The organism is Paracoccus versutus (genome assembly GCF_000763885.1).
GTDB lineage: Bacteria > Pseudomonadota > Alphaproteobacteria > Rhodobacterales > Rhodobacteraceae > Paracoccus > Paracoccus versutus.
Genome location: NZ_JRKO01000003.1, coordinates 57,672 through 110,730, shown reverse-complemented (window position 1 = coordinate 110,730; position 53,059 = coordinate 57,672). Strand labels below are relative to the sequence as shown.

Sequence of the window (53,059 nt, the reverse complement as noted above, 5' to 3'; positions counted from 1 at the left end):
CGGCATCTGCGGCATCTTGGCGCCGGTGGCGATGATGTCCTCGGGGCGTTCCAGGACCTGGTTGCCCGGCGCGACGAACTCGGTATAGCCCGAATGCGGATCGGCCAGCGCCCGGCGGGCGAAAAGCTCGAACTCGTCCACGTAGAACTGGTAGTTCGTGAACATCACGAAATTCTGGAAATGCTCGGGCAGGGTCGCGGTGTAATGCGCCAGCCGCGCCAGCGAGTAGTCGACGCGCTGCGCGGTAAAGGGCGACAGCGGATGGCTGCCGTCCGGGTTCGGCCCGGCGGTGCCGTTGACGATGTCGTCGTTCATCGTGTTCAGGTCCGGCACGTCGAAGACGTCGCGCAGCGAATAGTCCAGCACGCCTTCCTGCGGCACGTTCAGGTCGCTTTGCGTGGCCACGGCGAAATGCACCGGCATCGGCGTGCCGCTTTCGCCGATCGCCACCGGCACGCCGTGGTTGCGCATCAAAAGCCCGATCTGCTCGGTCAGGTAGCCGCGGAACAGGTCCGGCCGGGTGATCGAGGTCGAATAGGTGCCGGGCAGCGCGACATGGCCGAAGGACAGCCGCGAATCCGTCTTGGAATGGATCGGCACCGTCATGCGCAGTTCCGGGTAGAAGGCGCGATAGCGCGCCGCCGGCCGGCCGCCCTTCAGCGTGGCAAGGAAATGGTCCAGCAGGAAATGCGAGGCGCGCTCGTAAAGCTCGACCAGCCGGGCGACGGCAGCGGCCGGGTCGTCGAAATAGACGCGCTCGGCGGGCTCGGGCGTCTCGATGGGAAGTCTCCGGCTGTCGGTCAACATGCGCGCTCTCCAGTTTCGGCGGAGAGTGCCAGCGCGGCGGCGGGCTGGCAAGCCGGCACCGGACGCCTTATCTGGGGAAGGCAAAGGAGTGATGCGCATGGAATTTTCCATTCTCGATCTGGCGGTGGTGGCCGAGGGCTCGGACGCGCGCCAGGCCATCGCCAATTCCGTGGCATTGGCGCAAGCCGCCGAGGGCTGGGGCTACAGCCGCTTCTGGCTGGCGGAACATCACAACATGCCGGGCATCGCCAGTGCCGCCACCTCGGTGCTGATCGGCCATGTGGCGGACCATACCCGGACGATCCGCGTCGGCGCCGGCGGCGTCATGCTGCCCAACCACGCGCCCCTGGCCATCGCCGAACAGTTCGGCACGCTGGCGACGATCCACGGGCCGCGCATCGACCTGGGCCTGGGCCGCGCGCCGGGCGGCGACGGGGCGGTGATGCATGCGCTGCGCCGGTCCCTGCAGGGCAACCAGGATTTCCCGAACGACGTGGTCGAGCTCATGCACTATCTCGGCCCGCCCCGCCCCGGCGTCCCGGTCGCCGCCCATCCGGGCCAGGGCACGAATGTCCCGGTCTGGATCCTCGGCTCGTCGCTTTACGGCGCGAGCCTCGCCTCGGCGCTTGGCCTGCCCTATGCCTTCGCCAGCCATTTCGCCCCCGGCGACCTCGAGGACGCGCTGCGGCTTTACCGCGAGCGGTTCCAGCCCACCGAGTTCGGCCAGGCGCCGCGCTTCATGCTGGCGGTGAACGTCATCGTCGCCGACAGCGACGCCGAGGCGCAGCGGCTGCGCAGCAGCCAGCAGATCAGCTTCGCCCGGCTGCGGCTGGGCATGCCGGGCCTGCTGCCGCCCCCGGTCGACGACGTGCTCGAGGCGATCCCGGTGCGCATCCTGCCCACGGTCAACGCCGCGCTGGCGGTCAGCGCCGTCGGCAGTCCCGACACCGTCGCCGCCGAACTGGACCGGCTGATCGCCCGCCACCAGCCCGACGAGCTGATCCTGGTCGGCAATATCTACGACCAGGCCGCGCGGCACCGCTCCTTCGCCATGGCGGCCGAGATCCTGCGGGCGCGCGCATGACGAGGATGCTGGTTTTCGGCCACGGCTATTCCGCCGGCTTCCTGACGCCCCTGCTGCTGGCCGAGGGCTGGCATGTCACCGGCACCACCCGCGCCGCCACCGATCGCGTGGCGCAGGCTGGCGCCCAGCCGCTGCGCTGGCCGGGGCAAGAGGATGACGTGCGCCGCGCCATCGCCCAGGCCGACGCGATCCTGGTCTCGGTCGGGCCGGAACGGGGCGCGGACCCGGTCCTGGCCGCCTTCGGGGCCGAGATCGCGGCGGCGCGGCCGCGCTGGCTGGGCTATCTTTCCACCACCGGCGTCTATGGCGACCGGGAGGGCGGCTGGGTGGACGAGGACACGCCCTGCACCCCCTCGACCCGGCGCGGGCGCGAGCGGGTCGCGGCCGAGCAGGGCTGGCAGCGGCTCGCCGCCGAACACGGCCTGCCGCTGCACATCTTTCGCCTGGCCGGGATCTATGGGCCGGGGCGCGGCCCCTTTGCCAAGGTCAGGGCGGGCACGGCGCGGCGCATCGTCAAGCCCGGCCAGGTCTTCTCGCGTATCCATGCCGAGGACATCGCCCAGGTGCTGCTGGCCTCGATCCACGCGCCGCGGCCGGGCGCGATCTACAATGTCTGCGACGACGACCCGGCCCCGCCCGAGGCGGTGATCGGCCATGCCGCGGAGCTGCTGGGCCTGCCCCTGCCCCCCGCCGAGGATTACGCGAGCGCCGAGATGACCCCCATGGCGCGCAGCTTCTATGCCGAGAACAAGCGCGTCGCCAACGACCGCATCAAGCGCGAGCTGGGCGTGACCCTGCGCTATCCCGACTATCGCGCCGGGCTGGCCGCGCTGGCCCGCGCCGAGGGGATCGAGGCCTAGCAGGCTGCTGAAAAAGGATTTTGAGAGGGCGACGCAGCGGAAATCGTTCTGGATCCAGCTAATATCGGCCTGGAAATGAGGTGTTTTCGGCAAATTTGAGGCGGATTTCCCGGTTCCCCGCCCGCGCTGTCCTGTCGCAAGGACTTTTTCAGCAGCCTGCTAGGGCGCGATCGAGCAGCAGCCCGTCAGCATGCGTGAGGGCTGCTCCTGCCCGTCCAGGATCACCGCGACGGCCAGGGCATAGCTGCGGTCCGACATGCCGTCCGAACATTGCTCGGGCCGCAGGAAGGCGGTCAGACGCCCCTTGTCGTCGCCGGCGATGATGCCGCGCGTGGGCTCGCCCTCGATGCCGCGATCCATGACCTTGCGCAGCGAAAGCTGGCGCTCGGGCTGGTCGGGCTCGCTGAAGACCAGCCCCTTCTGCACGGTCTTGACCGACCAGAAGGGCTCGGTCCCGCTGCAATGCAGCGCCAGCGGCAGCTCGGCCGGTTTCCACACCGTCGCCTGCGGCTTGAGAAAGCGCAGCGCGACCCAGCCCGTGGTCTCGCCCACGTTCACCCGGCCCCATTTGCCGCTGGCGTCGCGGGAAAGCAGTTCCACGCCCTTGGCGGTCGAGGCGAGCCGGCCGATGACCTTGGCCTTGCCGTCCGGCGCCTCGCGCACGTTCAGCGTGTCCCAGGTCTCGACCACGGTGACGTCGAACAGGTTGGGCAGATGATCCTGCGCCTGCACCGCCAGGGGCGCGGCAAGGGCAAGGCCGGTCAGAAGGATACGCAGCATTTTCACCTCTCAGGCCCGTTTCGCCAGCGCCACGCCCAGGACTTCCAGCACCTTGGCCTCGATGTCGGGGGCGGACATGCGGGCGTCGCGATACATGGCCTCGGGGCTGGCGTGGTCGATGAACGTGTCGGGCAGCACCATCTGGCGGAAGCGCAGCCCGCCGTCGAAGACGCCCTCGTCCGCAAGCAACTGCGCGACCAGGCTGCCGAAGCCGCCGACCGCGCCCTCCTCGATGGTGATCAGCGCCTCATGCGTGCGGGCAAGGCGCAGGATCAACGCGCGGTCCAGCGGCTTGGCGAAGCGGGCATCGACCACCGTGGGCGAGATCCCGCGCGCAGAAAGCGCCTCGCGCGCGCGCATGACCTCGGCAAGCCGGGTGCCAAAGGACAGGATGGCGACGCGCTTGCCCTCGGCGACGACCCGGCCCTTGCCGATCTCCAGCACCTCTCCGCGCTCGGGCATCTCGACGCCGGTGCCCTCGCCGCGCGGATAGCGGAAGGCGATGGGGCCTTCGTCATGGGCGGCGGCGGTGGCGACCATATGCACCAGCTCCGCCTCGTCCGCGGCGGCCATCACCACCATGCCGGGCAGGTTCGCCAGGAAGGCGATGTCATAGGCGCCGGCATGGGTGGCGCCATCGGCCCCGACCAGACCGGCGCGGTCGATGGCAAAGCGCACCGGCAGGCGCTGGATCGCCACGTCATGCACCACCTGGTCGTAGCCGCGCTGCAGGAAGGTCGAATAAAGCGCGCAGAAGGGCTTCATCCCCCCCGCCGCCAGCCCGGCCGAGAAGGTCACGGCATGCTGTTCGGCAATGCCCACGTCGAAGCAGCGGCGCGGGAAACGCTCGGCCATCAGGTTCAGCCCAGTGCCGTCCGGCATGGCGGCGGTGACGGCGACGATGCGGGCGTCGCGGCTGGCCTGATCGACCAGCGCGCGGGCGAAGACCGAGGTATAGCTGGGCGCGTTCGACTTGGCCTTGGCCTGCGTCCCGGTCTCGACATCGAATTTCGCCGTGGCATGGCCCTTGTCGGCGGCGCGCTCGGCCGGGGCATAGCCCTTGCCCTTGCGGGTCACGACATGCAGCAGCACCGGCCCCGTCGCCCGCGCCTTGACCGTGCGCAGAAGCGGCAGAAGCTGGTCGAGGTCGTGGCCGTCGACCGGGCCGATATAGGAAAAGCCCAGTTCCTCGAACAGCGTGCCGCCGACGGCCATGCCCTTGAGCATCTCCTTGGCGCGGCGCGCGCCCTCTTGCAGGCTGGGCGGCAGGAAGCCGACGGCGCCCTTGGCCACGGCCTTCAAGTCCTGGAACGGCCCCTCGGCGTAAAGCCGGGTCAGATAGCGCGACAGCGCTCCGGTCGGGGGCGCGATGGACATCTCGTTGTCGTTCAGCACCACGAACAGCCGCTTGCCCAGGTCGCCGGCGTTGTTCAGCGCCTCGAAGGCCATGCCCGCGCTCATCGCGCCGTCGCCGATCACCGCGATGGCATCGCCCGGATCGCCACCCAGCTCGCGCGCCATGGCAAAGCCCAGCGCCGCGCTGATCGAGGTCGAGCTGTGCCCGGCCCCGAAAGGATCATAGGCGCTTTCCGACCGCTTGGTGAAACCGGAAAGCCCGCCCTCCATCCGCAGGGTGCGGATGCGGTCGCGCCGCCCGGTCAGGATCTTGTGCGGATAGCATTGATGCCCCACGTCCCAGATGATCTTGTCGCGCGGCGCGTCGAAGACCGCGTGCAGCGCCACGGTCAGTTCGACCACGCCCAGGCCCGCGCCCAGATGGCCGCCGGTCACGGAAACGGCGCTGACCGTCTCGGCCCGCAGCTCGTCGGCAAGCTGGCGCAGCTCGCGATCGGTCAGATCCTTGAGGTCGGACGGCAGATGCACCCGGTCCAGGATCGGCGTCGCGGGGCGGTCGGAAGTCTCATGGGTCATGGCTTGCCCCTCTCCGGGCGGGCTGTCAGGCGTCGCGTTCGATAACGAAACGCGCGAGCTGCCGCAAGTTTCCTGCGCCCTCGCCATAGGCATCCAGGGCGGTTTCGGCGTCGCGGACCAGCGCGCGCGCCTTGTCCCGCGCGCCCTCCAGCCCCAAGAGCGAGACGAAGGTCGCCTTGTTCGCGGCCCCGTCCTTGCCGGTGCGCTTGCCGGTCTCGGCCTCGCTGCCGGTCACGTCGAGGATGTCGTCCTGGATCTGGAAGGCCAGGCCCAGGTTGCGGGCATAGTCCGCCAGCGGGCCGGGATCCTTGCCGGCCATGACCGCGCCGGCGGTGGCGGCGAACTGGATCAGCGCCCCGGTCTTCGCCTGCTGCAGCCGCGTGATGGCGGCAAGGTCCAGCGGGGCGGCGGCGGTCTCGGCGGCGATGTCCAGCGCCTGGCCCCAGACCATGCCGCGCCCACCCGCGGCCTCCGAAAGGCCCCGCACCAGCGCCAGCCGCGCCTCGGGCGGGCCGATCTGCGGCTCGGTCAGCAGGCCGAAGGCCAGGCTTTGCAGCGCATCGCCGGCCAGGATCGCGGTCGCCTCGGACCATTGCACATGCACGGTCGGCAGGCCGCGGCGCAGGTCGTCGTCGTCCATCGAGGGCAGGTCGTCATGGACCAGGCTATAGGCATGCAGCGCCTCGACCGCCGCCGCGACCGGCAGCGCAGCCGCGTCGCCCAGGCCGAACAGCCGCGCCGATTCCATGGCCAGGAAGGCGCGGATGCGCTTGCCGCCGGTGCAGGCATAGCGCATGGCATCGGCCAGCTCGCCCGCGGGCAGGCCGGCCATGGCCCCGTCCAGCGCGGCCTGGACCTGCGCCTTCACCTCGCCCAGGCGCTCCTGCATCACAGCCCCTCGGCCGGCGCGGTGCCCTGGGGCTGGCCGTTCGCGGCCAGCGTGATCCTTTCCACCCGCTCCTCGGCCTCGCGCAGGCGCTGGTCGCAATGCGCCCGCAGCAAGGCGCCGCGCTCGTAAAGCTTGATCGATTCCTCCAGCGTGGCCTCGCCATGCTCCAGCCGGCCGACGGTCGCCTCCAGCTCTTTCATCGCATCCTCGAAGGACATGTTCTCGATCTCGGTCACGCCGCAGTCTCCCTCAGCACATCGACATGGGCGCGCGCCGAGCGGCCCAGAGCGGCAAGATCATATCCGCCTTCCAGCGCCGATACCACCGGGGCCGAACAGGCGGCCGCCGTATCGCAGATCATCCGGGTGATGGCGGTGAAATCGGCCTCGTCCCAGATCAGCGAGGCCAGCGGGTCCGCGGCATGGGCGTCGAACCCGGCCGAGACCAGCACCAGCTGCGGCCGCCATGCCGCGACCCGGTCGCAGATCGCCGCCCAGGCGGCACGCGCCTCGTCCCCGCCGCTGCCCGGCGCCAGCGCGACATTGACGACCTGGCCATGCGCGCCCCGCTCGGCCGGCGCGCCGGTGCCGGGATAAAGCGGCACCTGGTGGGTCGAGGCGAACAACGCCCGCTTCTCGTCCCACAGCACGTCCTGGGTGCCGTTGCCGTGATGCACGTCGAAATCCAGCACCGCCACCCGGTCCAGCCCATGATGCTCCAGCGCCCGCTTGGCCCCGATCGCGACCGAGGACAGGATGCAGAATCCCATCGCCTTCATGCGCTCGGCATGGTGGCCGGGCGGGCGCATGGCGACGAAGGCATTGGGCGCCTCGCCCGCCAGCACCGCATCCACGGCGGCGCAAACCCCGCCCGCGGCATGGCGCGCGGCCTCCAGGCTGCCCGGCGCCAGGTAGGTGTCCGAATCGAGCATGCTCCAGCCCTCGGCCGGCACCTTCCGCCGCAGCAGCGCCAGGTATTCGGCCGGATGGGCGCGCAGGATGTCCCGATCCGCCGCCTCGGGCGCCTCGCGCCGCCGCAGGTCGGCCCCCTCCAGCGCCGCCAGCACGGCATCCAGCCGGGCCACCTGCTCGGGATGGCTGGGCGGCGTCACATGCAAAAGCCCCGAGGGATGCGTATAAAGCAAGGTCATCGGCCCAAGGATTATGGACAGCCGCCCCGCCCGGCAAGGAAATGTTCCCGACCTGGCCGAAAATCCCGCCCCCCGGCAGGGCAAATGCCCATCAGGACCGCAATGGCGGCACCCCTCCCCCGGCTTCTTCCGTGGACAAATATCCTCGGGGGGAGGCCATCGGCCCCTGGCCGATGGACGGGGGGCAGACAGCCCCCCGGCGACCGCGACGATGGACCGCCCTCAGGCCCTCAGCCGCTGCCCGTCATGGCCGGCGATGCGCAGCTCCATCAGCGTGCCCTCGGGCATGTCGCGGTCAAAGGCGACCTCGGTGAAATGCTCCGTCCGGCCCAGGCGCGGCCCCTCGGTCAGCACCATGCGCGCCGCGCCGACCTCGGCCTCAAGATGCCGGGCCAGCGCCGCATCGCCCGCCGCCCGCAGCCGCGCCGCCCGCTCCCTGATCGCCGGGCCCGGCACGCGCGGCATCCGCGCCGCGGGCGTGCCCTTGCGCGCCGAATAGGGGAACACATGCAGGAAGGTCAGCCCGCAATCCTCGACCAGCTTCAGGCTGTTGTCGAACATCGCCTCGGTCTCGGTCGGGAAGCCGGCGATGATGTCGGCGCCAAAGACGATGCCGGGCCGCAGCCGCCGCGCCTCCTCGCAAAAGCGGATGGCGTCGTCGCGCAGGTGGCGGCGCTTCATCCGCTTCAGGATCATGTCGTCGCCCGCCTGCAAGGACAGGTGCAGATGCGGCATCAGCCGCGGCTCGGTGGCGATGGCCAGCATCAGGTTCTCGTCCGCCTCGATCGAATCGATCGAGCTGATCCGCAGCCGCGGCAGGTCCGGCACCAGCCGCAGGATGCGCATGACCAGGTCGCCCAGCCGCGGCTGCCCCGGCAGGTCCGCCCCCCAGGAGGTCAGGTCGACCCCGGTCAGCACCACCTCCTTGAAGCCGCGGTCGCGCAGCCGCCGGATCTGGTCCACCACCACCCCGGCCGGCACGGAACGCGAATTGCCGCGGCCATAGGGGATGATGCAGAAGGTGCAGCGATGGTCGCAGCCGTTCTGCACCTGCACATAGGCGCGGTGCCGGCCGAAGCCGTCGATCAGGTGGCCCGCCGTCTCGCGCACGGACATGATGTCGTCGACCTGCACCTTCTCGGTCTCGCCGATCAGGTCGGGGGCCTGCATCGCGGCCCAGGTCGCGGGCTGCATCTTTTCATGGTTGCCGATGACGCGGCTGACCTCGGCCATGGCGGCAAAGGTCTCGGGCTCGGTCTGCGCCGCGCAGCCGGTGACGATGACCGGGGCGCCGGGATTTTCCCGCGCCAGCCGGCGGATCTCCTGCCGGGCCTTGCGCACCGCCTCGGCCGTCACCGCGCAGGTGTTCACGATCACCGCGCCCTGCAGCCCGGCGGCCTCGGCCATCTCGCGCATGGCCTCGGTCTCATAGGCGTTCAGCCGGCAGCCGAGGGTCGCGAAAACCGGGGGCTTCATGTCCTTCATCCGCGCCAGACCCCGTCGAAGACATGCGCGGTCGGGCCGGTCATCCAGACCCCGTCCTCGCGCCAGTCGATCTCCAGCACGCCGCCCGGCACGTTGACCCTGACCCGCCGCCCGGTCAACCCGCGCCTTGCGGCGGCGACGACGGCCGCGCAGGAACACGACCCCGAGGCCAGCGTGATGCCGGTGCCGCGCTCCCAGATGCGCAGGATGATCTCGCTGTCCGAGACGACCTGAACGATCTCGACATTCGTCCGCTGCGGATAAAGCGGATGATGCTCATGCGCCGGGCCGAAGCGGTCCAGGTCCACCGCCGCCGCATCGGGCACGAAGAAGGTCATGTGCGGGTTGCCCATGCCGGTCGCCACCGGATCGCCCTCGACGGGCAGGTGCAGCGTATCGACATCCCCGGCCAGCGGGATCCCGGCCCAGTCCAGCACCGGCGCACCCATGTTGACGCGGGTCAGGCGGTTCCCGGCATCCTCGGCCGCAAGCACGGCGTGGTCGGTGGCCAGCCGCAGCGCGGGGGCGCCGGTCTCGTCCATCAGGAAGCGCGCGACGCAGCGCGTGGCATTGCCGCAGGCCGCCGAGACCGAGCCGTCGGCGTTGAAGAACACCAGCCGCGCATCGGCATTCTCGCCGGGCAGGATGACGGCAAGCTGGTCGAATCCGACGCCGCGATGGCGATCGGCGATGGCGGCCACGGTCGCGGCATCGGGCAGCGCGCCCGAGCGGCGGCTGTCGACAACGACGAAGTCGTTGCCGAGCCCGTGCATCTTCATGAAGGGCAGAGGGGTACCCTGACCGAGGTTTTGCTGGTGTTCCATGGCGCTGACATACTCCTGCCGAAAAGATTCTGCCAGAGGCGCGATTTTTCCGCTTGACCCTGTCAGCCGCCGACCGTAGTTAGCCCCCCGTGCGATGGGCCCGTAGCTCAGTTGGTAGAGCAACTGACTTTTAATCAGTGGGTCACAGGTTCGAATCCTGTCGGGCTCACCACTGAACTTCCTTACATGACAAGCGGTTACGAGAAACTGCCTACGAGGCGGTTTGGGCGCTAACACCTCCTTGGGGGACACATGGGGGACAATTCGAAGCCGCTCAGGATGCTCCGAATCTAGCGCCAGCGCGCCGCGCGCCAACCGGCGGCGATAGCCTCGGCCTCGTCGCAAAACCAGCGCTCGCCCCTGCTCTCATCGATCCGGGTCTTGGCATGGGCTGGCGACCAGGGCGTGTGATAGATCCGCTCGCCCTTGTTCGAGATGTTGCCCTTGATCGGACAGTCTGCTGGCGCCTCTGCGACAGCCCGCGCCCGGAGGTCGGCGCGATAGTCCCAGGCAGGCTGAGATTCGCTCTGTCAGACACCCCGGCCAGCGGAACGGGCCTGCCGGCGCTGTGCGAGCATTGTCGCACCCGAGCATTTCCATCTTTCTCGACCTGCGATTGTCGCTATTCCGCGATTCTGGGCAATCGGGTCGTCAGAAGGGTTGCCGTGGCTGGCTTTCGCGACGATCAGGAATCGCAACCTGCGGCTATTCGGTTGCTACTCTGCCGGGTGGGGGCAACCCTGAAGCCTTGCGTCCCAGCCGGAATACATGGATCAGTCAGAGCATGACGGACCCACAGGCCCCTGAAACGGCGAATCCATCGCATGTGGCAAGGCTGTGGCTGGCCCTGCTGCTGGCCCTGCTGGTCGTCATGTTGCCCGGACCACAGGTCACCGCGGCGGCAGGCCAGTCCCAGAAACTGACCGCGCCGGCCCTGACCCTGGCGGCGATCCACGGGCGCGACCTGATCGCCCGAAAGGATGCGGTGCAGATCCGCCCGCTGGCCGCGACGGCGCTGCCGCCACCGGAGCCCCCGTCTCTTCCGCCGCGCATCGCGGCATCTCTCGCCTATGCCTATCAGCCGCAAACCGGTGTCTGTGCCGGCAGGCTCGCCCCCTGCGCCCGTGCACCCCCGTCCCTTCCCATGACCGCCTGACAGCATTCTGCCCCCGGTTCCGGGCTGGCAGATCATGACCCTTGCGTTCACGAAGGACGACAGATGACTTCCCATGAAGATGAACCGGCCACGCGCCGGACACCTTTTGCCGAAAAACCAAAGACCCGCGATGCGCCTGAACCTGCCGAAACACCGCCCACACCCGAACAGCTCCAGTCCGGCAAGGCCGTGCTGCTGAACTGGTGCATCATGCTTGCCGGCTTTGGCGCGATTGCCCTGGCCGCCTATTGGCTGCTCGGCTGACCGGCGGCCGCCCCTGCGGAAACGGGTTCGCAGGGGCTGGCCTTGGCCGGCGCAGGGTCAGGCGCCCCTGTCCTGTTCATGCTTGGCCCACAGGTATCCCACGAACGCGCCCTTCACGAGACGGAGGATGACCAGGGTCAGCACGGTTGTCGCCAGCCCTACCGAGACCAGCAGCGTGACCGGATCCGGCCGATAAAGCCCCCAGGCAAAGCCGATCATCGGGATCAACAGCAGGAGCATGATGGTCATGGTGAAGAAGGCCGGGCCATCGGCCGCCCGATAGAGCCCCAGCGGCTCGCCGCAGGATTCGCACTCCTGCACGATGGTCAGGTATCCCCTGAACAGCCGACCCTTGCCGCAATGCGGGCACCTGCCCATCAGCCCTCTCACCGCCGCTGCCCGCTCGTTCCGTTCCTCTGCCATGGCTGTGCGCGCTCCGATTGCTCCTGTCGAAGGATAACACCATGGGGCGAGGATTGGATGTCGCGACATTCGCGACAAAGGGCGTGTGTGTCGCAGGCGTCGGGAGAGGCATGGCCCTTTGGAATCGCAAGCCGCTCCCTCCGCTGCATCCCTTGTGTAGCGGAAGGAGCGGCAAACACGAAGCAGGAGCCCCTATGCGCCAGGAAGCCGCTCAAGCTCGGGGAAGGGCTGCCACTGAATGTCCGAGCGGTCACAGAGGGGGTGATCCAGGCTGCCGCCGGCAATCTTGCCGTCCCGGATCGGGATGCCGATGCTGTGCACCCCCAGATAGCGGCCCGAGACATCCTTGCTGTCGGCACGGACGCAGACGCCTTGCAACCCATCCGGCAAGGTCGCCACGTTGGAAATCTCGGCATCGCGGATCGAGGCGGGGTCATAGATGAGTTCCTTGGCACCAGCCACAATCTCGGACTTCAAGGCGGCGCTGGGCGGCGTGGAGCGCGCGATGATTTCGCTGTAATTGTCCGATGCGGTGCAGGCGGCGAGCAGCAACGGCCCGACGATCAGAATGACTTTCTTCTGCATGATCCACTTTCCCTTCAAGGCTTGGGCCTAGGCTAGGAAGTCCTGAGGTCCCGGACAAGCGATAACACCGGCCGTTGTGCTTTGTGCTTGCCAGAATGGGAGGGTCGACCAGCCTATGGAACAGGGATCGGCCGAGGCATGGCAGATCCGCAGCCCCTGACACGGCAAAACCCCGCAACATGCGGAGGCTGCCAATGCACTCTTGTTCACCCACTTTCGGGTTGGGCCGAGAAAGTGGCAGTCAGGCCCGCCAGGGCGACGGCCCCGAGGTCGCCAGCACCAGCGGCGGCTCCTTGGGGAAGGAGCGGATATCGAACCACTTGAAGCAGGTGCCGTCCGTGTTCACCCGGTCGCCCGAGGCGATGCGGTAGCCGTTCGAGGCGTGACGGATCAGCCCGGCCCGGAACGCCCGCAGGTCCAGGAGCCCCCAGAGGTCAAAGCCCGTCTCGCCCGCATTGGCATGACCGTAGAACAGCCAATCGCCTTCGCCGTTCACAATCTTGGCCAGTTCGGTCGGGTTGCCCGAAGGCAGGCGCGAGCGAATGGTGAAGTCATAGGGATAGCGGCCGGCATAGCCATGGCGCCGCACGCGGGCAGCAATGCGCATGTCGCGGCCGTCCAGCATCAGCAGATCGGTGGCATGGCGCGTATCGAGGTATTCCGGCGCGACCTGCAACAGATGCGCGCCGACGATCCGGCGGATCTCGGGGATAAAACGATCCGACCAGTGCCGGTTGATCGAATAGGCCGTGTCCATGCTGATGCCCCCTCGCGCCGGTTGAAGATGGGATGAAAGAATGGAGGCGCTCGACTGGAGCCGGGCACTTCTGTTTCAACCGATCATTCTGCGGGCCCCGGCCCAGAACTGCGCTTTCTGGTCCCGACACTAGCCCCAAGAGCATCTGCCACGAGACCATTGAGCCTCTGCCGCTCATCCTCACTCTCCTGCGTGAGGGAAATCCCATCTCGCTCATTGGCGACGAAGCCGGATTCGCGCATCTTATCGATGATGGTTCGAGCCATCTTCCGGTCTCGATTGATCCGCCTTGCTATCTCGCTCAGGCTCAGCGGCAGGGACGACTGGCTGAGAACGAGGTAGACGCGGATCTCCGTCATGCTGATCTGCGTCTCGTCCAGCGCGGTCAGCAGGTCGAGGATGAAGCGGTCGATCCTGTCGTCCGGTATCGTGATGTCTTTCACTATCATGCTGCACCTCCGACGAGCGCGCGGGCTGCGGCCAAGATTTCTTCAAGCTTGGCTTCTGCGCGCAGGTCGTCAACGCCGATGCTGGCATATACCACCACCTTCGCTAGGGCATCTTGCGCGTTGGCTGACGGCAGGTCGATTAGGGCCACTTCCATGGCATGGCGACGTGCGCACAGAGCGCTGAACTCAGCGTCGGTTGCTCATTGACTGGAAGGCTTCCGACCTTGCGGATGCTGCTGCCGTATCACATGACACGCTGCGCTCCTTCGAGAGTGGCCGCACAAAAGCCCTGGACCTGGAGAACGAGGAAGCTATCCGCAAGGCCCTTGAGGCCCGAGGCGTTCAGTTCCTCGAAGGCGGGCAGGTCGCGGTGGGGCCTGGGGTGGCGATGAGAGCTGATGGGTCCGATACGGCTTGAAACCGTGCGGCTCTGCATCGCGGCATTCTCTCGAAGATCAATGCGATTGCTTTGCGCTCCGCCTTTCATCCCGCTTGCATTCTGACGAACGCGACCATCCACTGTCCGCAGCATCAACCCAAAGATGAGGGACGGCAATGACTGGCAAGCTTTCGGCGCTACAGCCCTATGCAATCGGAGCCCTGCGCATCGTCGCCGGGCTGCTCTATTTCGAGCATGGAACCCAGAAGCTGTTCGGCATCCCCATCCCCGGCCCCGAAACCCTCGGCACGCTGCCGCTCGTCTCCGGGCTGCTGGAAGTCATCGGCGGCGCCCTGATCATCCTCGGTCTGTTCACTCGGCCGGTGGCGTTCGTCCTCTCCGGGCACATGGCCTTTGCCTATTGGATGGCGCATGCCCCCAAGAGCGTTTTCCCCGTGGCCAACGGCGGCGATGCAGCCATCCTGTTCTGCTTCGTCTTCCTGTTGCTCGTGACCACCGGCGCCGGGGCGCTGTCCATCGACCGGCTCAAGGGTCGCTGAGAGGCTCTGCTGGAACATCCCGCCTCCGGCACGATTAGACGCGCCGGAGGACGCAACACCATGACCCAAGGCGGACACAGCCAGACCGCAGCAACCCCTGTCCGCGGGCGGCTTAGACTACGCCCGCGGTGATGACCGCCAGCGCGACGGGCGTCAGCGGCGGGAAGGCGAACACGGCGAGCAGGGTCAGCACAAGCACGCTCACGCCGCTGCCAGCGGCTGGATATCGGCCACGTCTGGATCTGGCGTGTTCGTAATCAGGTCGTAGTTCAGCTGAAGGTTCATCCAGAACTCCACCGAGGTTCCCAGAGCCTTGGCGAGCCGCTGCGCCGTGTCCACGGTCATGGCGGTTTCTTCCTTCACCAGGCGCTCGATGCGGGTGCGGGGCACATGGACATGCCGGGCCAGCTTGCCGGCGCTGATCCCCAACTCGTCCAGGAATTCTTCCTTCAGGATTTCGCCGGGATGGACCGGCACTTGCAGCATGGTCATGGCGGTTCCTTTCAGTGGTAGTCCACGATTTCGACATCGGCAGGGCCGTTCTGGGTCCAGGTGAAACAGATGCGCCACGGGTCGTTGACCCGGATCGAATGCTGGCCCGCCCTATCGCCCTTGAGGGCTTCCAGCCGGTTCGCCGGGGGCGCCCGCAGGTCGTCCAGGACGTGAGCCGCTTGCAGCATCGCCACCTTGCGGACGGCGATCTTGGACAGGTTGGCGGGAAAGCCCTTGCCCGGCTTGCCAGCCAGGACCTGCGCGGTCAACTCGCCTCTGATGCTCTGTATCATGCAACGATACGTCTCGTGTGATGATACAGGCATCAAGATATTCCCTGACACCGAAGCTTCGAAATTCCCCCGGATCCTTTGAAAATGTCTCGCCCTTCCGCTGCCTGCACATCACGCCAACCGTGGGGCAGGATCGGGCAGAGTTCGGAGAGGGATGAAACGATGGAAAGCAACGACAAACGTGGTGAGGCGCTCGAGGCATTCGTGATGGACTTGCTGCTGAGTTCGCCCTTGCTGCGGCCCGGGCGCGAGCATGAGACCGCCCGATCCTACCAGGACAAGGCCGCCGTCTCTCATCCCGAGGTGGCGCGCGTTCTTCGCGAGGCTGCTGACCGCCTGCTGCATGGGTGACCCCGCCGTGATCCATCCCCGCTGCATGCATTGGCGCTGGCCACCTCAGAGCGGCAACCAAGGAACCATCCTGCTGCCTTTGATTTCATGTAGCCTGCAAGCTACATCTCATGATCGAGATCCGCCAGACAGATACCTTCCGGGAATGGCTGCTGTCCCTTCGCGATGCACGGGCCAACCGAAAGATTGCCAGCCGCATCCAGCGGCTGCGGTTCGGAAACCCCGGAGACGTGAAGCCGGTCGGTTCTGGCGCGAGCGAGAGGCGCATCAACGAGGGGCCCGGCTATCGGGTCCAGTTCGTTCAGCGCGGATCGGTGCTGGTCGTGCTTTTGTGCGGCGGCACCAAGAGCCGCCAGCAGGCGGACATTGAGCAGGCGAAGCGGCTTGCCGCAGAGATGGAGGGTTGAGCATGGCACTGGAAACCACGGCCTTTGACCCGGCCGAATACCTCGACAACGACGAGGCGATTGCGGGCTACCTGTCCGATGCCCTGGCAACCGGGGATGGGGCGTTCATCGCGGATGCGCTGGGCGTGGTCGCGCGCGCCAAGGGCATGAAGCAGATCGCCGAGGATGCCGGGCTGTCGCGCGAAAGCCTCTACCGCGCCTTGAGCGAGAAGGGCAATCCCGAGTTCAGCACCGTCCTGAAGGTGGTGGCAGCGCTTGTCCGCCTTCGGCGAGCTGATCGAGACCTGGGGCATCCCGAAGCATTGCCTTTTCGACAACGGGCACGAATTCGCCAACAAATGGCTGATGGGCGGCACCCCGACCTGGTTCCGCTTCAAGGTGCGCGACGACGACCCGCTGGGCGTGCTGCCCACGCTGGGCATCAAGGTCCACTGGGCTACGCCGGCCCACGGCCAGGCCAAGCCGATCGAACGGGGCTTCCGCGACTTCGCCAGCCGCATCGCCAAGGATCCGCGCTTCGCCGGTTGCCTGATGGATCGCGGCCATCTGCGCCAGCAGCAGCGCCTCGGTCGCGTCTTGCGGCTCCATGCTGTCCACGAACCCCAAGGCGAAATTCGAAGCTGCCGGGGCCACCGCTCTGCGATATGATCCGATATTGGCCATCTGCTCCAGCAGCCCGCCCGCGACATGGCTTGTTGCCCGCTGCGGCATCGAGGCGTCCGAAATCACTGGAGGTTTGAATGTGAAGAAGCTTGCCGTCCCCACCTCCAGTTCCATCATCGGCGCAACGCGGCCGCTCGCAACTGGCGACTGTTCCGCTGCGCCACGGCAAACGCGCACCAGAAGTGGCCAGTTTTCTTAATGAAAACAATGGGGCATGGCGGAGACGAAGGGATTCGAACCCTCGAGGCGGTTTCCCGCCTGCACCCTTAGCAGGGGTGTGCCTTCGACCACTCGGCCACGTCTCCGCCGCGCGGTCTAGCAGGGCAGAGGCGGGAAAAACAAGGGCAAATCGCATGGAAGGGGCGTTTCACGCAAAATTCGCCGCAGCGGGCCGCGAACGGCGCCGGGTGCCCTGCCGCACGGGCCGCGGAGGCGATGCGTCCGTCGCTCCGGTCGACCAAATCCGCCCCGCCCGGACGGTCGGGGCCAGGCGCCGGGCCGCGAGCAAAACCCGGTGCAGGCCGGCGAGGGCGATCGGCGCCGCCAGCAGGCCGGCGCGGTCCGGGAAAAGGTGCGAGACAGGGCGGGGCGTCAGCCTGCAGACCGGCGCGGCCCCGGCAGCCCGCGCCAAGGCCCTGCATCCTCCGCCTCGGGAGCAGAAGGACGATGCGCCCGGCCATACCCGCGGCCAGGATGCGACGCGGAAGGTGAGGACAAGGCTGCCGGTCAGGCGTTGAACAGGAAATGCAGCACGTCGCCGTCCTGCACCACATAGGACTTGCCCTCGACGCGGAACTTGCCGGCCTCGCGCGCGCCGGCCTCGCCCTTGCAGGTGACATAGTCGTCATAGGCGATGGTCTCGGCGCGGATGAAGCCGCGCTCGAAATCGCCGTGGATCACGCCCGCCGCCTGCGGGGCCAGCGTGCCCTTGTGGATGGTCCAGGCGCGCGCCTCCTTGGGGCCGACGGTGAAATAGGTATCGAGGCCCAGCAGCTTGTAGCCCTCGCGGATCAGGCGATCCAGGCCAGCCTCGTGCAGGCCCATCTCCTCGAGGAACATGCCGGCCTCCTCGGGCGGAAGCTGGCTGATCTCCTCCTCGATCTTGGCGGAAATCACCACATGGCCGGCGCCCTGTTCGGCCGCCATCCGGGCCACGCGCTCGGACTGGCTGTTGCCGCTGGCGGCCTTGTCCTCTTCGACGTTGCAGACGAACAGCACCGGCTTGGCGGTCAGCAGTTGCAGCATGTCCCAGGCCTTGCGATCCTCGTCCGCGACCTCGACGGTGCGGGCGGGGCGGCCGGATTCCAGCGCCGCCTGCGCGGCTTTCAGCAGCTTTTCCTGCGCCACCGCCTCCTTGTCGCCGCCCTTCAGCTTGCGCTGGATATTGGCCAGCCGGCGCTCGACGGATTCCAGGTCGGCGATCATCAGCTCGGTCTCGATGGTCTCGGCGTCGGCGATGGGGTCGACGCGGCCCTCGACATGGGTGACGTCGCCATCCTCGAAGCAGCGCAGCACATGGGCGATGGCATCGACCTCGCGGATATTGGCCAGGAACTGGTTGCCCAGCCCCTCGCCCTTGCTGGCGCCCTTCACCAGGCCGGCGATGTCGACGAAGGTGATGCGGGTCGGGATGATCTGCTTGGACCCCGCGATCTCGGCAAGCCTGTCCAGCCGCGGATCGGGCACGGCGACCTCGCCCACGTTCGGCTCGATGGTGCAGAAGGGAAAGTTCGCGGCCTGCGCGGCGGCGGTTTTCGTCAGCGCGTTGAACAGCGTCGATTTGCCCACGTTCGGCAGGCCGACGATCCCCATGCGAAAGCCCATGATGCACCCCTTTTCCCGGATTTCCGCGCTTATTATGGGGCGATGACGCGCAAGTCCAGTGGCGGGCCGTTGATCTTGCCCCTCAAGCCGGGCTAGGGCTGGGCGGACCATGAGGGAACGGGGCGCATGAGCAGAATCGACGACACTTTCGCGCGGCTGGCCGAAACGGACGGCAAGGCCTTCGTCGCCTATATGATGGGCTGCGACCCGGATTTCGACACCTCGCTGCAGATCATGCGCGGCCTGCCCGGCGCGGGCGTGGACATCATCGAGCTGGGCATGCCCTTCACCGACCCGATGGCGGACGGCGCCACTATCCAGGCGGCGGGCCAGCGCGCGCTGGCGGCGGGCGGCAGCGTGACCCGCGTGCTGGACATGGTGCGCGCCTTTCGCGCCCAGGACGACGCCACGCCCATCGTGCTGATGGGCTATTACAACCCGATCTATGCCCGCAAGGGCGGCGTGGACCGCTTTATCGCCGATGCGGTCGAGGCCGGGGTGGACGGGCTGATCGTGGTGGACCTGCCGCCCGAGGAAGATGCCGAGCTGTGCCTGCCGGCGCGCGAGGCCGGGCTGAACTTCATCCGCCTGGCGACGCCGACCACCGACGACCGGCGCCTGCCCGCCGTGGTGCAGAACACCAGCGGCTTCGTCTATTACGTCTCGGTCACAGGCATCACCGGCGGCCCCGCGGCGAACGCGGCCGAGGTCGCGCCCGAGGTCGCCCGCATCCGCGCCAGCGCCAGGCTGCCGGTCGTGGTCGGCTTCGGCATCTCGACGCCCGAGGCGGCGCAGGCGGTGGCGGGCGTGGCCGACGGCTGCGTCGTGGGCTCGGCCATCGTCAAGCTGATCGGCGAGGGCCGCCCGGTGCCCGAGATCCTGTCCTTCGTCGCGGACCTGGCCAAGGGCGCGCATAGCGCCTGAACCGATCCCCGCCCCGGCGCGTTCGATGGTGCAGAACGCCGCGTTCCAGCCTTTGCCGGTTGGGGAAACGCGGCGCGACGCTATCTTGGACGCATCGCAAGACGGAGGATCCCATGCCCACCCTGTTCTACCATGCCGGCGCCTGCTCGCTCGCGCCCCATATCGTGCTGGAATGGACCCAAGCGCCCTATGAGGCGGTGGCGGTCGAATTCGGCTCGGCGGAACTGATGGCGGTGAACCCGGCCGGCGCCGTGCCGGTGCTGCGCGAGGATGACGGCTGGACCCTGACCCAGGCGGGCGCGATCCTGCACCACCTGGCCCGCAAGCATCCCGAGGCCGACCTGACCGGCGGCGACGAGTTGCGGGCGCAGGCGGAACTCGACCGCTGGTCGAGCTTCTTCACCGGCGACCTGCATCCGGCCTTCTTCCCGCTGTTCACGCCGCAGCGCTATACCACCCGCCGCGATGAGGCCGACCGCGAAGCGGTGCAGGAGGCCGCGCGCAAGCTGGTCCGCAAGCGGCTGGCGCTGCTGGACGCGCATCTGGACGGCCGCGACTGGATCCTGGGCCGCCGCTCGGTGATCGACGCCTATGCCTTTCCGATGCTGCGTTGGGCCGGGAAGCTGCTGCCCGAGGGCACCCAGGGCTGGGCCAATGTGCAGGCCCTGCATGACCGCATCGCGGCCGATCCGGCCGTGCAGACCGTCCTTGCCCGCGAAGAGGGCGCATAAAGGGGGAAAGCCATGCCCAGCGGCATCCATCACGTCACCGGCATCACCCGCCGGGTCCAGGCCAATGTCGATTTCTACGCCGGCTTCCTGGGCCTGCGCCTGGTCAAGCGCACCGGCGGCTTCGAGGATGCCGAGCAATTGCACCTATTCTATGGCGACGCGCTCGGCTCGCCCGGCTCGCTCGTCACCTTCCTGGTGTGGGAGGACGGGGCAAGGGGCCGGGTCGGCCATGGCCAGGTCGCCGAGATCGCGCTGGCCGTGCCGCCCGACAGCATCGGCGACTGGCTGACCCGCGCCATGACCGCCCGCGTGCCGGTCGAGAGGCCGCTGCGCGAGCGGGGCGAAACCGTGCTGCGGCTGAAAGACCCCGACGGCGTGATCGTCAAGCTGGTGGGGGCGGACCTGCCCGCCGCGGCCCCCCTGCCCGACCCGATCGCGCCGACGCGGCTGCGCGGCGTCACCATCCTGACCGAGCAGCCTGCGGCGACGCGCAATTTTCTGACCCGCTTCGGCTATCGCCCCGGCACGGCCGAGGGCGCGGTGCAGCGCATGGCCTCGGACACGGATGTCGTCGACATCCGCGACGCCACCGGCTTCTTTCCGGGCATTCCCGGCACCGGCATCCTCGATCACGTCGCCTTTCGCGCGCCGGATGCCGATGCGCTGCGCCGGATGCGGCTGGCGTTGCAGGATACCGATGCAACCAGCGTGCATGACCGGAAATACTTCCTGTCGCTTTATGTGCGCGAGCCGGCGGGGACGCTGCTGGAATATGCCACCGACGCCCCCGGCTTCACCCTGGACGAGACGCCCGAGGATCTGGGCCGAACGCTGTTCGTCCCGCCCGATGACGCGGCCCGCGCCGACGACCTGCGCGTGATCCTGCCGCAATTCGCCCTGCCGGGCGAGGAAAGGAGCCCGATGCGCGATCTGCATTTCATCCACCGCTTCCACCGGCCGGAAGACCCGGACGGCAGCACCATCGTGCTGCTGCACGGCACCGGCGGCAACGAAACCGACCTGATGCCGCTGGCCCATCGCATCGCCCCCCGCGCCACGCTGCTGGGCGTCCGCGGCCGCTCGACCGAGGAAGGCATCAACCGCTGGTTCCGCCGCTATGACGCGGTGACCTACGATCAGGCGGATGTCCGGGCCGAGGCCGAGGCCTTTGCCGGCTTCACCGACGAAGCCGCGCGGGCCTATGGCCTGGACCCCGAGGCGCTGGTCTACCTGGGTTATTCCAACGGCGCGAACCTGCTGGGCGCGGTGCTGCAACTCCATCCCGGCCTGATCGGGCGCGCGGTGCTGATCCGCGCCGTGCAGGTGCTGGAGGCGCCGCCGGCGCTGGACGCGCAGGCCCTGGCCGGCAGCCGGGTGCTGATGCTGACCGGCGCCCGCGATCCCTTTGCCCGCATGGCCCCGGCGCTGGAGCGCGCCTTGCAGGGCGGCGGCGCGGCGCTGGAGGCGCGGACCGTCGATGCGGGGCACGAGTTGCGGCCCGAGGACGTGTCGCTGGCCGGCGAATGGCTGGGCCGCGACTGACGCCCAGGCCGGCAGCGCGGCGCCTGTCCGCGCTGCCGCATGGGTATTTGTGGAACAGAGAAGATGGACAGGCGGGTCGCGAAGCCCGCCTGCTTCCTTCCGGCGCGGCCTGTTTCCGATTTCCGAACGCCGCTTCCGATTTCGGTTGGCTTGTCCGAAAGCCTCGTAGGGCCCAGTTTGAGGCCACGACATTCAACCAGAAGGGCCGCGTCCGGCCCGCCAAACCATGACGAAGGACCAGACCATGACCCGGAAACCGCATATCGCCATCATCATCGGCTCGACCCGCGCCGCGCGCTTTGCCGACAAGCCCGCCGCCTGGCTACTGGAAAACGCCCGGAAGCGCGAGGACATGAGCTTCGAGCTGGTGGACCTGCGCGACTACGACCTGCCGCTGTTCGACGAGGTCGCCTCGAACCTCTGGGTGCCGTCGCAGGATCCGCGTGCGGTGAAATGGCAGCAGAAGCTGGCCGAGTTCGACGGCTATGTCTTTCTGACCTCCGAATACAACCACTCGGTCAGCGGCTCGCTGAAGAATGCGCTGGACCAGGCCTACAAGGAATGGAACCGCAAGCCGGCGGCGGCCATGGGCTATGGCGGCGTCGGCGCCGCCCGCGCCATCGAGCATCTGCGCGGCATCGCCATCGAATTGCAGATGGTGCCGCTGCGCAATGCCGTGCACCTGGGCGGCGGCGATTTCTTCAAGGTCTCGCCCCTGGGCGCCAATGGCGAGATGGCCGAGGTCGAGGCGAACCTACTGCCCGCGCTGGAGGCCATGCTGGACGAGCTGCATTGGTGGGCCGAGGCGACCATGGCGCAGCGCGCCAAGACCGCCTGATATTATCTTTGTTAATCAGTTCACGGGGCGGTCACTTCGACCGCCCCTTTTTCTTGCTGGTCGTGTTCAGCGCCACGGCAGCGCGGATCAGCGCCTTCAGCGCCTCGGCGTCGATCCGCTCGCCCTCGCGCAGGTCGATGGCGCGGCGGGTGTTGCCTTCCAGGCTGGCGTTGAACAGGCCCGCCGGATCCTCGAGCGCCGCGCCCTTGGCGAAGGTCATCTTGACCACCTGCTTGTAGGTCTCGCCGGTGCAGAGGATGCCGTCATGCGACCAGACCGGCACGCCGCGCCATTTCCATTCCTCGACCACCTCGGGATCGGCCTCGTGGATCAGGGCGCGCAGCTGCGCCAATGTCTCGCCGCGCCAGTCGCCCAGCTCATTGATCCGTGCGTCGATCAGTTCCGAGGCGGGCTTGTCCGTTTCCGGCTGGCTCATGGGGTAAGGCTCCCTTTCGTCCTGTCGCGCAGCAGAGCATGGGGCGAAACCCCCGATGCGGCAACAGGGCTGCCGGCCGCGGGCGAATTCTTGCGCGCAGGAAAAAGGCCGCCGAAGCGATCCGGCGGCCTTTCGTTCGGTTCGGCAGGGTTCAGTCCAGCGGCTTCAGCCGCGCCTCGATCTGCGCGCGCTGCCCTTCCAGGAAGGGCGGCAGGGACAGCGTCTCGCCCAGGCTCTCCAGCGGCTCGTCCACGGCGAAGCCGGGATCGTCGCTGGCGATCTCGAACAGGTTGCCCCCCGGCTCGCGGAAATAGAGCGAGCGGAAATAATAGCGCTCGACCTCGCCCGAATTGGGCACCCGCATCTCGGAAAGCCGCGCGGCCCAGGCGTGGATCGCCGGCTTGTCGGGCACGCGGAAGGCGACGTGATGCACCCCGCCGGCACCCTGGCGCGCCGTGGGCAGGTCGGGCTGGACCGCCACATGCAGCTCGGCCGCAGGGCCGCCCTGTCCCATTTCGTAGACATAGACGGTGCCGTGCCCGTCGGGGCTGGCATAGTCGCGGACCTTGCGCATGGCCATGACATGGGTCAGCACCGCCTCGGTCGGGGCCAGTTCCGGCACCGAGATGGTGATCGGCCCCAGCCCGTGGATCTGGTGCTGCGCCGGCACCGGGCTTTTTTCCCAGGGCGCGGCCACGGCATCGGCGGCGTCCTCGGTCAGGCGGAAACGCTGGCCCTCGGGGTCTTCGAAATCGAGGCTGGCGCGGGTGTCGATCGGGGCGATCTGCCCCACGGTCAGGCCGCGGTCCTGAAGCCGCCCGGCCCAATAGTCCAGGCTGTCGCCCGCGACCCGCAGCCCGGTGCGGCTGATCGAATGCGTCCCCCGCCGTTCCCGCGCCGCCGGCCAGTCGAAAAAGGTCAGGTCGGTGCCGGGCCGTGCCAGCCCGTCGGCATAGAACAGGTGATAGGCGCTGGTGTCGTCCTGGTTGACGGTCTTCTTGACCAGCCGCAGCCCCAGCGTGTCGGTATAGAACCGCTTGTTGCCGGGCGCATCGGCGGTGATCGCCGTCAGGTGGTGAATTCCGGTCAGCTCCATGATGGGCCTCCTTTCTGTCGGCACCAATATCGGCCATGGGCGGCTTTTGCGCCACGGCGCCGGCTGCGAACCTTGCGTTCGGCGCTGGCGAACGGGTAAGCTCGGGCCATGCGCTATGACCTGAACGACCTGGAAACCTTCCTGACGGTGATGGAGCTGGGCACCGTCACCGCCGCCGCCGCGCGACTGAACCTGTCGAAATCGGTGGTCAGCAAGCGGATCACCGACCTGGAGGCGACGTTGGGCGCCGCCCTGTTCCGCCGCAATGCCGGGCGCATCACCCCGACCGAGGCGGCGCTGCGCCTGGCCGAGCGGCTGCGTCCCGCGCTGGCCGAACTGGTCGCGGCGGCCGAAAGCACCGCCTGGGACATGGACGGGCTTGCGCCCCTGCGCGGCAGCCTGTCCGTCGCCGCGCCGATGAGCTTTGGCGTGCTGCACCTGGGGCCGATCATCGCCCGCTTCGCCGCCCAGAACCCCGAGCTGGAGATCAGCGTCGACTACGACGACCGCAGCCGCGACCTGGCGCGCGAGGGCTTCGACATCGGCATCCGCATCGGCAAGATGCGCGACAAGGCGCTGATGCAGCGCAAGCTGTGCGAGGACGCCAGCGTCGCCTGCGCCAGCCCCGCCTATCTGGACCGCAAGGGCCGGCCGCAAACCCTGGCCGACCTGCGCGAGCATGAGGTGATCGGCTACAGCCACCTGCCCAACAGCCAGCTGTGGCAGTTCCAGGACCGCGACCGCTTCGTCTCGCCGCTGGTGCAGGGGCGGCTGTCGATGAACAATGGCGAGGCGATCCGCGACATGGCCGTCGAGGGGCTGGGGCTGGCCATCCTGCCCGGCTTCATCGTCGCGCCGGCGCTGGCCGACGGGCGGCTGGAACGGGTGCTGCCCGGCTTTGGCACCAGGCCGCTGCCCATCGTCGCGGTCTGGCCGCCGGTCCTGCCCATGCCCGCCAAGCTGCGCCGCTTCATCGACCATGTGGCGGCGGAATTGCGCCAGCCCTCGTGGCAGGCGGGCTGGGGTGGGGGCCGCAGCGATCCCATATCCCAGGAACCCGCAATCCCAAAGGTGGTCCCGTGAAGAAGATCGGTTTCCTGTCCTTCGGCCATTGGTCGGACGAGCCCGCCTCGCACACCCGCAGCGCCCAGGACACGCTGCTGCAATCCATCGAGCTGGCCGTCGCCGCCGAGCAGCTGGGCGCGGACGGCGCCTATTTCCGCGTCCATCACTACGCCCGCCAGCTGGCTTCGCCCTTTCCGCTGCTGGCGGCGGTGGGCGCGCGCACCAGCCGTATCGAGATCGGCACCGCCGTCATCGACATGCGCTATGAAAACCCGCTGTATATGGCCGAGGATGCCGGCGCCGCCGACCTGATTTCGCAAGGGCGGCTGCAGCTGGGCATCTCGCGCGGCTCGCCCGAGCAGGTGATCGAGGGCTGGCGCTATTTCGGCTACTCCCCGGCCGAGGGCGAAAGCGACGCCGACATGGCGCGGCGCCATGCCGAGGTGTTCCTGAACGTGATCGAGGGGCATGGCTTCGCGCGGCCGAACCCGCGGCCGATGTTCCCCAACCCGCCCGGCCTGCTGCGGATCGAGCCGCATTCGCCCGGCCTGCGCCAGCGGATCTGGTGGGGCGCGGCCTCGAACGACACCGCCCGCTGGGCGGCGCAGCTGGGCATGCACCTGCAAAGCTCGACGCTCAAGACCGACGAGAACGGCAAGCCCTTCCACGTCCAGCAGGCCGAGCAGATCCGCGCCTATCGCGAGGCATGGGCGGCGGCGGGGCATGAGCGCGAACCGCGCGTCTCGGTCAGCCGCTCGATCTTTCCGCTGATGGACGACCGCGACCGGATGTATTTCGGCCATGGCGGCAAGGAGGCCGACCAGATCGGCTTCATCGAGGAGACCCGCTCGATCTTCGGCCGCGGCTATACCGGCGAGCCCGACCGGCTGGTCGAGGATCTGCGCGAGGACGAGGCCATCGCCGAGGCCGACACGCTGCTGCTGACCGTGCCGAACCAGCTGGGCGTCGATTACAACCTGCATGTGATCGAGGCAGTTCTGGCCCATGTCGCCCCGGCGCTTGGCTGGCGCTGAGCGCGGCGCTTTGTGATCGGGGGCGCCGGGTATAGGCTTACCCCCGGAAACCAGCGCGAACGGGGACCGGATGGCGACAGAGATGACGGCCGCCGCCGAGGCGGCGGGGCATGGTGGCGGCGGGATGCCGCTTGTGGGGGTGGTTGTGCTGCTGGCGGCCGCGGTGCTGGCGGTGCCGCTGTTTCGCAAGCTGGGGCTGGGCTCGGTGCTGGGCTATCTGGCGGCGGGGCTGGCGATCGGGCCCTTCGGCCTGGGCTTCTTCGACGACCCGCAGGCGATCATCCATGTGGCCGAGCTGGGCGTGGTGCTGTTCCTGTTCGTGATCGGGCTGGAGATGCAGCCCTCGCGGCTTTGGGCGATGCGGGGCGAGATCTTCGTGCTGGGCTTTGCCCAGGTGCTGCTGGCCATCGCGGCGCTGACCTGCGTCGGGCTGGCGCTGGGTTTTCCGGTCGCCGCCAGCTTCGTGTCGGGGACCGGCTTCGTGCTGACCTCAACCGCCATCGTCATGCAGATGCTGGCCGAGCGGGGCGAAATCGCCCTGCCCAAGGGCCGGCGCATCATCGCCATCCTGCTGTTCGAGGATCTGGCCATCGTGCCGCTGCTGGCGCTGGTCGCCTTCCTGGCGCCGGGCGGCGAGGACGTGACCCTGTCCCAGCGCCTGGCCGGCATCGCCATCGGCCTGGGCTGCATCGCCGCGCTGGTCGCGGCCGGGCGCTATCTGCTGAACCCGATGTTCGGCCTGCTGGCGCGCTTCGGCGGGCGCGAGGTGATGACCGCCGCCGCGCTGCTGGTGGTGCTGGGCGCGGGGCTGCTGATGCAATGGGGCGGGCTGTCCATGGCGATGGGCGCCTTCCTGGCCGGGGTGCTCTTGTCCGAATCCAGCTTCCGCCACCAGCTCGAGGCCGATGTCGAGCCGTTCCGCGGCCTGCTGCTGGGCCTGTTCTTCCTGGGCGTCGGCATGGCGCTGGACCTGACCGTCATCGCCGCCAACTGGGCGCTGATCGCGATCTGCGTGCCGGCCTACATGCTCTTGAAGATGCTGGTGATCTATGCCGTCGGCCGGGTGCTGCGCGCCAGCCGGGCCGAGGCGCTGGAGCGCGCGGTGCTGATGGCGCAAGGCGGCGAGTTCGCCTTTGTGCTTTATTCCAGCGCCATGCAGTTCGGCATCATCAGCGGCCAGGACAATGCCATCCTGACCGCCATCGTCATCGTCTCGATGGTGCTGACGCCGCTGCTGATCATCCTGCACGACCGGCTGGCGCCCAAGCCCGCCCCCTCGCTCGACGGGGTCGAGGCGGCGCAGGGGCTGCAAGCGCGGGTGCTGATGATCGGTTTCGGCCGCATGGGCCAGATCGTCAGCCAGCCGCTGATCGCGCGCGGCCATTCCATCTCGATCGTCGAAAGCGATCCGCAGACCATCCGCGATGCCGACGAGTTCGGCTTCAAGGTCTGGTATGGCGACGGGGCGCGGCTGGACATCCTGCACGCCGCCGGCGCCGGCAACGCCAGCCTGATCGTCGCCGTGCCCGGCGACAGGCAGGCCACCACCCGCATCGTCGAGCTGGCCAAGCACGAATTCCCGCTGGTCCCGGTCATCGCCCGCGCCTTCGACCGCGAACATGCGCGCGAACTGGTCGAGGCCGGCGCCGACTACCAGCTGCGCGAGACGCTGGAAAGCGCCTTCGCCCTGGGCCGCGAGGCGCTGCTGCAGCTGGGCGACGACCCCGACGAGATCGACGAGGTCATGGCCGAGATCCGCGGCCGCGACATGGAACGCTTCGAGATGGAATGCGTCGGCGGCATCTTCGCCGGCCGCGACCTGCTGCTCGGCAATCGTCGGGACTAGGCGCGGGCGATCTCGATCAGCCAGACATCCGGCGCGGGACCGACCGGCAGCGCGGCCTCCGGCCCTTCGCAGAACAGCGCATCAAGCTGGTCCAGCGCCACGGTCCCGCCGGCGAAATCCAGCACCACCGGCGCGGTCGCCAGCAACAGCCGCCAGCCCGGCGCGCCCTCGGCCGCCTGGGTCAGCCGCGCCAGCCGGTGGGTGAAGGCCCCGCGCCGGGTCATCACGTTCAGGTCGGTGATCGGCCCCGCCAGCAGCCGCGCCGAGGTCGGCACATCCGCCGGGAATGCCAGCGGCGCGCTCTCCGGCGTCAGCCGCTGGGCGGGCTGCCCCTGCACCTGCAACGCGATCCCCGCGCCGGTCAGCACCGCCAGCGTGCGGTCGATCTGCGGGAAGATCGAGAAATCGCCGTCCTCGGTCACGCCGGCCATGCTGACGCGCCAGCCGAAATCGGCAAGGCCCGCGCCCGCGGGGTGGACGGCGATCTCGACCGTCTCGCCGCGGCCGTTCTTCCACGGCATGCGGCGATGGTCGGCGGCTTTCAGGATGCGATGGCTCATGCGGTTCCTCCCCTTGGTTCCGGCCCCTCGGGGCCGCGGTTGCCTCAGCCCCGGCGGCGGCCCAGCACCTTGCCCACCACCGGCCCCAGCACGATCACGATGACCATGCGCAGCAAGTGGTGGCTGACGACATAGGCCATGTCCGCCCCGGCGATCAGCGCGATCACCACCATCTCGGCCTGCCCGCCCGGCAGGAAGGCCAGGAAGGCGTCGAGCCCCGGCGCCAGCCCCAGATGCACGATCCCCTCGATGAAGACCAGGCTGATCCCCGCCAAGAGCAGCGCATAGACCAGCCCGGCCGTGACATGCAGGCGCAGCTCGCGCAGGGTGATGCCGGCATATTTCACCCCGACGGCGATGCCGATGAAGAATTGCGCGGCCTGGATCATCTCGGCCGGCGGGCGCTGGGTGATCAGGCCCGACAGCGACAGCGCCGCCGTCAGCACCATCGGCCCCAGGATCGAGGCGCCGAAGATGCCCAGCCGCTCGGCCCCCTTCCAGCCGACCAGCCCGGCGGCGGCCATCAGCGCGATCTCGGCCGCGCCGGTCGTGCGCATCGGCGCGCCGGGCGGCTGCGACAGGTCCACGCCCCACCAGCCGGTCAGGATCAGCGGCGCGACGGTGACGATCACCAGCACCCGCGTCGCATGGATCAGCGACAGCGCGCGGACATCGCCGCCCGCCTCTTCGCCAAAGACCAGCATGTCCTGCAAGCCGCCGGGCATGGCGCCATACCAGGCCGTGGCGTGGTCGAAGCCGAAGGCGCGGCGGAACAAGGGATAGCCGACCAGCGCGATCACCCCGATGAAGCCCGGCACGAACAGCAGCGAGGCCGCCACGTCCGGCAGTTCCGCCAGCACGCCGGGCGTGATCGAGGCGCCGACCGCCACCCCCAGGATGGTGCGCATGAAGATGCCGAACTGCCCGGCCCCGGCCAAAGGCGCGCCGGCCAGCGCCGCGACCAGGCAGGCCAGCATCGGCCCCAGCAGCATGGGCAGCGGCAGGTGCAACAGCAGGAAGGCCGCGCCGCCCAGGGCGGCCAGCGCAAAGGTCAGGATGCGGCGGTTCAGCAGGCTCATCGTCTTTCCCGGCAGGTATCCGGCGGCCAGGGGCCGGCGGGCCGAATTGGCACGGCCCGCCGGGAAATGTCAAAGCGCCTCAGCCGATCCGCGCCAGGGCCGCGCCAAAGCCCAGCACCTCGCCCTGCGCGGCGATGCGGGTCAGCCGGCCCGCCCGGTGCGCCTCGATCCGGGTCTCCATCTTCATCGCCTCGATGACGGCGACAACCTGGCCCTGTTCGACCTCGGCCCCGTCCTCGGCCTGCCACAGCGTCAGCGTGCCGGGGACCGGGGCGGCCAGCACCGCCTCGTCCGTCTCGGGCGCAGCCTCCGCGGGGGCGCCGCCCGAGGGCAAGGCCGCAAGCATGCTCGCGGGCAGGCCCAGCTCGTGTCGCTTGCCGTCGATCTCAATGGCCAGGCGCAGCAGCGGCGCCTGCGCGGCGGGCGCGACGCGGGCATGGGGGGCGACCGCCTCGGCCAGCGGTTCGGCGAAATCGGTCTCGATCCAGCGGGTATGGACGCGGAAATCCCCGTCCTCGGCGCGGAAATCCGACTGGGCCAGCACGGCACGGGCAAAGGGCAGCACCGAGGCCACGCCCCCGATGCGAAACTCGCGCAGCGCCCGGTCGGCGCGCTGCAAGGCTTCCTCGCGGGTGGCGCCGGTCACGATCAGCTTGGCCATCAGCGAATCGAAACTGCCCGGCACCACCGAGCCTTGGGCGACGCCGCTATCCATGCGGATGCCCGGCCCCGAGGGCGCATCGAAGACCTCGACCGGGCCGGGCGTGGGCAGGAAGCCGCGCGCGGGGTCTTCGGCATTGATGCGAAACTCGATGGCATGGCCGCGGGGCTCGGGCACGGTCTCGTCGGCCAGCTTGGCGCCTTGCGCCACGCGGATCATGCCGCGCACCAGGTCGATGCCGGTGGTTTCCTCGGTCACAGGATGCTCGACCTGAAGCCGGGTGTTCACCTCGAGAAAGGAAATCGTGCCATTGGCCGAGAGCAGGTATTCCACCGTCCCCGCGCCCGAATAGCCGGCATGGGCGCAGATGGCGCGGGCGGAATCATGGATGCGGGCGCGCTGCTCGTCGGTCAGGAACGGCGCCGGCGCCTCTTCGACCAGCTTCTGGTTGCGACGCTGCAGGGAACAGTCGCGGGTGCCGATCACCTTGACGGTGCCGTGCCTGTCGGCCAGCACCTGCGCCTCGACATGGCGCGGGCGATCCAGGAACTGCTCGATGAAGCATTCGCCGCGGCCGAAGGCGGTCAGCGCCTCGCGGGTGGCGGATTCGAACAGCTCCTCGACCTCTTCCAGCCGCCAGGCGACCTTCATGCCGCGGCCGCCGCCGCCGAAAGCGGCCTTGATGGCGATGGGCAGGCCGTGTTCCTTTGCGAAGGCCAGCGCCTCGGCGGCGCTTTCGACCGGGCCGGGGGTGCCGGCGACCAGCGGCGCGCCCACCGCCTCGGCGATGCGGCGGGCCTCGATCTTGTCGCCAAGCGCCTCGATCACCTTGGGATCGGGGCCGATCCAGATCAGCCCGGCATCCTGCACCGCCTGGGCGAAATCGGCGCGTTCGGACAGGAAACCATAGCCCGGATGGATGGCATCGGCCCCGGCGGCCTGGGCGATGGCGATGATCTTGCCGGCATCCAGATAGGTGTCCGAGGGCTTGTCGCCCCCCAGCGCATGGGCCTGGTCGGCCATGCGCACGAAGATCGCGTCGCGATCGGCATCGGCATAGACGGCGACGCTTTCGATGGCCTCGTCGCGGCAGGCGCGGATCACGCGGACGGCGATCTCGCCCCGGTTGGCGATCAGCAGGCGGCGGATCGGGCGGCTGGGGCCGGTGGCGAAAATGGTCATGCGGGCCTCTCTGGCGTGATGGGGGCGAAATCGGCGCTGGCGGTAAAGCGGATGCGGGCGCCGGGCGGGATCTGCCCGGCCAGATCCAGCGCCTCGGGGCGCAGGGTGGCGATGACCGGATAGCCGCCGGTCAGCGGATGGTCGGCCAGAAACAGCACCGGCTGGCCGGAATGCGGGATCTGGATCGCGCCGGTCTCGGTCCCTTCCGAGGGCAGTTCGGTTGCGTCCTCGCGCGTCACCGCATCGCCTTGCAGGCGGATGCCGACGCGCGAGCTTTGCGGCGTCACCAGCCATTCCTGGGTCAGGAAATGCTGGACCATCTGGGGCGTGAACCAGTCGGTGCGGGGGCCCAGCGTCACCGGCAATTCCACCAGATCGCCGGGTTTCGGCAGCGCCGGTTCGGGTTCGGCCGCAGCCGCGGCGGTGGCGGGACGGTTCGCGGGGGCCAGCACCGCGCCCGCCGCAACCTGCTCGGGCCCGACATGGGCCAGCGTATCGGTGGCGGCCGAGCCCAGCACCGGCGCGACCCGGAAGCCGCCGCGCAGCGCCAGATAGCTGCGCATCCCGGCCTGCGGCGGGTCGATGGCGATCTCGTCGCCCGCATCCACGGCAAAGGCCGCGCCGCGCGGGACGGCATGGCCGGCGACGCTGGCCGGCGACGCGCCGGTCAGGGCCAGGGTCATCGGCTGGTCGGCCCGCAGCCGGACCGGGCCCAGCGTGATCTCCAGCACCGGCGCGTCCGAGGGGTTGCCGACGGCGCGATTGGCCCGCCGCGCCGCGCCCATGTCGAGCGCGCCCGAGGCCGAGACGCCCTGCCCGCCCTGCCCCGGCCGCCCCTCGTCCTGAAAGACGATGGGAAAGGCGGTGGACAGCACGCGCAAGCCCTGCCGGGGTTGGGGCTGCGGGATGGCGGCCGAGGGGCGAACCTCGGCCCGGCGCGCCACGAAACGGCAGCGCACGCCGGGACGCAGCAGCGCCGGCGGGTCGCGGGACAGATCCCACATCGGCACCTCGGTGCGGCCGATCAATTGCCAACCGCCGGGGGTCTCCTGCGGATAGACGCCGCAGAAACGCCCGGCCAGCGCCACCGAACCCGCCGGGATACGGGTGCGCGGGGCCGGGCGGCGCGGCAGTTCGAAGCGCGGATCGTCGCAGGTCATATAGGCGAAGCCCGGCGCGAAGCCGCAAAAGGCCACCTGCCAGGTGGTCTCCTGATGGGCGGCGATCACCTCGGCCTCGGTCAGGCCCATATGGGCCGCGACATCGGCCAGATCCTCGCCGTCATAGGTCACGGGCAGCTCGACCGTCTCGCTGGCGCGGGCGTTGGGCGGCGTGCCTGGGGCGGGCTGGCGGGCCAGGACCGCGCCAGCCAGCCGGCCGTCGGCGGCGACGCCGGGCGCGGTGCGGATCATCAGCGTGCGCGCGGCCGGGACGATCTCGGCGACGCCCGGCACCGGATCGGCCAGCAAAGCGTCGAACAGCGCCAGCGTCTGGTCCAGGTCGTCCAGTTCCGCCAGCAGGGTGCGGGGTCCGATGGGCAGGAAGCGCATGGTCACACCTGCCAATGCGTGTCGGGCACGTCGGTGATGAACATGTAGCCCGGCGCATGGGTGATGGCGAAGGGCGGCTTCGACGCCATCAGCGCCGCTTGCGGGGTCACGCCGCAGGCCCAGAACACCGGCACCTCGCCCGGCCGGATCTGCACCGGGTCGCCGAAATCGGGACGCATGAGGTCGGCGATGCCCAGGGCTTCGGGCGCGCCGACATGCACCGGGGCGCCGTGGACCGCCGGCGTGCGGCCCGAGATCATCGCCGCCTCGGCCACCCGCCCCGCCGGGATCGGCCGCATGGACACCACCATCTTGCCATGCAGCCGCCCCGCCGGACGGCAGTCGCGGTCGGTCAAAAACATCGGCACATTGCAGCCTTGGGCGATGTGGCGCACCTCGATCCCCGCCTGCTGCAAGGGCGTCTCGAAGGTAAAGGAACAGCCGATCAGGAATGTCACCAGGTCGGGATGCTCGGCCCAGGCGGCGGTGGCGTCGGGGGTTTCTTCAGCCAGCACACCGTCGCGCCAGATGCGGTAGAGCGGGATGTCGGTCCTCAGGTCGGCATCGGGCGCAAGCGCGGTGCGGGGACTGCCGGGGTCGGTCACGTCCAGCACCGGGCAGGGCTTGGGGTTGCGCTGCGCGTAAAGCAGGAAATCCCAGGCCCAGTCCTTGGGCAGCGAGATCATGTTGCATTGCGTGAACCCCGGCGCCATGCCCGCGGTGGGACGCGGGGCTTCCTGACGGCAGGCAAGGCGGGCGGCGCGGGCCTTGGCCGGATCGGGCAACAGGGTCATGCCGCGCCCCCCGTGGCCGGGGCGATGGCGACGCCGCCCGCCAGCAGAGCCTCGCGGATGCGGGCGGCCATGGCCACCGCGCCGGGGCTGTCGCCATGCACGCAGATGCTGTCGGCCTGAAGGTGCAGGGTCGAGCCGTCCGCCGCCTCGATCTTGCCCTCGGTCGCCAGGCGCAGCATGCGGGCGGCGACGGCCTCGGGGTCGTGCAGCACCGCCCCGGCCTCGCGCCGCGAGACCAGCTGGCCGTCGGGGCGATAGGCGCGGTCGGCGAAGGCCTCGGCGATGATGGGCAGGCCGGCCTCGGCCGCCTGGGCCAGGATCTGCGTCCCGGCCAGGCCCATCATGGCAAGCGAGGGATCGACGGCACGGATGCCCTCGATCACCGCCGCGCCCTGTTTCGGGTCCACGGCGATGGTGTTGTAAAGCGCGCCATGCGGCTTGACATAGTGGACGCGGGTGCCGGCGCTCGCGCAGATGCCCTGCAGCGCGCCGATCTGATAGATCACGTCCGCCACAAGTTCGGCATGGGTCACGTCCATTGGCCGGCGGCCGAAGCCCACCCGGTCGGGATAGGAGACATGCGCCCCGACCGCCACGCCCCGCGCCGCCGCCTCGCGCACGGTGGCCAGGATGGTCAGCGGGTCGCCGGCGTGAAAGCCGCAGGCGACGTTGGCCGAGCTGACGATGCCCAGCATGGTGGCGTCGTCGCCCATCTTCCAGGCGCCATAGCCCTCGCCCAGGTCGCTGTTCAGGTCGATGTTGCGGGTCATGTGTTCCTCCGGGAATTAGGGCGGGAATTAGGGCGGGAATTGGGGCGGCGGGCCCGCGGGAGGCCTGCCGCGATCATGGCTCAGGCGCCCAGGAAGGCAAAGATCGGGCCGATGGACTTGAAGCCCATGTACCAGGTCAAGGCGCAGACCACGGCACTGGCGATCAAGAGCGGGCGGTTATAGACATGCCCGCCCATCAGGTCGGCCCGCGCGAAGCCGACATAGGTAAAGATGGTCAGGCCGATGGGCAGGATCAGCCCGTTGAAGCCGCCGACAAAGACCAGGATGGCAGCCGGCGCCGTGCCCAGCGACAGATAGACCGCCAGCGAGATGGCGATGAAGATCACCGTCGCGATGTTGCGGTCGCGGTCGCCCATGGTGCGAAAGGCAACCAGGAAGCTGACCGAGGTATAGGCCGCGCCGATGACCGAGGTGATGGCCGCGGCCCAGAAGATCAGGCCGAAGATGCGCATCCCCCATTCGCCCAGCACCACGGCAAAGGCCTGCGCGGCGGGGTTCGCGGCCTGGCCCGACAGGTCCAGCGTCACCCCCGAGGCGACGACGCCCAGGATGGCCAGGAACAGGATGAAGCGCATGACCCCCGTGACCGCGATCCCGGTCAGCGAGGCGCGGGTGACGGCGGCCAGGTTCTGCTCGCCCACCAGTCCCTTGTCGAGCAGGCGATGCGCGCCGGAATAGGTGATATAGCCGCCGACGGTGCCGCCGACGATGGTGGTGATGGTGGCGAAATCGACGATCTCGGGCAGCACCATCTGCCGCATCGCGTCGCCGACCGGCGGGTTAGAGACCAGGGCGACGATGACCGTCATGGCGATCATCAGCAAGCCCAGCCCGATCAGCGAACGGTCGAGCAGCAGCCCGGCCCGGCGCGACAGGAAGATGCCGATGGCCAGGGCCGCCGACAGAGCGCCGCCGATCTTGGGCTCGAGCCCGAACATGGCGTTCAGGCCCAGCCCGGCCCCGGCGATGTTGCCGATGTTGAAGGCCAGCCCGCCGACCAGCACCAGCACCGCCAGCAGATAGCCCGCGCCGGGAATGGCGGCGTTCGCGGTGTCCGAGGCATTGCGCCGGGTCAGCGCGGTGATGCGCCAGATGTTGAGCTGCACCACGAAGTCGATCACGATCGAGGCGAGGATGGCAAAGGCGAAGGCAGCGCCCAGCTTTGCCGTGAAGGTCGCGGTCTGGGTGATGAAGCCCGGCCCGATGGCCGAGGTCGCCATCAGGAAGATCGCCGCCAGGAAACCGCCGCGCGCGGCGGCCGAGGCGGCAGAGGGGGAGGTGACGGATTCGGCCATCGGTCTGCTCCTGCTGCAAGGGTGGAGTGCGTCTTGGGAATGGCTCGACTGTGAATTCAACAAGACAATCCGTCAACGATAATTTGACATACATCAGTATATTGTTGAACAAAATATGTGGAAAGCAGGGATGATATGCCTGGATGATGGGCAGTCCAGCGGCATCCTGCCCTGTCAGGCGGCGGTGCTGGTCAGGCCAGGGCGACGAAAAACCCGGCGAATCATCGCGGGGCGGCTTGCCTGCCCCCGGCCGCTCGGCCAAGATCGCGCGGCCCCCGAGGGACGGGACAGCCCCGATGACAAAGGAACCAGCCGCGATGGCCGAAGCCCGCGAACCCGCCCCCAGCCTTGCCGAAGGCATCGCCGCCCGGCTGCGCGACCAGGTCACCGGCGGCGCTCTGGTACCGGGCCAGCGCCTGTCCGAGGCGCGGCTGGCGGCCGAGCTGGACATCTCGCGCAATACGCTGCGCGAGGTGTTCCGCCTGCTCACGCGCGAGGGCATCCTGCGGCATGAACCGAACCGGGGGGTCTTCGTCGCGGTGCCCTCGATGGCCTCGATCCTGGACATCTACCGGGTGCGGCGGCTGATCGAGGTGCCGGCCCTGGCCCAGGCCTGGCCCGGCCATGCCGCCGTCGACCGGATGCGCGCCGCGGTGAAGCGGGCCGAGACGCTGCAGGCCATCCCCGACTGGCGCGGCGTCGGCAGCGCCAACATGGAGTTCCACGCCGCCATCGTCGCGCTGACCGACAGCCCGCGGCTGATCCAGTTCTTTACCCAGATCATCGCCGAGCTGCGGCTGGCCTTCGGCCTGCTCGACAGCCCCGAGCTGCTGCACCGCCCCTATATTTCGCGCAATGCCGAGATCCTGGGCAGGCTGGAGGCCGGCGATCCGCCCGGCGCCGCCCGGATGCTGGAGGATTACCTGAACCAGTCCGAGCGCGCCGTGCTGGAAGCCTTTGCCCGGCTGGGCTGAACGCGCCGCCGCTCAGCCTTTCCGGGGACTTGCAACCTGCCCATTCCTGCGACAATTAGGCGCATCGGAAGCCCGTTTTGCGGGCAGGCGCGAAGGACAAGCTCGGATGACCAGACCGGCCGGGGCCGTGCTGCACCAGATCACGCAGGCGCTTGGCCCGGCGATCGCGCCCGGCTCGCCGCGCGAGGCGCTGCGGGCGGGGGTGGGCGCGCTGGTCGGGCTGGGCGTCGCGGGGATGTTCCTGCTGTCGCCCGCGACCGACCTGCGGCTGGGGCTGTCGATGATCGCGCCCTTCGGGGCGACCTCGGTGCTGGTCTTTGCGGTCCCGAACAGCCCGCTGGCCCAGCCCTGGTCGGCGGTGGTCGGCAATTGCATCGCCGCCGCCATCGGCGTGCTGGCCTGCATGGCGACGCCGCATTCGGCGCTTTGTGTCGCGATGGCGGTGGGGCTCAGCATCACCGCGATGATCCTCTTGCGCGCCGTGCATCCGCCGGCCGGCGCGGTCGCCATGACCGCCGCGCTGAACCCCGAGGCGATCCGCGAGCTTGGCTTTCACTTCGTGCTGGCGCCGGTCCTGGTCGGCACGCTGGCGCTGGTGGGGCTGGCGATGATCTATGCCCGGCTGACCGGGCGGCGCTATCCCTTTCGCCAGTTCGAGGAGCCGGGGCCGCACGGCACCGCCGACCATCCGGCGATGGAGCGGCTGGGCCTGTCCAAGGACGAGTTGACCGAGATCCTGCAACGTTATCGCCAGTCGCTGAACCTGGGGGTCGAGGATCTGGCGCGCCTGATCGGCGCCGCCGAATTGCAGGCCGCCGCCCATCGCACCGGGCCGCTGACCGCGGCGGACGTGATGTCGCGCGACCTCGTCACCGTCGCGCCGCATACGCGGCTGGTGCGCGTCGCCGACATCTTCCGCAAGCACGGCTTCACCTCGCTGCCGGTGGTCGAGGCGGGCGACCAGTTCCGCGGCGTGATTTTCCAGCTGCACCTGATCCGCCGCGCCCGCGAGGACGCCTTTCGCCACAACCGCCGCTTCCTGGCCGCCCTGTCGGACCTGATGAACCCCAGGCGCGGCACGCCGCCCCGCGCGCGCGAGATCATGCAGACCGACCCGCCGCATGTCGCGCCCGACGCGCCCATCGGGACGCTGCTGCCGATGCTCGCCTCGGGCAAATGCGAGGCGGTGCCGGTGCTGGACGGCTCGCGCATCGTCGGCATCGTGACCCAGACCGACCTGATCTCGGCCCTGGCGCGGCAAAGCCTGCGGCAAGAGCCGCCGACGCCCTGAACATGCCGATAACGACAGGCCGCGCCGCATTGCAGAACGCGCGGCGGCGGGGATAGGCTGCCCCTGCCGGAACAAGCACGAGGGCAGACATGACCCGTCCCACGCTGGGCGCCGTGGCCATCGGCCGCAACGAGGGCGACAGGCTCAAGGCCTGCCTGCGCTCGCTGGTGCCGCTTTGCGAGCGGGTGGTCTATGTGGACAGCGGTTCGGGCGACGACAGCGTCGCCTTCGCCCGCAGCCTCGGGGTCGCCGTGGTCGAGCTGGACACCTCGGTTCCCTTTACCGCCGCCCGCGCCCGCAATGCCGGGGCCGAGGCGCTGCTGGCGGGGGGCGATCTGGATCTGGTGCAATTCGTCGATGGCGACTGCCGGGTCGAGCCGGGCTGGCTGGAGGCCGGCATCGCCGCCCTGCAGGCCGACCCCGGCCTGGGCCTCGTCACCGGCTGGCGGTCCGAGATCCACCCCACCGCCACGGTCTACAACCAGATGTGCCAGGTGGACTGGCATCGCCCCGCCGGGCCGATCACCACCTGCGGCGGCGACATGATGGTGCGCGCCGCGGCGTTTCGCCAGGTCGGCGGCTTCGACCCGATCGTGATCGCGGCCGAGGACGACGAATTCTGCCTGCGGCTCGGCAAGGCCGGCTGGAGGCTGATGCGCCTGCCGGTGCAGATGACCTGGCACGACGCCGACATGACCCGATTCGGCCAATGGTGGCAGCGCACCATCCGCAACGGCCACGGCTTCGCGCAGGTGGGCGCCATGCATCCGCCGCATTTCAAGCGCGAAAGGCTGCGCGTCTGGGCCTATGGGCTGGCGCTGCCGCTGCTCTTCCTGCTGGGGCTGTTCACCAGCCCCTGGCTTTCGCTGGCGGTGCTGGGGCTTTATGCGCTGTCCTTGTGGAAGACCTGGCGCGGGCTGCGCGGCCAGCCGATGGCGGGCCGGCAGGCGGCGCTGCTGACGCTGGCCAAGATCCCCAACCTTCTGGGAATGCTGACATATTTCCGTCGCCGCCGCAGGGGCGACGCCATGCATATTATCGAGTATAAATAGGAGCTTGCCATGACCTCGGACTTGCGCGTCGGTATCGTCGGGGCCGGCTACATCGCCTCGTGGCACGCCGATGCGATCAAGGCGGCGCCGGGCGCACGGCTGGTGGCCATCTGCGACCCCGCCCTTGACGCGGCCGAGGCGCTGGCTTCCAGCCATGGCGTCGCCGCCTTTGCCGACCTGGACCAGATGATCGCGGCCGGGGTCTGCGACGTGGTGCATATCCTGACGCCGCCGAACCTGCACCGCGACCTGGCGGTGAAATGCCTGGGCGCCGGGCTGCATGTGCTGGTCGAGAAACCCGTGGCCCTGTCGGTGGCCGAGATCGACGCGATGGAGGCCGCGGCCCAGGCCGCCGGCCGCCAGCTGGGCGCCTGCCACAACTTCCTGGGCCTGCCGGGTTACGAACGGCTGAAACAGGCGGTGCAGGCGGGCGACCTGGGGCTGGTCTCCAGCGCGCAGGTCAACTGGGCGCTGCCCTTGGTGCCGCTGCGCTCGGGGCCCTACGCGCTGTGGATGCTGCGGCAGACGCAGAACCTGCTGCTGGAGCTTGGCCCGCACCCCTTCTCATTCGCCGTGGACCTGTTCGGCGCGCTGGAGGTCGAGCATGTCAGCCTGGGCCAATGGATCACCCTGCCCGGCGGCGAGCGGCGGCCGCAAAGCTGGCGCATCCTCGCCCGCGCCGGCAAGGTGGACGTGACCATCGCCCTGTCGCTGGTCGAGACCTTCGACGACCGCTCGGTCATGCTGCGCGGCTCGTCCGGCATGGCGCGGCTGGATTATGCGGCGGATGCGCTGGTGGTCACGCGCGACAATACCGCCGACCTGGTGCTGAACCCGCTGGCCAAGGAACTGTCCCGCGCCGGGGCGCATCTGCGCGAGGGGGCGCGGAACGCCCTGCGCCAGGTTGCCTCGCTGAACCAGAAAAGTCCCTATGGGCTAAGCTTCCGCGCCACCGTCGCGGCATTCTACGACGGCATCCGCGCCGGCCGGCCCGACCCGCGCTTTGCCCCCGCCTCGGCCCGCGCGGTGATGCAGGGGATCGAGGATGCCTTGGCCCGCCTGCCCGCCCTGCCCGCGGTTCCGGCCCGGCCCAGCGGCACGCCGCAGCCGCGCGTCATGGTGATCGGCGGCACCGGCTTCATCGGCCGCAACCTGACCCGGCGGCTGGTCCAGCGCGGCCATGACGTGCGCGTGCTGTCGCGCGGCCGCAACGGCCCCTTCCCCGACATCGCCGACCATGTCGAGACGCTGGGCGTCTCGCTGCGCGACGAGGACGGGCTGGCGGTCGCCATGCAGGGCATGGATTGCGTCTTCAACCTGGCGAAATCCACCGACAAGAGCTGGCAGGCGGCGCTGGAAAACGACGTGGCCACGACCGAGCGCATCGGCCGCGCCGCGATCCGCGCCGGCGTCGGGCGGCTGGTCCATACCGGCACCATCGCCTCATACGACATGTCCGACCCCGCCCGCACCATCACCGAGGCCAGCGATTTCGGCCAGATGGACAGCCGCAATATCTATGCCCGCTCCAAGGCCGAGGGCGAGCGGCGGCTGATCGCCATGCAGGCGCAGGGGTTGCGGCTGGTCATCGCCCGGCCCGGCATCGTGCTGGGCGACGGCGGCCCCTTGCAGCATTGGGGCATCGGCCGCTGGCATGGCGCCGGCGCGGTGCGGCTGTGGGGCAATGGCCGCAACATCCTGCCCTTCGTGCTGGCCGACGACGTCTCGGACGGGCTGATCGCGATGATGGAGCGGGACGAGGCCATCGGCGAAAGCTTCAACCTGATCGGCGAGCCGATGTTCTCGGGGCGCGACTATTTCGACGCCATCCACCGCCGCACCGGCGCGCGGCTGAAGGTCAGCGGCTCGAACCTGACCGCGCTTTGGGCAGTCGATGCGGTCAAGCAGGGGCTGAAGCGCCATGCCTTGCGCCGCAAGGGTGCCGCGCCCGCCTCGCTGGCGGACTGGAAATCGCGCGGGCACCTGTCGCCCTTTGACAACGCCAAGCCCAAGCGCCTGCTGGGCTGGACGCCGGAGGCCGACCGCGACGCCTTCTGGCGCCGCGCCATCGACGAGGCGCATCTGTTCTGGTGATCAGAGCAGCCCGTCGAGCAGCAGGAAACCCGGCAGCCAGCCGGTGAAGATCCCGGCCAGCAGCGTGACCCAGGCGGTCTGCCGCTGGATCGGGCGACCCAGCGCCAGCAGCAGGAAATACAGGAACCACAGCACGCCCCAGACGGCCCAGTTCGCCGCCAGCCAAAGCTCGGCCGCGGAGCCGGCCGCCGCAAGCGCGCGCAGGAACACCGGCACGGTCGTCACCGCCACGAACAGGCTGAACCAGCCCAGGCCGCGCCCATCCGCCCCGCTGAGCCGGTTATAGGCGACCCACAGATAGGTGGTGCAGAACAAGAGGCTCAGCGCGCCGTTGCGGATGCTGGCCGCGCTGGCCCCGGCGCCGAAGGCGTCGTGCAGCACCGCCGCGCCCGAGACCAGCGCGGCGACGATGTTGATGACGACGATCTCGCGATCGGCGATCCGGCCCATCAGCCAGAGCCCGTTCAGAAACAGCACGGCGCCGACATAGAACAGCACGAACCCGGTAAGCATCGGACCTCCTCAGCACGGCTGACCGCGTCTTGGGCAATTGCCCGGAATACGATCAGCCCATGCCTGCCAAGAAGGCAAATCCCGCGCCGGATCAATCGAAATGTTTTCAACGATCCGTAAAAACAGCGTTCGGATTATGGGGATTGCAGGCCGGTCAGCGGGTTGGTGCTGACCACCTCCCAGACCACTTCCTGCATGCGCCGCGCCAGTTCCGCCGAGGGCGCATCGGCGGGGCTGCCATCGGCGCGTAGCAAGGCATGCGGCAGGCCGACCGGGCTTTGGCCGTAAAGCACCGCGTAATGGGTCAGCGCCACCAGGTAGACGCCCAGGTCGTTGGGGTGGATGGGGTCCAGCGTGCCGTCCGGGCTGCGGGCGAACAGATCCTCGCGCGATTGCAGTTCGGCGATGCCGCCCCTGGCCTCGGCCTCGGCCACCAGCCGGGCCATGACCTGCCCGACCGGGATCAGCCAGACCGGCCTGCCGGCGGCGCGGGCGGCGGGCCAGAGCAGGCCGGGCTTCCACATCGTCTCCAGGTCGTCGGGCAGGCGCGACAGCCATTCCGGCTGATCGTCCAGCGCGTGCCAGCTTTCGTAAAGAAAGACCTGCCCGGCCGGATTGCCCGCCGCCGCCTCGGCCGCCCATTTCCCGGCATAGAGGCGGCTTTCCTTGTATTGGATCGCATCCTTCAGCCGCACCATCTCGGTCATGACGAAGGCGTCGTATTCGCCGCTCGCCAGCGCCTGATGCGCGTCGCGATAGCGGGGGGTGGCGTTTTCCTGGGCAAAGCCGTTGATCGCCGCGCCGCCCTGGAAATGCTCGCGCAGCGGGGTGCCCCAGCCCAGTTGCAACGCATAGTCGTGCCCCTGCCCGGCCAGCTGCGCCAGCATCGCCGGCATGTCGCGCCCGACCAGGCTGTGGCCCAGGTGATAGACCCGCAGCGGCCCCTGCGGCAGCGCCCGGCCGGCCTGGTAAAGCGCCTGCACGTCGGCGCCGTCATCCTGCGCGGCCCCGGCCCTTTGCGCATGGCGCCAATAGAACAGCGCCGCCACCGCGACGACGACCAGCAGGGCAAGCAGGTAACGCATGTCCATCCCTCGTTCCGAACCACGGGTCAGGGATAGCAAAAAGGCCGCCGCCCCGAAAGGCGGCGGCCATTCCTGTCGCTTCGGAGGGCTTACGCCTCGACCGCGTGGTTCTTGCGGTTCCAGCGGATCGAGGACCAGAACGAGATGCCGATCAGCGTCGCGCCGCCCAGGCCGGTGATGACCTCGGGGATATGCACCAGGGGCTGGACGAACATGATCACCGACAGCGCGATGATGGCATAGAAGGCGCCATGTTCGAGAAAGCGGTATTCGGCCAGGGTGCCGCGCTCGACCAGCATGATGGTCATCGAGCGCACATACATGGCGCCGATGCCCAGGCCGATGGCGATGACGAACAGGTTATGCGTCAGCGCAAAGGCCCCGATCACGCCGTCGAAGCTGAACGAGGCATCCAGCACTTCCAGGTAGAGGAAGGCGCCGATGCCGCCCTTGGCGCCGGCCTGCAGCGCCTCTTGCGAGCTGTCCAGCAGGCCGCCCAGCACCTCGACCAGCAGGAAGGTCAGAAGGCCCCAGATCGCGGAATGGAAGAACACCTGCGAATCGGCCCCTTCCAGGAAGCGCGAGAAGATCAGCACCGTGACCAGCACCACCGCGACCTCGATGCCGCGGACGGTGGCATAGCGCTGCATGCGATGTTCCAGCCAGCGCACCCAATGCACGTCCTTTTCATGGTCGAAGAAGAAGCTCAGGCCGACCATCATCAGGAAGGTGCCGCCGAAGGCCGCGATGGGCAGGTGCGCGTCATGCATGATGCGCGAATATTCGTCGGGCTGGCTTGCGGCCAGGACCATCGCCTGCCAGGGGCCGATATTGGCCGCGACGACCACGATGAGCAGCGGAAAGACGATCCGCATGCCGAAGACGGCGATCAGGATGCCCCAGGTCAGGAAGCGGCGCTGCCACTTCGGGGTCATCTCTTTCAGCTTGTTGGCGTTGACGATGGCGTTGTCGAAGGAAAGCGAGATTTCCAGCACCGCCAGCACGGCGCAGATGAAGAAGATCGTCAGCGTGCCGCCGACGGTTCCGGTGGTCTGCCATCCCAGCAACGCGCCCAGCGCAAGGCCAAGCACGGTGACGATGAAGGACCATTTGAAATATTGCAGGGTGGGACGATGGGTTCCACTCGTCGAGCCCCCCAAGGGCGGGTTGTTTCCTTGCTGCATGTCAGAACAAGATCCAGGCGGCTGGTCAAAGATCGATGCCGACATCACGAACGTGCCGCCACGTCCGCCAGAGGGGCCCGGCCATCAAACTGCGTTCACGAAGACGCGAACGCGCAAAAGATGGCGAATCCGGGTCACGATTGCAAGGGTTCCGTATCGATCCCGGCATTTTCTTGCACGGACCCGGCCCGCGCCAGCGCCGGCAGGGTGATGCGCGCCAGAAGCCCGCGCCCGCCGGCGCCCTCGTCCAGCGTCAGCCGGCCGCCGAACAGGCTGGCGATCTCCAGCGCCACCGGCAGGCCCAGGCCCATGCCGGGCCCCGAGGTCTCGCCCCGCGCGAATCGGCTGACGGCGGCGGCACGCGCCTCGGCCGGGATGCCGGGGCCGTTGTCCTCGACCTCCAGCACCGCGTCGCCGCCCGCGCGCCCGACGCGCACCGTCACCACCGCCGCGCGGCCCGCATGAAGCAGCGCGTTCGAGATCAGGTTGCTCAGCGCCTCGCCCATCAGCAGCGGCTCGGCCCGGACCGTCACCGGCCCCTCGCCCTCGAAGCCCAGGTCGATGCCGGCCTCGGCGGCGGCGGGGATATGCTCGGCGGTCAGGTCGCGGGCCAGCGCCGCCAGGTCCAGCGGCGCGGCCAGCGCCGCGCCCTCGGCAGTATCGACCCGCGCCAGCAGCAGCAGCTGCGCCAGGATGCGCTCGGCATGGGCCACGGCGGCGTCGCCTTTGGCCGCGGCGGCCTGCGCCTCGGGCAGGGTCGCGGCCCGCGCCGCCAGCGCCAGCTGGGTGCGCACCACCGTCAGCGGCGTGCGCAGCTGGTGCCCGGCATTGCCGGTGAAGTTGCGCATCCCGTCCAGCGCCGCGCCCAGCCGCCGCATGAAGCCGTTCACCGTGCCGACCAGCCCGCGCACCTCGGACGGCACCGGCGTTTCGATCGGGCTCAGGTCGTCGGGGTTGCGCGCGGCGATCTCTTCGCTCAGCCGGTAAAGCGGGCGCAGGGACAGCGTCACCGCGATCCAGACGATCAGCGCCGCGCCCGCGATCATCAGCGCCAGCCGCAGGGCCGAGCGCATCAGGATCGCCCGCGTCAGCTCGCGCCGGGCATTGGTGGTCTCGGCCACGGTGACGACGAAGGGCACCTCGTCGATGCCGGTCGAGGCGGCGCGGGCCAGGCTGGCGACCCGCACCGGCTCGCCGCGGAACACGCCGTCGGCATAGGCCGGCTCGCCCCCCGGCCACGCCGGCGCCATCGGCAGGTCGCCATAGCCGGTGACGATATGGCCGGGCGGGCCGTCCACGCGATAGAACACCCGGTCCTGCGCGGCCGAACTCAGCATCTCCAGCGCGCCATAGGGGATCTCGATGGCGATGCGGCCCTGGTCGTCCAGCGAGGCGCGCTCGGCGATCACCAGCGCCGAGCCGGCCAGCACCCGGTCGGCCAGCGCATTGGCCATGCGCACCGCCTCGCGCCAGGTGTCGATCAGCGCGGCGGTGCCCAGCGCCAGCGTTCCCATGAGCAGCCAGCCCAGCAGCCGGCGGCGCAGGGAAAACGGCCGCCGGATCACGGCGAGGCCCGGTCGAGGAAATAGCCGATGCCGCGCGCGGTCCTGACCGTCAGCCCGGCGGGCGCCAGTCGCTTGCGCAGCCGGCTGACATATTGCTCGATGGCATTGGCGGACAGGTCGTCCTCGAGCGAGGTCAGCGATTGCACGATCGATTCGCGCGCCACCACCTTGCCGGCGCGCATGATCAGCAGCTCCAGCAGCCCGCGTTCCCGCGCCGGCAGGTCCAGCGGCTGGCCCGCCAGCAGGAAGCTGCGCGCCGCCTGGTCCAGCACCAGGTCGCCGAAGCTGACGGTGGAATTGCGCAAGCCCGCCTGGCGGCGCAGCAGCGAGCGGATGCGGGCCTCGAACTCGCCGATGTCGAAGGGCTTGATGAGATAGTCGTCGGCGCCGAGGTCGAGGCCGCGCACCCGCTCTTCGGGGGCGCCGCGCGCGGTCAGGATCATCACCGCCGCCGGGTTGCGCCGCGCCCGCATCGCCCGCAGCACCTCGAGCCCGTCCATCTGCGGCAGGTTCAGGTCCAGGATCACCAGGTCGAAGCTTTCCGCCGCAGCCAGCGCCTCGGCCGAGGCGCCGTCATGGACCACGTCCACCGCATAGCCCGATTGCCGCAGCAGCGCGGTCAGCCCCTCGGCCAGTGACAAATTGTCCTCGACAAGCAGGATGCGCATGGTTCCCCCCCTTGGCCGCAACCTAGCGGGGCGCGGCGGGCTTGTGAACGGGCTGCCGCTTTGGCAAAGTCGCCGATCATGCGCCCGCTCGCCCGCCTTTTGCCAGCCATCGCCGCCGCACTCGCGCTGTGGCCGGGCGCGGCATCGGCGCAGGTGACGCTGTTTCCCGCCCCGCAGGGCGATGGGCAGGAGCTGTCGGTCTATTCCTCGCTCGACGACGACCTGGCCGCGCCGCTGGTCGCCGCCTTCCAGAGCCGCCATCCCCGCGTCGCCGTGCGCTACGAGAACCTGCTGACGACCCAGCTGCACGACCGCATCGTCGCCGAGACGCAGGCGGGCGGCGGCACGGCGGATTTCGCCTTTTCCTCGGCCATGGACCTGCAGGTCAAGCTGGCGAACGACGGCTTCGCCCGCCCTGTCGAGACGCCGGACACGCCGGGCTGGCCCGGCTGGGCGAACTGGCGCGACACCGCCTATGCGCTGACCTTCGAGCCGGCGGTCTTTGCCTATCACAAGCCCAGCTTCGCCGATCATCCGCCGCCCGCCACCCGCGCCGACCTGATGCGCTGGATGGCCGAGCATCCGGCCGAGGCGCAGGGCCGGATCGGCACCTATGACGTGGCGCGCTCGGGCGTGGGCTATCTGTTCCTGGCCCGCGACCAGGAGCTTTATCCCGGCATCTGGTCGGTGGTGCAGGCGATGGGCCGGGCGGGGGTGCAGCAATTCCCCACCTCGGCCGAGCTGCTGGAGCGGATCGCCGACGGGCGGCTGGCGGTCGGCTACAACCTGCTCGGCTCTTACGCCGCGGACTGGGCGCGGCGGCATCCCGACCTGGGGGTGATCCTGCCGCGCGACTTCACCGTCGTCGTCTCGCGCGTGGGGCTGGTGCCGGCGGCGGCGCGCCAGCCGGGGCTGGGGGCGGATTTCCTGGCCTTCCTGATGTCGCCCGAGGGGCAGAGCCTGCTGTCGCGCACCCTGCGGCTTTCGGCCGTCAGCCTGGAGGTCGCGGGCCAGCCCGGCCCCGCGGGCGGGATGCAGGATCTGGCGGGATTGCGGCTGAAGCCGGTGCCGGTCAGCCCCGGCCTTCTGGCCTATCTGGACCAGGCGACGCGGGCCAAGCTGCTGGCGCGCTGGAACAAGGCGCTGGCCGGGGAATAATTTTCGCCGCGATGTCAGGTCCATGACAGCTTTCTGTGCTGGAAAGGCACGGGGCCCGCCTGCGCGCGGGCTTGCGGAGGACGCCTGCATTCCGGGAGAGATGCAGGCCAGACCCAGAAAATGCGGATAACGGGACCGGCGCGGATGCGTCCGGCCGATGCGGAGGAAGACCATGAAGCAATTCGTTCTCGCCAGCCTGTTCGCGGGGGCCGTCGCGGTCCCGGCCATGGCCGATTACACCATCATCGCCCCGGCCAACCCCGGCGGCGGATGGGACCAGACCGCCCGCACCATGCAGACCGTGATGCAAGAGGAAGGCATCTCGAAATCGGTGCAGGTGCAGAACGTGCCCGGCGCCGGCGGCACCATCGGCCTGGCGCAATTCGCCAGCCAGAACAAGGGCAACCCCGATACGCTGATCGTCGGCGGCTATGTCATGGTCGGGGCGATCCTGACCAACAACTCGCCCGTCTCGCTCAAGGACGTGACCCCCATCGCCCGGCTGACCGGCGAATACGAGGCGATCGTGGTTCCCGCCGCCTCGCCCATCCAGGACATCGCCGGGCTGATCGAGGCGCTGAAGGCCGATCCCGGCGCGGTCAGCTGGGCCGGCGGCTCGGCCGGCGGCACCGACCATATCGCCGTGGGCCTGATCGCCAAGGCGGCCGGCGTCGATCCGACCAAGATCAACTACATCGCCTATTCCGGCGGCGGCGAGGCCCTGGCGGCGATCCTGGGCAACCAGGTGACGGCGGGCATTTCCTCGCTGGGCGAGTTCGAGGCCCAGATCCAGGCCGGCACGCTGCGCCTTCTGGCCGTGACCTCGCCCGAGCGGCTGGAGGGCGTCGATGCGCCCACCCTGCAAGAGGCCGGGCTGGACGTGACGCTGGAGAACTGGCGCATGGTCGCCGCCGCGCCGGGCCTGTCGGACGAGCAGAAGGCCAAGGTCACCGCCGACATCGAGAAGATGGCCAAGTCGGAAAACTGGCAAAAGCAGCTTTCGGACAAGGGCTGGATGGACACCTACCTGGCCGGCCCGGACTTCGAGGCCCAGCTTGAACAGGACGTGACCTCGACCGAGGCGATCCTCAAGGACATCGGTCTGGTGAAATGAGCGGCAACCGCCACGAACCGCCGCGCCGCCGTGATACGGCGGCGCTGATCATCGCCGCCGGGCTGGTGGCGGTCGGCGGCGTGATGCTGTGGGACAGCGCGCGCCTGGCCGACCTGGGCGGCTATTCCGGCGTGGGCCCCGCCAGCGTGCCGCGCGTCGTGGGCTTCGCGCTGATCGGCCTGGCCGCCTGGACCGCCATCGAGGCGCTGCGCGGCGATTTCCCCCAGCGCCCGCCGCAGAACGCCGTGCCGGTCCTGTGGATCGTCGCGGGCCTGGCCGCGCAGCTGATGCTGCTGCATGTCGCGGGCTTTTCCATCGCCACGGGCATCCTCTTCGCCTTTACCGCGCGGGCCTTCGGCAAGCGCAACCTGGCGATGACCATTCCCATCGGCATCGTCTTCGCCTTCGTGGTCTGGGCGATCTTCTCGCAACTTCTGATGCTGCATTTGCCCGCCGGGCCGCTTGAGCATCTGGTCTTTCCGCGGGGCTGAGCCATGAGCGCATTCGAATTCCTGATGCAGGGGCTCGGCACCGCCGCCGACCCGATGATGCTGCTTTACGCGCTGATCGGCGTGACGCTGGGCACCGCGGTCGGCGTGCTGCCCGGCATCGGCCCGGCGCTGACCGTGGCGCTTCTGCTGCCCGTGACCTACCGGCTGGATCCGGCCGGCTCGCTCATCATGTTCGCCGGCATCTATTACGGCGGCATGTATGGCGGCTCGACCACCTCGATCCTGCTGAACACGCCGGGCGAAAGCGCCTCGATCATCACCGCGCTGGAAGGCAACAAGATGGCCCGCAAGGGCCGCGGCGGGCCGGCGCTGGCCACCGCCGCCATCGGCTCGTTCATCGCCGGGCTGATCGCGACGCTGCTGCTGGCCTTCCTTGCGCCCTGGATCGTCAAGGTGGCGCTGGTCTTCGGCCCGCGCGAATATTTCGCGCTGATGGTGCTGGCCTTCGTCACCGTCTCGGCCGCCTTCGGCGATTCGGCGCTGCGCGGGCTGACATCGCTGTTCCTGGGCCTGGCCTTGGCCTGCATCGGCATCGACCAGCTGACCGGCCAGGCGCGGCTGTCCTTCGGCGTGCCCGAACTGCTGGACGGGATCGAGGTGACGACCATGGCCGTCGCCATGTTCGCCCTGGGCGAGGCGCTGTTCATCGCCGGCCAGCGCCTGCAGGTCGAGGACGAGGTGACGGCCGTCAAGGGCTCGATCTGGATGAGCCGCCGCGACTGGGCGCGGTCGTGGAAGCCCTGGCTGCGCGGCACCTTCATCGGCTTTCCCATCGGCGCCATGCCGGCGGGCGGGGCCGAGATCGGCACCTTCCTGTCCTATGCCACCGAGAAGAAGCTGACCAAGCATCCCGAGGAATTCGGCAACGGCGCCATCGAGGGCGTCGCCGGCCCCGAGGCCGCGAACAACGCCAGCGCGGCCGGCACGCTGGTGCCGCTGCTGACGCTGGGCCTGCCGACCTCGGCCACGGCGGCGATCATGCTGGCCGGCTTCCAGCAGTTCGGGCTGCAGCCCGGCCCGCTGCTGTTCGCCACCAACCCGACGCTGGTCTGGGGGCTGATCGCCAGCCTGCTGATCGCGAACGCCATGCTCCTGGTGCTGAACCTGCCGCTGATCGGGCTGTGGGTGAAGCTGCTGACGGTGCCGAAGCCCTGGCTTTACGCCGGCATCCTGCTGTTCGCGACGCTGGGCACCATCGGCGCCAACCCCTCGGCCTTCGAGCTGGGGATGCTGCTGGGCTTTGGCGTGCTGGGCTATGTGATGCGGCTTTTCGGCTATCCGATCGCGCCGATCGTCGTCGGCCTGATCCTGGGCCCGATGGCCGAGCAGCAGCTGCGCCGGGCACTGTCGATCAGCCAGGGCGACTGGACGACGTTGGTGCAATCGCCCATCGCCGCCGTGCTTCTGGGCATCGCCGCGCTGGCGCTGATCGTGCCGCTGATCCTGCGCGCCCGCGGCAAGGGCGAGGTGCTGAGCCAGCTGGCCGGCGAAGAGGACTGACCCGCCGCCCGGCCCGACAAGGGCCGGGCCCGCCATGTGCTGGCGTCATGGCCGCCTTGCCGTTTTGCCGCGTTGCAGAAAGGCCGGGCGAGGCCCATCTGTCTGTCATCGACATGTTCGATGAAACCTAGAAGACAGGCAGAAAAATGCACCGCGCTTATCATTCCCTCACCTCGGCCCTTTCGACCCTGCGGGCCGCCATCGCCGTCGCCTCGGCGGCCGAAGCGCACCGCCGTCCCGCCGCAGCCGACCTGCGCCGCCTGGGCATCGACGAGACGAAATTCGCCGCGATCCACCTCTGATCCGGGTCGGGCAGGCCGCGCCTGCCCCTGCGTCGAAACGCCCCTGATGCGTTTCGGCGCTTTTATCGGGATACCGTCAGGATTTTGTCTATATAGTCTGCTTCGTAGATACGCGAATCAGTGCAGACAGGTATGGAAAGAAACGACAGGCGGCGACCGGCACGAAAAATTCCCGCACCCTCGACTGACCTGCGTGGCGGGTGCGGTTCTGCATGGGCATCCTGATCGTTTCGATGCTGGTGGCGACGCTTTCCGCCCTGGCAGGATGCCTGTTCGGAATTTGCGGCCTGGTCAGCAGCCTGGCGCTCTATGCCGGATCGGGCGTGGCGACGGTCTTCGTCCTGGCCCTGGCGCGCTGCAGATCCGATACGGGCTGACGCCGGCGCCTCGCGGACAAGTCAGGCACCGGCATGCGACTGCCGCGCACCCGGTGCATCAGGGGCGCGCGGCACAGGCTGGTCTACCACAGATGACGGCGCAGCGCGTCGCCTTCCTGCGAGGGGGCGGCCGCATCGCTGCGCGTGTCGGCCACGCCGATGTCGCGCAACAGATGCTCGGGCAGGTCGGCCAGCGCCTTGCGCGTCGCCGGATGATCCAACGCCGCCATCCGGTCCAGGCAGGGCGATAGGCTGGGCTTATCGCCACGAAGCATGGCGAACAGCCGCGACAGGATCGGCAGGAAAGGGCGTTCACGGTCGCATGCAGGATGGTCGGACATTTCAGCCCTCCTTTCAGTGGTCATGGTTGATCCATGACGCGATCATGCTAGTCTGGCGCCGGTTTGACCAACAAAGCCTCGGCAAGCACCCATAAGGCAGCCTTATGTCCATCCCCCCTCTCGCCGCCCTGCGCGCCTTTGAGGCGGTGGCGCGGCACCTGAGCTTTACCCGCGCCGCCGAGGAACTGGGCATGACCCAGGCCGCCGTCAGCTACCAGATCCGCCTGCTCGAGGAGCGGCTGGCGACGCCGCTGTTCCTGCGCAAGCCGCGCGGCATCGTGCTGACCGAGACCGGGGCGCTGTTCGCCCGCCCCACCATCGACGCCTTCGACATGCTGCGCGAGGCTTATGCCGACCCTTCGGCGGATTCGGTCTCGACCCTGTCGATCTCGACCGTGCCGACCTTTGCCGGGGCGTGGCTGTCGCCGCGGCTGGGCAAGTTCCAGATGAACCACCCGAACCTGGCCGTGCGGCTGGAGACCGCCGACAACCTGGTCGATTTCGGGCGCGAGGACATCACGGTCGCGATCCGCGCCGGCGAGGGCGGCTGGCCGGGCCTCGAGGCGCATTGCCTGATGCCCATCGAATACACGCCCATGCTGTCGCCCGAACTGGCAAAAAAGCACGAATTGCGCGAACCGGCCGACCTGCTGAAGCTGCCGCTGCTGGACCGGGTGGACCCGAACTGGGCGGTCTGGATGCGCGAGGCCGGCGTCGATTTCCGGGAAATCCCGCCCAAGCCCGGCCTGACGCTTTCGACCGACCTGCACGAGGCGCGGGCGGCACTGGAGGGTTATGGCGTCGCGCTGCTGACGCCGCGCTTCTTTCGCTTCGAGCTGGCGACCGGCGGGCTGATCCAGCCCTTCCCGCTGGTGGCGCAGAACGGCCGCAGCTATTGGCTGGTCTATCCCACCGGCCGCCGCAACCGCCCCAGCATCCGCAAGTTCCGCGCCTTCCTGCTGGACGAGATCGCCCGCGATCCCGGCTAGGCCGGCTGCCCGCGCGGCATGTCGGGCAGCGGGAAAATCCGGTCATAGGCGATGTTGAAGACGAAGTTATAGACCAGGTAGAAGGCCACGATGAACAGGTCGAGCAGCAGCGTCTGCCACAGCGTCATGCCCAGGTACCAGGCCATCGGCGGCAGCAGCATGACCAGCAGGCCGCCCTCGAACAGCAGGGTATGCAGCAGCCGGTGATGCAGCGCCTTGCGGGTATGGCCGTGCAGCCAGCGCATCGCATGGTCGAAGCCCAGGTTGAAGACAAAGGTCCAGACCGTCGCCAGGGTCGCCGCCCCCACGCCCACCACGCCCATGTCGAGCAGCGGCTTGCCGTAAAGCCAGGCCGTCGCCGGGGTGATGATGGCCAGTCCGATGGTCTCGAACATCAGCGCATGCCGCACCCGGTCGGGGAAACTGCGCATCGTCATGGTCCGAATCTTTCCGTTGTTGCGTGTTGCGCCGTTTCTATCTTGATTCTCAGCAGAGCAAAGTT

General features: G+C 69.1%; 59 protein-coding genes, 2 tRNA genes and 1 pseudogene (1 of these 62 running past the window's edge). 27 read left to right on the top strand and 35 right to left on the bottom strand.

Annotated features, from left to right (window positions below; genetic code table 11):
- On the bottom strand, positions 1-807 hold the 5' portion of the coding sequence (locus IT40_RS02295) for an AMP nucleosidase (protein ID WP_036749994.1). It extends 678 nt beyond the left edge of the window; 807 of the gene's 1,485 nt are visible here — the first part of the coding sequence; the start codon lies at positions 805-807; its stop codon lies beyond the left edge, outside the window.
- A 97-nt stretch (positions 808-904) separates the two neighbouring features.
- Between IT40_RS02295 and IT40_RS02290 the strand changes: the two genes are divergently transcribed.
- Positions 905-1,891, top strand: coding sequence for an LLM class flavin-dependent oxidoreductase (locus IT40_RS02290; protein ID WP_036750087.1), 987 nt, complete (start codon positions 905-907; stop codon positions 1,889-1,891).
- On the top strand, positions 1,888-2,751 hold the full coding sequence (locus IT40_RS02285) for an SDR family oxidoreductase (protein ID WP_036749991.1): 864 nt from the start codon (positions 1,888-1,890) through the stop codon (positions 2,749-2,751). Before IT40_RS02290 ends, IT40_RS02285 begins: the two co-directional genes overlap by 4 nt.
- Before the next feature lie 159 nt (positions 2,752-2,910).
- Here IT40_RS02285 and IT40_RS02280 read toward each other — a convergent pair whose 3' ends face one another.
- The 7 genes from IT40_RS02280 to dapF form a co-directional block, all read right to left on the bottom strand.
- Positions 2,911-3,531: a COG3650 family protein gene (locus IT40_RS02280; protein ID WP_036749990.1), complete on the bottom strand. Its 621-nt coding sequence runs from the start codon at positions 3,529-3,531 to the stop codon at positions 2,911-2,913.
- 9 nt (positions 3,532-3,540) lie between these two features.
- On the bottom strand, positions 3,541-5,463 hold the full coding sequence (dxs, locus tag IT40_RS02275) for a 1-deoxy-D-xylulose-5-phosphate synthase (RefSeq protein ID WP_036749987.1): 1,923 nt from the start codon (positions 5,461-5,463) through the stop codon (positions 3,541-3,543).
- A 25-nt stretch (positions 5,464-5,488) separates the two neighbouring features.
- Complete coding sequence (locus tag IT40_RS02270; RefSeq protein WP_036749984.1) at positions 5,489-6,352, bottom strand: polyprenyl synthetase family protein; 864 nt, start codon at positions 6,350-6,352, stop codon at positions 5,489-5,491.
- Positions 6,352-6,588 carry an exodeoxyribonuclease VII small subunit gene (locus IT40_RS02265; RefSeq protein WP_036749981.1) on the bottom strand — a complete coding sequence of 79 codons (237 nt, stop codon included), beginning with the start codon at positions 6,586-6,588 and terminating at the stop codon, positions 6,352-6,354. Before IT40_RS02265 ends, IT40_RS02270 begins: the two co-directional genes overlap by 1 nt.
- Positions 6,585-7,502, bottom strand: coding sequence for a histone deacetylase family protein (locus IT40_RS02260; RefSeq protein ID WP_036749978.1), 918 nt, complete (start codon positions 7,500-7,502; stop codon positions 6,585-6,587). Before IT40_RS02260 ends, IT40_RS02265 begins: the two co-directional genes overlap by 4 nt.
- A 222-nt stretch (positions 7,503-7,724) precedes the next feature.
- Positions 7,725-8,978 carry a tRNA (N(6)-L-threonylcarbamoyladenosine(37)-C(2))-methylthiotransferase MtaB gene (gene mtaB, locus IT40_RS02255; RefSeq protein WP_036750084.1) on the bottom strand — a complete coding sequence of 418 codons (1,254 nt, stop codon included), beginning with the start codon at positions 8,976-8,978 and terminating at the stop codon, positions 7,725-7,727.
- A gap of 5 nt (positions 8,979-8,983) precedes the next feature.
- Positions 8,984-9,811, bottom strand: a complete 828-nt coding sequence (gene dapF, locus IT40_RS02250) for a diaminopimelate epimerase (RefSeq protein WP_036749975.1) — start codon at positions 9,809-9,811, stop codon at positions 8,984-8,986.
- A gap of 96 nt (positions 9,812-9,907) precedes the next feature.
- Here dapF and IT40_RS02245 point away from each other — a divergent pair.
- A tRNA-Lys gene (locus IT40_RS02245) sits at positions 9,908-9,983 on the top strand.
- Positions 9,984-10,101: 118 nt separating this feature from the next.
- Here IT40_RS02245 and IT40_RS31005 read toward each other — a convergent pair.
- Entirely contained in the window at positions 10,102-10,248 is a 147-nt protein-coding gene (locus IT40_RS31005) for a sunset domain-containing protein (protein ID WP_445081443.1), read from the bottom strand.
- Between the two features lie 347 nt (positions 10,249-10,595).
- Here IT40_RS31005 and IT40_RS02240 point away from each other — a divergent pair, with 347 nt between their 5' ends.
- Both IT40_RS02240 and IT40_RS02235 read left to right on the top strand, forming a co-directional pair.
- Positions 10,596-10,967 (top strand): hypothetical protein, encoded by a 372-nt coding sequence (locus IT40_RS02240; protein ID WP_036749973.1) that lies wholly within the window; start codon positions 10,596-10,598, stop codon positions 10,965-10,967.
- 63 nt (positions 10,968-11,030) lie between these two features.
- Complete coding sequence (locus IT40_RS02235; RefSeq protein WP_036749972.1) at positions 11,031-11,231, top strand: hypothetical protein; 201 nt, start codon at positions 11,031-11,033, stop codon at positions 11,229-11,231.
- Between the two features lie 57 nt (positions 11,232-11,288).
- Here IT40_RS02235 and IT40_RS02230 read toward each other — a convergent pair whose 3' ends face one another.
- The 5 genes from IT40_RS02230 to IT40_RS28250 all read right to left on the bottom strand — a co-directional run bounded on the left by IT40_RS02230 (position 11,289) and on the right by IT40_RS28250 (position 13,600).
- Entirely contained in the window at positions 11,289-11,654 is a 366-nt protein-coding gene (locus IT40_RS02230) for a DUF983 domain-containing protein (protein WP_036749970.1), read from the bottom strand.
- 192 nt (positions 11,655-11,846) lie between these two features.
- Complete coding sequence (locus IT40_RS02225) at positions 11,847-12,239, bottom strand: hypothetical protein (protein WP_036749968.1); 393 nt, start codon at positions 12,237-12,239, stop codon at positions 11,847-11,849.
- A gap of 241 nt (positions 12,240-12,480) precedes the next feature.
- Positions 12,481-12,996, bottom strand: coding sequence for a hypothetical protein (locus IT40_RS02220; protein ID WP_036749966.1), 516 nt, complete (start codon positions 12,994-12,996; stop codon positions 12,481-12,483).
- A gap of 83 nt (positions 12,997-13,079) precedes the next feature.
- On the bottom strand, positions 13,080-13,445 hold the full coding sequence (locus IT40_RS02215) for a helix-turn-helix domain-containing protein (protein ID WP_036749963.1): 366 nt from the start codon (positions 13,443-13,445) through the stop codon (positions 13,080-13,082).
- Positions 13,442-13,600 (bottom strand): hypothetical protein, encoded by a 159-nt coding sequence (locus tag IT40_RS28250; RefSeq protein WP_157034045.1) that lies wholly within the window; start codon positions 13,598-13,600, stop codon positions 13,442-13,444. The genes IT40_RS02215 and IT40_RS28250 overlap by 4 nt, the downstream gene beginning before the upstream one ends.
- A gap of 400 nt (positions 13,601-14,000) precedes the next feature.
- On the opposite strand from IT40_RS28250, the gene IT40_RS02205 reads away from it, so the two are divergent.
- Entirely contained in the window at positions 14,001-14,384 is a 384-nt protein-coding gene (locus tag IT40_RS02205) for a DoxX family protein (protein WP_036749957.1), read from the top strand.
- A gap of 201 nt (positions 14,385-14,585) precedes the next feature.
- On the opposite strand, the gene IT40_RS02200 is transcribed toward IT40_RS02205, so the two are convergent.
- Together IT40_RS02200 and IT40_RS02195 are read right to left on the bottom strand one after the other, a co-directional pair.
- On the bottom strand, positions 14,586-14,876 hold the full coding sequence (locus tag IT40_RS02200) for a HigA family addiction module antitoxin (RefSeq protein WP_036749954.1): 291 nt from the start codon (positions 14,874-14,876) through the stop codon (positions 14,586-14,588).
- A gap of 11 nt (positions 14,877-14,887) precedes the next feature.
- Positions 14,888-15,169: a type II toxin-antitoxin system RelE/ParE family toxin gene (locus IT40_RS02195; RefSeq protein ID WP_036749952.1), complete on the bottom strand. Its 282-nt coding sequence runs from the start codon at positions 15,167-15,169 to the stop codon at positions 14,888-14,890.
- Positions 15,170-15,331: 162 nt separating this feature from the next.
- On the opposite strand from IT40_RS02195, the gene IT40_RS02190 reads away from it, so the two are divergent.
- The 3 genes and pseudogenes from IT40_RS02190 to IT40_RS27240 form a co-directional block, all read left to right on the top strand.
- Positions 15,332-15,520, top strand: a complete 189-nt coding sequence (locus tag IT40_RS02190; RefSeq protein WP_036749949.1) for a hypothetical protein — start codon at positions 15,332-15,334, stop codon at positions 15,518-15,520.
- A 110-nt stretch (positions 15,521-15,630) separates the two neighbouring features.
- Positions 15,631-15,927, top strand: a complete 297-nt coding sequence (locus tag IT40_RS02185; RefSeq protein ID WP_036749947.1) for a type II toxin-antitoxin system RelE/ParE family toxin — start codon at positions 15,631-15,633, stop codon at positions 15,925-15,927.
- 2 nt (positions 15,928-15,929) lie between these two features.
- Positions 15,930-16,124: pseudogene (locus IT40_RS27240) on the top strand (addiction module antidote protein); the annotation flags it as partial.
- Positions 16,125-16,152: 28 nt separating this feature from the next.
- Here IT40_RS27240 and IT40_RS30720 read toward each other — a convergent pair.
- The 3 genes from IT40_RS30720 to ychF form a co-directional block, all read right to left on the bottom strand.
- Positions 16,153-16,707 carry a hypothetical protein gene (locus tag IT40_RS30720; RefSeq protein ID WP_425011543.1) on the bottom strand — a complete coding sequence of 185 codons (555 nt, stop codon included), beginning with the start codon at positions 16,705-16,707 and terminating at the stop codon, positions 16,153-16,155.
- 98 nt (positions 16,708-16,805) lie between these two features.
- A tRNA-Ser gene (locus IT40_RS02175) sits at positions 16,806-16,895 on the bottom strand.
- 421 nt (positions 16,896-17,316) lie between these two features.
- A complete protein-coding gene (gene ychF, locus IT40_RS02170) occupies positions 17,317-18,414 on the bottom strand; it encodes a redox-regulated ATPase YchF (protein WP_036749941.1) in 1,098 nt (365 codons plus the stop codon).
- Positions 18,415-18,540: 126 nt separating this feature from the next.
- On the opposite strand from ychF, the gene trpA reads away from it, so the two are divergent.
- The 4 genes from trpA (at position 18,541) to IT40_RS02150 (ending at position 22,449) form a co-directional block, all read left to right on the top strand.
- Positions 18,541-19,338, top strand: coding sequence for a tryptophan synthase subunit alpha (gene trpA, locus IT40_RS02165; RefSeq protein WP_036749939.1), 798 nt, complete (start codon positions 18,541-18,543; stop codon positions 19,336-19,338).
- A 113-nt stretch (positions 19,339-19,451) separates the two neighbouring features.
- Positions 19,452-20,069, top strand: coding sequence for a glutathione S-transferase family protein (locus IT40_RS02160; RefSeq protein ID WP_036749936.1), 618 nt, complete (start codon positions 19,452-19,454; stop codon positions 20,067-20,069).
- A 12-nt stretch (positions 20,070-20,081) separates the two neighbouring features.
- On the top strand, positions 20,082-21,611 hold the full coding sequence (locus IT40_RS02155) for a VOC family protein (RefSeq protein ID WP_036749933.1): 1,530 nt from the start codon (positions 20,082-20,084) through the stop codon (positions 21,609-21,611).
- A 244-nt stretch (positions 21,612-21,855) separates the two neighbouring features.
- Positions 21,856-22,449, top strand: a complete 594-nt coding sequence (locus IT40_RS02150) for an NADPH-dependent FMN reductase (RefSeq protein WP_036750081.1) — start codon at positions 21,856-21,858, stop codon at positions 22,447-22,449.
- A gap of 31 nt (positions 22,450-22,480) precedes the next feature.
- Here the strand turns inward: IT40_RS02150 and IT40_RS02145 are convergent, their stop codons facing one another.
- On the bottom strand, positions 22,481-22,885 hold the full coding sequence (locus IT40_RS02145; protein ID WP_036749930.1) for a DUF1801 domain-containing protein: 405 nt from the start codon (positions 22,883-22,885) through the stop codon (positions 22,481-22,483).
- A 151-nt stretch (positions 22,886-23,036) separates the two neighbouring features.
- Positions 23,037-23,981 (bottom strand): ring-cleaving dioxygenase, encoded by a 945-nt coding sequence (locus IT40_RS02140; protein ID WP_036749928.1) that lies wholly within the window; start codon positions 23,979-23,981, stop codon positions 23,037-23,039.
- 108 nt (positions 23,982-24,089) lie between these two features.
- Between IT40_RS02140 and IT40_RS02135 the strand changes: the two genes are divergently transcribed.
- From IT40_RS02135 to IT40_RS02125, 3 genes are all read left to right on the top strand, one after another.
- Positions 24,090-25,064 (top strand): LysR family transcriptional regulator, encoded by a 975-nt coding sequence (locus IT40_RS02135; RefSeq protein ID WP_036749926.1) that lies wholly within the window; start codon positions 24,090-24,092, stop codon positions 25,062-25,064.
- On the top strand, positions 25,061-26,080 hold the full coding sequence (locus IT40_RS02130) for an LLM class flavin-dependent oxidoreductase (protein WP_036749923.1): 1,020 nt from the start codon (positions 25,061-25,063) through the stop codon (positions 26,078-26,080). Before IT40_RS02135 ends, IT40_RS02130 begins: the two co-directional genes overlap by 4 nt.
- A gap of 82 nt (positions 26,081-26,162) precedes the next feature.
- A complete protein-coding gene (locus IT40_RS02125) occupies positions 26,163-27,926 on the top strand; it encodes a monovalent cation:proton antiporter-2 (CPA2) family protein (protein ID WP_243700158.1) in 1,764 nt (587 codons plus the stop codon).
- Here the strand turns inward: IT40_RS02125 and IT40_RS02120 are convergent.
- The 7 genes from IT40_RS02120 to IT40_RS02090 form a co-directional block, all read right to left on the bottom strand.
- Positions 27,923-28,486, bottom strand: coding sequence for a HutD/Ves family protein (locus tag IT40_RS02120; protein ID WP_036749920.1), 564 nt, complete (start codon positions 28,484-28,486; stop codon positions 27,923-27,925). The two genes, IT40_RS02125 and IT40_RS02120, sit on opposite strands and share 4 nt — an antisense overlap.
- 44 nt (positions 28,487-28,530) lie before the next feature.
- Positions 28,531-29,565, bottom strand: coding sequence for an AbrB family transcriptional regulator (locus tag IT40_RS02115; RefSeq protein ID WP_036749917.1), 1,035 nt, complete (start codon positions 29,563-29,565; stop codon positions 28,531-28,533).
- Positions 29,566-29,644: 79 nt separating this feature from the next.
- On the bottom strand, positions 29,645-31,408 hold the full coding sequence (locus tag IT40_RS02110) for an acetyl/propionyl/methylcrotonyl-CoA carboxylase subunit alpha (RefSeq protein ID WP_116171095.1): 1,764 nt from the start codon (positions 31,406-31,408) through the stop codon (positions 29,645-29,647).
- Positions 31,405-32,958: a 5-oxoprolinase subunit B/C family protein gene (locus IT40_RS02105; protein ID WP_036749914.1), complete on the bottom strand. Its 1,554-nt coding sequence runs from the start codon at positions 32,956-32,958 to the stop codon at positions 31,405-31,407. Before IT40_RS02105 ends, IT40_RS02110 begins: the two co-directional genes overlap by 4 nt.
- 2 nt (positions 32,959-32,960) lie before the next feature.
- Complete coding sequence (locus tag IT40_RS02100) at positions 32,961-33,752, bottom strand: putative hydro-lyase (protein WP_036749912.1); 792 nt, start codon at positions 33,750-33,752, stop codon at positions 32,961-32,963.
- On the bottom strand, positions 33,749-34,522 hold the full coding sequence (locus tag IT40_RS02095) for a LamB/YcsF family protein (protein ID WP_036749910.1): 774 nt from the start codon (positions 34,520-34,522) through the stop codon (positions 33,749-33,751). Before IT40_RS02095 ends, IT40_RS02100 begins: the two co-directional genes overlap by 4 nt.
- Positions 34,523-34,602: 80 nt before the next feature.
- Positions 34,603-35,838, bottom strand: coding sequence for an NRAMP family divalent metal transporter (locus IT40_RS02090; RefSeq protein WP_036749907.1), 1,236 nt, complete (start codon positions 35,836-35,838; stop codon positions 34,603-34,605).
- A gap of 296 nt (positions 35,839-36,134) precedes the next feature.
- On the opposite strand from IT40_RS02090, the gene IT40_RS02085 reads away from it, so the two are divergent.
- The 4 genes from IT40_RS02085 to IT40_RS02070 all read left to right on the top strand — a co-directional run bounded on the left by IT40_RS02085 (position 36,135) and on the right by IT40_RS02070 (position 41,249).
- Entirely contained in the window at positions 36,135-36,812 is a 678-nt protein-coding gene (locus IT40_RS02085; RefSeq protein WP_208021300.1) for a GntR family transcriptional regulator, read from the top strand.
- A gap of 106 nt (positions 36,813-36,918) precedes the next feature.
- Complete coding sequence (locus IT40_RS02080; protein ID WP_036749901.1) at positions 36,919-38,103, top strand: HPP family protein; 1,185 nt, start codon at positions 36,919-36,921, stop codon at positions 38,101-38,103.
- 89 nt (positions 38,104-38,192) lie between these two features.
- Complete coding sequence (locus tag IT40_RS02075; RefSeq protein WP_036749898.1) at positions 38,193-39,155, top strand: glycosyltransferase family 2 protein; 963 nt, start codon at positions 38,193-38,195, stop codon at positions 39,153-39,155.
- A gap of 9 nt (positions 39,156-39,164) precedes the next feature.
- Positions 39,165-41,249: an NAD-dependent epimerase/dehydratase family protein gene (locus tag IT40_RS02070; protein ID WP_036749895.1), complete on the top strand. Its 2,085-nt coding sequence runs from the start codon at positions 39,165-39,167 to the stop codon at positions 41,247-41,249.
- Here IT40_RS02070 and IT40_RS02065 read toward each other — a convergent pair whose 3' ends face one another.
- The 5 genes from IT40_RS02065 to IT40_RS02045 form a co-directional block, all read right to left on the bottom strand.
- Positions 41,250-41,762, bottom strand: a complete 513-nt coding sequence (locus tag IT40_RS02065) for an AmiS/UreI family transporter (protein ID WP_036749893.1) — start codon at positions 41,760-41,762, stop codon at positions 41,250-41,252.
- A gap of 134 nt (positions 41,763-41,896) precedes the next feature.
- Positions 41,897-42,847 (bottom strand): cupin domain-containing protein, encoded by a 951-nt coding sequence (locus IT40_RS30405; protein WP_036750072.1) that lies wholly within the window; start codon positions 42,845-42,847, stop codon positions 41,897-41,899.
- Between the two features lie 89 nt (positions 42,848-42,936).
- Positions 42,937-44,031, bottom strand: a complete 1,095-nt coding sequence (locus IT40_RS02055; protein ID WP_052095687.1) for a DUF475 domain-containing protein — start codon at positions 44,029-44,031, stop codon at positions 42,937-42,939.
- Between the two features lie 134 nt (positions 44,032-44,165).
- Positions 44,166-45,596, bottom strand: a complete 1,431-nt coding sequence (locus IT40_RS02050; RefSeq protein ID WP_036749892.1) for a sensor histidine kinase — start codon at positions 45,594-45,596, stop codon at positions 44,166-44,168.
- Positions 45,593-46,264, bottom strand: a complete 672-nt coding sequence (locus IT40_RS02045; RefSeq protein WP_036749890.1) for a response regulator — start codon at positions 46,262-46,264, stop codon at positions 45,593-45,595. Before IT40_RS02045 ends, IT40_RS02050 begins: the two co-directional genes overlap by 4 nt.
- Before the next feature lie 78 nt (positions 46,265-46,342).
- Here IT40_RS02045 and IT40_RS02040 point away from each other — a divergent pair, with 78 nt between their 5' ends.
- From IT40_RS02040 to IT40_RS28245, 6 genes are all read left to right on the top strand, one after another.
- Positions 46,343-47,422 carry an ABC transporter substrate-binding protein gene (locus IT40_RS02040; protein WP_052095686.1) on the top strand — a complete coding sequence of 360 codons (1,080 nt, stop codon included), beginning with the start codon at positions 46,343-46,345 and terminating at the stop codon, positions 47,420-47,422.
- Between the two features lie 172 nt (positions 47,423-47,594).
- On the top strand, positions 47,595-48,536 hold the full coding sequence (locus tag IT40_RS02035) for a Bug family tripartite tricarboxylate transporter substrate binding protein (RefSeq protein ID WP_036749889.1): 942 nt from the start codon (positions 47,595-47,597) through the stop codon (positions 48,534-48,536).
- Positions 48,533-49,027, top strand: a complete 495-nt coding sequence (locus tag IT40_RS02030) for a tripartite tricarboxylate transporter TctB family protein (RefSeq protein ID WP_036749888.1) — start codon at positions 48,533-48,535, stop codon at positions 49,025-49,027. The genes IT40_RS02035 and IT40_RS02030 overlap by 4 nt, the downstream gene beginning before the upstream one ends.
- A gap of 3 nt (positions 49,028-49,030) precedes the next feature.
- Positions 49,031-50,548 (top strand): tripartite tricarboxylate transporter permease, encoded by a 1,518-nt coding sequence (locus IT40_RS02025; protein WP_036749886.1) that lies wholly within the window; start codon positions 49,031-49,033, stop codon positions 50,546-50,548.
- A gap of 146 nt (positions 50,549-50,694) precedes the next feature.
- Positions 50,695-50,850 (top strand): hypothetical protein, encoded by a 156-nt coding sequence (locus IT40_RS29135; protein ID WP_166435514.1) that lies wholly within the window; start codon positions 50,695-50,697, stop codon positions 50,848-50,850.
- A gap of 212 nt (positions 50,851-51,062) precedes the next feature.
- The gene (locus tag IT40_RS28245) at positions 51,063-51,227 is read left to right on the top strand and encodes a hypothetical protein (protein WP_157034044.1); all 165 of its coding nucleotides are present in this window, start codon (positions 51,063-51,065) and stop codon (positions 51,225-51,227) included.
- Between the two features lie 83 nt (positions 51,228-51,310).
- On the opposite strand, the gene IT40_RS02020 is transcribed toward IT40_RS28245, so the two are convergent.
- Positions 51,311-51,568 carry a DUF1127 domain-containing protein gene (locus IT40_RS02020; protein ID WP_036749884.1) on the bottom strand — a complete coding sequence of 86 codons (258 nt, stop codon included), beginning with the start codon at positions 51,566-51,568 and terminating at the stop codon, positions 51,311-51,313.
- A gap of 104 nt (positions 51,569-51,672) precedes the next feature.
- Here IT40_RS02020 and IT40_RS02015 point away from each other — a divergent pair, with 104 nt between their 5' ends.
- Positions 51,673-52,557, top strand: coding sequence for a LysR substrate-binding domain-containing protein (locus IT40_RS02015; RefSeq protein ID WP_036749882.1), 885 nt, complete (start codon positions 51,673-51,675; stop codon positions 52,555-52,557).
- Here the strand turns inward: IT40_RS02015 and IT40_RS02010 are convergent.
- Positions 52,554-52,994, bottom strand: coding sequence for a PACE efflux transporter (locus tag IT40_RS02010; RefSeq protein ID WP_036749880.1), 441 nt, complete (start codon positions 52,992-52,994; stop codon positions 52,554-52,556). The genes IT40_RS02015 and IT40_RS02010 overlap by 4 nt on opposite strands.
- Positions 52,995-53,059 lie beyond the last annotated feature (65 nt).

Coding starts and splice junctions, on each gene's coding strand:
- IT40_RS02290 (WP_036750087.1), top strand. CDS start 905: ATGGAATTTTCCATTCTCGATCTGGCGGTGGTGGCCGAGGGCTCGGAC.
- IT40_RS02285 (WP_036749991.1), top strand. CDS start 1,888: ATGACGAGGATGCTGGTTTTCGGCCACGGCTATTCCGCCGGCTTCCTG.
- IT40_RS02280 (WP_036749990.1), bottom strand. CDS start 3,531: ATGCTGCGTATCCTTCTGACCGGCCTTGCCCTTGCCGCGCCCCTGGCG.
- dxs (WP_036749987.1), bottom strand. CDS start 5,463: ATGACCCATGAGACTTCCGACCGCCCCGCGACGCCGATCCTGGACCGG.
- IT40_RS02270 (WP_036749984.1), bottom strand. CDS start 6,352: ATGCAGGAGCGCCTGGGCGAGGTGAAGGCGCAGGTCCAGGCCGCGCTG.
- IT40_RS02260 (WP_036749978.1), bottom strand. CDS start 7,502: ATGACCTTGCTTTATACGCATCCCTCGGGGCTTTTGCATGTGACGCCG.
- mtaB (WP_036750084.1), bottom strand. CDS start 8,978: ATGAAGCCCCCGGTTTTCGCGACCCTCGGCTGCCGGCTGAACGCCTAT.
- dapF (WP_036749975.1), bottom strand. CDS start 9,811: ATGGAACACCAGCAAAACCTCGGTCAGGGTACCCCTCTGCCCTTCATG.
- IT40_RS02240 (WP_036749973.1), top strand. CDS start 10,596: ATGACGGACCCACAGGCCCCTGAAACGGCGAATCCATCGCATGTGGCA.
- IT40_RS02235 (WP_036749972.1), top strand. CDS start 11,031: ATGACTTCCCATGAAGATGAACCGGCCACGCGCCGGACACCTTTTGCC.
- IT40_RS02230 (WP_036749970.1), bottom strand. CDS start 11,654: ATGGCAGAGGAACGGAACGAGCGGGCAGCGGCGGTGAGAGGGCTGATG.
- IT40_RS02225 (WP_036749968.1), bottom strand. CDS start 12,239: ATGCAGAAGAAAGTCATTCTGATCGTCGGGCCGTTGCTGCTCGCCGCC.
- IT40_RS02220 (WP_036749966.1), bottom strand. CDS start 12,996: ATGGACACGGCCTATTCGATCAACCGGCACTGGTCGGATCGTTTTATC.
- IT40_RS02215 (WP_036749963.1), bottom strand. CDS start 13,445: ATGATAGTGAAAGACATCACGATACCGGACGACAGGATCGACCGCTTC.
- IT40_RS28250 (WP_157034045.1), bottom strand. CDS start 13,600: ATGGAAGTGGCCCTAATCGACCTGCCGTCAGCCAACGCGCAAGATGCC.
- IT40_RS02205 (WP_036749957.1), top strand. CDS start 14,001: ATGACTGGCAAGCTTTCGGCGCTACAGCCCTATGCAATCGGAGCCCTG.
- IT40_RS02200 (WP_036749954.1), bottom strand. CDS start 14,876: ATGACCATGCTGCAAGTGCCGGTCCATCCCGGCGAAATCCTGAAGGAA.
- IT40_RS02195 (WP_036749952.1), bottom strand. CDS start 15,169: ATGATACAGAGCATCAGAGGCGAGTTGACCGCGCAGGTCCTGGCTGGC.
- IT40_RS02190 (WP_036749949.1), top strand. CDS start 15,332: ATGGAAAGCAACGACAAACGTGGTGAGGCGCTCGAGGCATTCGTGATG.
- IT40_RS02185 (WP_036749947.1), top strand. CDS start 15,631: ATGATCGAGATCCGCCAGACAGATACCTTCCGGGAATGGCTGCTGTCC.
- IT40_RS30720 (WP_425011543.1), bottom strand. CDS start 16,707: ATGATGGAACTGGAGGTGGGGACGGCAAGCTTCTTCACATTCAAACCT.
- ychF (WP_036749941.1), bottom strand. CDS start 18,414: ATGGGCTTTCGCATGGGGATCGTCGGCCTGCCGAACGTGGGCAAATCG.
- trpA (WP_036749939.1), top strand. CDS start 18,541: ATGAGCAGAATCGACGACACTTTCGCGCGGCTGGCCGAAACGGACGGC.
- IT40_RS02160 (WP_036749936.1), top strand. CDS start 19,452: ATGCCCACCCTGTTCTACCATGCCGGCGCCTGCTCGCTCGCGCCCCAT.
- IT40_RS02155 (WP_036749933.1), top strand. CDS start 20,082: ATGCCCAGCGGCATCCATCACGTCACCGGCATCACCCGCCGGGTCCAG.
- IT40_RS02150 (WP_036750081.1), top strand. CDS start 21,856: ATGACCCGGAAACCGCATATCGCCATCATCATCGGCTCGACCCGCGCC.
- IT40_RS02145 (WP_036749930.1), bottom strand. CDS start 22,885: ATGAGCCAGCCGGAAACGGACAAGCCCGCCTCGGAACTGATCGACGCA.
- IT40_RS02140 (WP_036749928.1), bottom strand. CDS start 23,981: ATGGAGCTGACCGGAATTCACCACCTGACGGCGATCACCGCCGATGCG.
- IT40_RS02135 (WP_036749926.1), top strand. CDS start 24,090: ATGCGCTATGACCTGAACGACCTGGAAACCTTCCTGACGGTGATGGAG.
- IT40_RS02125 (WP_243700158.1), top strand. CDS start 26,163: ATGACGGCCGCCGCCGAGGCGGCGGGGCATGGTGGCGGCGGGATGCCG.
- IT40_RS02120 (WP_036749920.1), bottom strand. CDS start 28,486: ATGAGCCATCGCATCCTGAAAGCCGCCGACCATCGCCGCATGCCGTGG.
- IT40_RS02115 (WP_036749917.1), bottom strand. CDS start 29,565: ATGAGCCTGCTGAACCGCCGCATCCTGACCTTTGCGCTGGCCGCCCTG.
- IT40_RS02110 (WP_116171095.1), bottom strand. CDS start 31,408: ATGACCATTTTCGCCACCGGCCCCAGCCGCCCGATCCGCCGCCTGCTG.
- IT40_RS02105 (WP_036749914.1), bottom strand. CDS start 32,958: ATGCGCTTCCTGCCCATCGGACCCCGCACCCTGCTGGCGGAACTGGAC.
- IT40_RS02100 (WP_036749912.1), bottom strand. CDS start 33,752: ATGACCCTGTTGCCCGATCCGGCCAAGGCCCGCGCCGCCCGCCTTGCC.
- IT40_RS02095 (WP_036749910.1), bottom strand. CDS start 34,522: ATGACCCGCAACATCGACCTGAACAGCGACCTGGGCGAGGGCTATGGC.
- IT40_RS02090 (WP_036749907.1), bottom strand. CDS start 35,838: ATGGCCGAATCCGTCACCTCCCCCTCTGCCGCCTCGGCCGCCGCGCGC.
- IT40_RS02085 (WP_208021300.1), top strand. CDS start 36,135: ATGACAAAGGAACCAGCCGCGATGGCCGAAGCCCGCGAACCCGCCCCC.
- IT40_RS02080 (WP_036749901.1), top strand. CDS start 36,919: ATGACCAGACCGGCCGGGGCCGTGCTGCACCAGATCACGCAGGCGCTT.
- IT40_RS02075 (WP_036749898.1), top strand. CDS start 38,193: ATGACCCGTCCCACGCTGGGCGCCGTGGCCATCGGCCGCAACGAGGGC.
- IT40_RS02070 (WP_036749895.1), top strand. CDS start 39,165: ATGACCTCGGACTTGCGCGTCGGTATCGTCGGGGCCGGCTACATCGCC.
- IT40_RS02065 (WP_036749893.1), bottom strand. CDS start 41,762: ATGCTTACCGGGTTCGTGCTGTTCTATGTCGGCGCCGTGCTGTTTCTG.
- IT40_RS30405 (WP_036750072.1), bottom strand. CDS start 42,847: ATGCGTTACCTGCTTGCCCTGCTGGTCGTCGTCGCGGTGGCGGCGCTG.
- IT40_RS02055 (WP_052095687.1), bottom strand. CDS start 44,031: ATGCAGCAAGGAAACAACCCGCCCTTGGGGGGCTCGACGAGTGGAACC.
- IT40_RS02045 (WP_036749890.1), bottom strand. CDS start 46,264: ATGCGCATCCTGCTTGTCGAGGACAATTTGTCACTGGCCGAGGGGCTG.
- IT40_RS02040 (WP_052095686.1), top strand. CDS start 46,343: ATGCGCCCGCTCGCCCGCCTTTTGCCAGCCATCGCCGCCGCACTCGCG.
- IT40_RS02035 (WP_036749889.1), top strand. CDS start 47,595: ATGAAGCAATTCGTTCTCGCCAGCCTGTTCGCGGGGGCCGTCGCGGTC.
- IT40_RS02030 (WP_036749888.1), top strand. CDS start 48,533: ATGAGCGGCAACCGCCACGAACCGCCGCGCCGCCGTGATACGGCGGCG.
- IT40_RS02025 (WP_036749886.1), top strand. CDS start 49,031: ATGAGCGCATTCGAATTCCTGATGCAGGGGCTCGGCACCGCCGCCGAC.
- IT40_RS29135 (WP_166435514.1), top strand. CDS start 50,695: ATGCACCGCGCTTATCATTCCCTCACCTCGGCCCTTTCGACCCTGCGG.
- IT40_RS28245 (WP_157034044.1), top strand. CDS start 51,063: ATGGGCATCCTGATCGTTTCGATGCTGGTGGCGACGCTTTCCGCCCTG.
- IT40_RS02020 (WP_036749884.1), bottom strand. CDS start 51,568: ATGTCCGACCATCCTGCATGCGACCGTGAACGCCCTTTCCTGCCGATC.
- IT40_RS02015 (WP_036749882.1), top strand. CDS start 51,673: ATGTCCATCCCCCCTCTCGCCGCCCTGCGCGCCTTTGAGGCGGTGGCG.
- IT40_RS02010 (WP_036749880.1), bottom strand. CDS start 52,994: ATGACGATGCGCAGTTTCCCCGACCGGGTGCGGCATGCGCTGATGTTC.